The sequence below is a fragment of the Cypionkella sp. PAMC25878 genome, assembly GCF_058135695.1.
In genome coordinates, this window is the sequence record NZ_CM176871.1 from 1,208,754 (window position 1) to 1,266,424 (window position 57,671).

48 protein-coding genes (2 of these 48 cut by a window edge) are annotated in these 57,671 nt (G+C 61.0%); 24 read left to right on the forward strand and 24 right to left on the reverse strand.

The genetic code is table 11. The features are described 5' to 3' along the window. The 4 genes in view from ACS5RD_RS05700 to ACS5RD_RS05715 are tightly spaced (each overlapping or abutting the next) and all read right to left on the reverse strand, a layout consistent with a single transcriptional unit that may run on beyond the window. Positions 1-1,542, reverse strand: the 5' portion of a protein-coding gene (locus tag ACS5RD_RS05700) for a hypothetical protein (RefSeq protein ID WP_489930376.1). The gene continues 528 nt to the left of window position 1, outside the view; the window shows 1,542 of its 2,070 coding nt (coding positions 1-1,542); it begins with the start codon at positions 1,540-1,542; its stop codon lies off the left edge, out of view. Next, positions 1,539-4,289 (reverse strand): DUF4159 domain-containing protein, encoded by a 2,751-nt coding sequence (locus tag ACS5RD_RS05705; protein ID WP_489930377.1) that lies wholly within the window; start codon positions 4,287-4,289, stop codon positions 1,539-1,541. The genes ACS5RD_RS05700 and ACS5RD_RS05705 overlap by 4 nt, the downstream gene beginning before the upstream one ends. Then, positions 4,286-5,152 (reverse strand): DUF58 domain-containing protein, encoded by an 867-nt coding sequence (locus tag ACS5RD_RS05710; protein ID WP_489930378.1) that lies wholly within the window; start codon positions 5,150-5,152, stop codon positions 4,286-4,288. The genes ACS5RD_RS05705 and ACS5RD_RS05710 overlap by 4 nt, the downstream gene beginning before the upstream one ends. Beyond that, positions 5,149-6,153, reverse strand: a complete 1,005-nt coding sequence (locus ACS5RD_RS05715; protein WP_489930379.1) for an AAA family ATPase — start codon at positions 6,151-6,153, stop codon at positions 5,149-5,151. Before ACS5RD_RS05715 ends, ACS5RD_RS05710 begins: the two co-directional genes overlap by 4 nt. An 84-nt stretch (positions 6,154-6,237) precedes the next feature. Between ACS5RD_RS05715 and ACS5RD_RS05720 the strand changes: the two genes are divergently transcribed. From ACS5RD_RS05720 to ACS5RD_RS05735, 4 genes are all read left to right on the forward strand, one after another. Further along, entirely contained in the window at positions 6,238-6,807 is a 570-nt protein-coding gene (locus ACS5RD_RS05720) for a DUF1285 domain-containing protein (RefSeq protein ID WP_054005591.1), read from the forward strand. Then, positions 6,807-7,583 (forward strand): hydroxypyruvate isomerase family protein, encoded by a 777-nt coding sequence (locus ACS5RD_RS05725; protein WP_054005445.1) that lies wholly within the window; start codon positions 6,807-6,809, stop codon positions 7,581-7,583. The genes ACS5RD_RS05720 and ACS5RD_RS05725 overlap by 1 nt, the downstream gene beginning before the upstream one ends. Positions 7,584-7,848: 265 nt before the next feature. Further along, positions 7,849-8,109 carry a CopG family ribbon-helix-helix protein gene (locus ACS5RD_RS05730; RefSeq protein WP_489930380.1) on the forward strand — a complete coding sequence of 87 codons (261 nt, stop codon included), beginning with the start codon at positions 7,849-7,851 and terminating at the stop codon, positions 8,107-8,109. Then, complete coding sequence (locus ACS5RD_RS05735; RefSeq protein ID WP_489930381.1) at positions 8,106-8,414, forward strand: type II toxin-antitoxin system RelE/ParE family toxin; 309 nt, start codon at positions 8,106-8,108, stop codon at positions 8,412-8,414. The genes ACS5RD_RS05730 and ACS5RD_RS05735 overlap by 4 nt, the downstream gene beginning before the upstream one ends. Positions 8,415-8,453: 39 nt before the next feature. Here ACS5RD_RS05735 and ACS5RD_RS05740 read toward each other — a convergent pair whose 3' ends face one another. The 4 genes from ACS5RD_RS05740 to ACS5RD_RS05755 all read right to left on the reverse strand — a co-directional run bounded on the left by ACS5RD_RS05740 (position 8,454) and on the right by ACS5RD_RS05755 (position 14,455). Then, positions 8,454-8,813: a hypothetical protein gene (locus ACS5RD_RS05740; protein WP_489930382.1), complete on the reverse strand. Its 360-nt coding sequence runs from the start codon at positions 8,811-8,813 to the stop codon at positions 8,454-8,456. A 13-nt stretch (positions 8,814-8,826) separates the two neighbouring features. Continuing rightward, on the reverse strand, positions 8,827-11,817 hold the full coding sequence (locus ACS5RD_RS05745; protein ID WP_489930383.1) for a DNA translocase FtsK: 2,991 nt from the start codon (positions 11,815-11,817) through the stop codon (positions 8,827-8,829). A 12-nt stretch (positions 11,818-11,829) separates the two neighbouring features. Further along, entirely contained in the window at positions 11,830-13,008 is a 1,179-nt protein-coding gene (locus ACS5RD_RS05750) for an aminotransferase class I/II-fold pyridoxal phosphate-dependent enzyme (protein WP_489930384.1), read from the reverse strand. Between the two features lie 115 nt (positions 13,009-13,123). Continuing rightward, positions 13,124-14,455, reverse strand: coding sequence for an amidase (locus tag ACS5RD_RS05755; RefSeq protein ID WP_489930385.1), 1,332 nt, complete (start codon positions 14,453-14,455; stop codon positions 13,124-13,126). A 77-nt stretch (positions 14,456-14,532) separates the two neighbouring features. Here ACS5RD_RS05755 and ACS5RD_RS05760 point away from each other — a divergent pair, with 77 nt between their 5' ends. Then, a complete protein-coding gene (locus ACS5RD_RS05760) occupies positions 14,533-15,759 on the forward strand; it encodes a UbiH/UbiF/VisC/COQ6 family ubiquinone biosynthesis hydroxylase (RefSeq protein ID WP_489931338.1) in 1,227 nt (408 codons plus the stop codon). Between the two features lie 25 nt (positions 15,760-15,784). Here ACS5RD_RS05760 and ACS5RD_RS05765 read toward each other — a convergent pair whose 3' ends face one another. From ACS5RD_RS05765 to ACS5RD_RS05780, 4 genes are all read right to left on the reverse strand, one after another. Continuing rightward, positions 15,785-16,537, reverse strand: coding sequence for a hypothetical protein (locus ACS5RD_RS05765; RefSeq protein WP_489930386.1), 753 nt, complete (start codon positions 16,535-16,537; stop codon positions 15,785-15,787). A gap of 79 nt (positions 16,538-16,616) precedes the next feature. Further along, on the reverse strand, positions 16,617-16,805 hold the full coding sequence (locus ACS5RD_RS05770; RefSeq protein WP_489930387.1) for a Trm112 family protein: 189 nt from the start codon (positions 16,803-16,805) through the stop codon (positions 16,617-16,619). Further along, positions 16,802-17,443, reverse strand: a complete 642-nt coding sequence (locus ACS5RD_RS05775; RefSeq protein ID WP_489930388.1) for an LON peptidase substrate-binding domain-containing protein — start codon at positions 17,441-17,443, stop codon at positions 16,802-16,804. The genes ACS5RD_RS05770 and ACS5RD_RS05775 overlap by 4 nt, the downstream gene beginning before the upstream one ends. Before the next feature lie 26 nt (positions 17,444-17,469). Beyond that, complete coding sequence (locus ACS5RD_RS05780; RefSeq protein WP_489930389.1) at positions 17,470-18,384, reverse strand: tetratricopeptide repeat protein; 915 nt, start codon at positions 18,382-18,384, stop codon at positions 17,470-17,472. 114 nt (positions 18,385-18,498) lie between these two features. Between ACS5RD_RS05780 and ACS5RD_RS05785 the strand changes: the two genes are divergently transcribed. After that, the gene (locus ACS5RD_RS05785) at positions 18,499-19,131 is read left to right on the forward strand and encodes an SGNH/GDSL hydrolase family protein (protein WP_054005435.1); all 633 of its coding nucleotides are present in this window, start codon (positions 18,499-18,501) and stop codon (positions 19,129-19,131) included. 169 nt (positions 19,132-19,300) lie between these two features. Here the strand turns inward: ACS5RD_RS05785 and ACS5RD_RS05790 are convergent, their stop codons facing one another. Next, entirely contained in the window at positions 19,301-20,086 is a 786-nt protein-coding gene (locus ACS5RD_RS05790) for a hypothetical protein (protein ID WP_489930390.1), read from the reverse strand. Next, complete coding sequence (locus ACS5RD_RS05795; protein WP_489930391.1) at positions 20,083-21,354, reverse strand: glycosyltransferase family 4 protein; 1,272 nt, start codon at positions 21,352-21,354, stop codon at positions 20,083-20,085. The genes ACS5RD_RS05790 and ACS5RD_RS05795 overlap by 4 nt, the downstream gene beginning before the upstream one ends. Before the next feature lie 163 nt (positions 21,355-21,517). On the opposite strand from ACS5RD_RS05795, the gene ACS5RD_RS05800 reads away from it, so the two are divergent. From ACS5RD_RS05800 to ACS5RD_RS05830, 7 genes are all read left to right on the forward strand, one after another. Beyond that, positions 21,518-22,870, forward strand: a complete 1,353-nt coding sequence (locus ACS5RD_RS05800) for an oligosaccharide flippase family protein (RefSeq protein WP_489930392.1) — start codon at positions 21,518-21,520, stop codon at positions 22,868-22,870. 75 nt (positions 22,871-22,945) lie between these two features. Continuing rightward, complete coding sequence (gene rfbC, locus ACS5RD_RS05805) at positions 22,946-23,509, forward strand: dTDP-4-dehydrorhamnose 3,5-epimerase (RefSeq protein WP_054005432.1); 564 nt, start codon at positions 22,946-22,948, stop codon at positions 23,507-23,509. Next, positions 23,506-24,546, forward strand: a complete 1,041-nt coding sequence (gene rfbB, locus ACS5RD_RS05810; protein WP_489930393.1) for a dTDP-glucose 4,6-dehydratase — start codon at positions 23,506-23,508, stop codon at positions 24,544-24,546. Before rfbC ends, rfbB begins: the two co-directional genes overlap by 4 nt. Before the next feature lie 55 nt (positions 24,547-24,601). Then, positions 24,602-25,453 carry a dTDP-4-dehydrorhamnose reductase gene (gene rfbD / locus ACS5RD_RS05815; RefSeq protein ID WP_489930394.1) on the forward strand — a complete coding sequence of 284 codons (852 nt, stop codon included), beginning with the start codon at positions 24,602-24,604 and terminating at the stop codon, positions 25,451-25,453. Further along, on the forward strand, positions 25,450-26,322 hold the full coding sequence (gene rfbA / locus ACS5RD_RS05820; protein WP_489930395.1) for a glucose-1-phosphate thymidylyltransferase RfbA: 873 nt from the start codon (positions 25,450-25,452) through the stop codon (positions 26,320-26,322). Before rfbD ends, rfbA begins: the two co-directional genes overlap by 4 nt. A 113-nt stretch (positions 26,323-26,435) precedes the next feature. Next, complete coding sequence (locus ACS5RD_RS05825) at positions 26,436-26,630, forward strand: hypothetical protein (protein WP_489930396.1); 195 nt, start codon at positions 26,436-26,438, stop codon at positions 26,628-26,630. 430 nt (positions 26,631-27,060) lie between these two features. After that, on the forward strand, positions 27,061-27,780 hold the full coding sequence (locus ACS5RD_RS05830) for a sugar transferase (protein WP_489930397.1): 720 nt from the start codon (positions 27,061-27,063) through the stop codon (positions 27,778-27,780). 167 nt (positions 27,781-27,947) lie between these two features. On the opposite strand, the gene ACS5RD_RS05835 is transcribed toward ACS5RD_RS05830, so the two are convergent. Beyond that, on the reverse strand, positions 27,948-29,306 hold the full coding sequence (locus ACS5RD_RS05835) for a GumC family protein (RefSeq protein WP_489930398.1): 1,359 nt from the start codon (positions 29,304-29,306) through the stop codon (positions 27,948-27,950). A 3-nt stretch (positions 29,307-29,309) separates the two neighbouring features. Next, complete coding sequence (locus tag ACS5RD_RS05840) at positions 29,310-30,242, reverse strand: CpsD/CapB family tyrosine-protein kinase (RefSeq protein ID WP_489930399.1); 933 nt, start codon at positions 30,240-30,242, stop codon at positions 29,310-29,312. A 277-nt stretch (positions 30,243-30,519) separates the two neighbouring features. Between ACS5RD_RS05840 and ACS5RD_RS05845 the strand changes: the two genes are divergently transcribed. Next, on the forward strand, positions 30,520-31,467 hold the full coding sequence (locus ACS5RD_RS05845) for a glycosyltransferase family 2 protein (protein WP_489930400.1): 948 nt from the start codon (positions 30,520-30,522) through the stop codon (positions 31,465-31,467). On the opposite strand, the gene ACS5RD_RS05850 is transcribed toward ACS5RD_RS05845, so the two are convergent. Then, the gene (locus ACS5RD_RS05850) at positions 31,468-32,214 is read right to left on the reverse strand and encodes a WecB/TagA/CpsF family glycosyltransferase (RefSeq protein WP_489930401.1); all 747 of its coding nucleotides are present in this window, start codon (positions 32,212-32,214) and stop codon (positions 31,468-31,470) included. Between the two features lie 144 nt (positions 32,215-32,358). On the opposite strand from ACS5RD_RS05850, the gene ACS5RD_RS05855 reads away from it, so the two are divergent. From ACS5RD_RS05855 to ACS5RD_RS05885, 7 genes are all read left to right on the forward strand, one after another. Further along, positions 32,359-33,252, forward strand: a complete 894-nt coding sequence (locus ACS5RD_RS05855) for an acyltransferase family protein (protein WP_489930402.1) — start codon at positions 32,359-32,361, stop codon at positions 33,250-33,252. 80 nt (positions 33,253-33,332) lie between these two features. Continuing rightward, on the forward strand, positions 33,333-34,751 hold the full coding sequence (locus ACS5RD_RS05860; protein WP_489930403.1) for a hypothetical protein: 1,419 nt from the start codon (positions 33,333-33,335) through the stop codon (positions 34,749-34,751). Further along, the gene (locus ACS5RD_RS05865) at positions 34,751-35,743 is read left to right on the forward strand and encodes a glycosyltransferase family 2 protein (protein WP_489930404.1); all 993 of its coding nucleotides are present in this window, start codon (positions 34,751-34,753) and stop codon (positions 35,741-35,743) included. Before ACS5RD_RS05860 ends, ACS5RD_RS05865 begins: the two co-directional genes overlap by 1 nt. A gap of 180 nt (positions 35,744-35,923) precedes the next feature. Next, a complete protein-coding gene (locus tag ACS5RD_RS05870; protein ID WP_489930405.1) occupies positions 35,924-42,307 on the forward strand; it encodes a type I polyketide synthase in 6,384 nt (2,127 codons plus the stop codon). A gap of 2 nt (positions 42,308-42,309) precedes the next feature. Further along, positions 42,310-43,317 carry a glycosyltransferase gene (locus tag ACS5RD_RS05875; RefSeq protein ID WP_489930406.1) on the forward strand — a complete coding sequence of 336 codons (1,008 nt, stop codon included), beginning with the start codon at positions 42,310-42,312 and terminating at the stop codon, positions 43,315-43,317. 10 nt (positions 43,318-43,327) lie between these two features. Beyond that, positions 43,328-47,818, forward strand: coding sequence for a MupA/Atu3671 family FMN-dependent luciferase-like monooxygenase (locus tag ACS5RD_RS05880; RefSeq protein WP_489930407.1), 4,491 nt, complete (start codon positions 43,328-43,330; stop codon positions 47,816-47,818). After that, positions 47,811-48,458: a 4'-phosphopantetheinyl transferase family protein gene (locus tag ACS5RD_RS05885; protein WP_489930408.1), complete on the forward strand. Its 648-nt coding sequence runs from the start codon at positions 47,811-47,813 to the stop codon at positions 48,456-48,458. Before ACS5RD_RS05880 ends, ACS5RD_RS05885 begins: the two co-directional genes overlap by 8 nt. Here the strand turns inward: ACS5RD_RS05885 and ACS5RD_RS05890 are convergent. The 7 genes from ACS5RD_RS05890 to ACS5RD_RS05920 all read right to left on the reverse strand — a co-directional run bounded on the left by ACS5RD_RS05890 (position 48,448) and on the right by ACS5RD_RS05920 (position 56,246). Next, positions 48,448-49,179 (reverse strand): peptidoglycan-binding protein, encoded by a 732-nt coding sequence (locus ACS5RD_RS05890; RefSeq protein ID WP_489930409.1) that lies wholly within the window; start codon positions 49,177-49,179, stop codon positions 48,448-48,450. The genes ACS5RD_RS05885 and ACS5RD_RS05890 overlap by 11 nt on opposite strands. 158 nt (positions 49,180-49,337) lie before the next feature. After that, on the reverse strand, positions 49,338-49,586 hold the full coding sequence (locus ACS5RD_RS05895; RefSeq protein ID WP_054005418.1) for a formate dehydrogenase subunit delta: 249 nt from the start codon (positions 49,584-49,586) through the stop codon (positions 49,338-49,340). Next, entirely contained in the window at positions 49,576-50,385 is an 810-nt protein-coding gene (gene fdhD, locus ACS5RD_RS05900; protein WP_489930410.1) for a formate dehydrogenase accessory sulfurtransferase FdhD, read from the reverse strand. Before fdhD ends, ACS5RD_RS05895 begins: the two co-directional genes overlap by 11 nt. Next, positions 50,382-53,273, reverse strand: coding sequence for a formate dehydrogenase subunit alpha (fdhF, locus tag ACS5RD_RS05905; RefSeq protein WP_489930411.1), 2,892 nt, complete (start codon positions 53,271-53,273; stop codon positions 50,382-50,384). Before fdhF ends, fdhD begins: the two co-directional genes overlap by 4 nt. Next, positions 53,270-54,796 carry a formate dehydrogenase beta subunit gene (locus tag ACS5RD_RS05910; protein WP_054005415.1) on the reverse strand — a complete coding sequence of 509 codons (1,527 nt, stop codon included), beginning with the start codon at positions 54,794-54,796 and terminating at the stop codon, positions 53,270-53,272. Before ACS5RD_RS05910 ends, fdhF begins: the two co-directional genes overlap by 4 nt. After that, the gene (locus ACS5RD_RS05915) at positions 54,793-55,260 is read right to left on the reverse strand and encodes a formate dehydrogenase subunit gamma (RefSeq protein WP_489930412.1); all 468 of its coding nucleotides are present in this window, start codon (positions 55,258-55,260) and stop codon (positions 54,793-54,795) included. Before ACS5RD_RS05915 ends, ACS5RD_RS05910 begins: the two co-directional genes overlap by 4 nt. Positions 55,261-55,355: 95 nt before the next feature. Next, entirely contained in the window at positions 55,356-56,246 is an 891-nt protein-coding gene (locus ACS5RD_RS05920; protein WP_054005584.1) for a LysR family transcriptional regulator, read from the reverse strand. A gap of 128 nt (positions 56,247-56,374) precedes the next feature. Here ACS5RD_RS05920 and ACS5RD_RS05925 point away from each other — a divergent pair, with 128 nt between their 5' ends. The 3 genes in view from ACS5RD_RS05925 to ACS5RD_RS05935 are tightly spaced (at most 1 nt apart) and all read left to right on the forward strand, a layout consistent with a single transcriptional unit that may run on beyond the window. Next, on the forward strand, positions 56,375-57,163 hold the full coding sequence (locus tag ACS5RD_RS05925) for a S49 family peptidase (protein ID WP_489930413.1): 789 nt from the start codon (positions 56,375-56,377) through the stop codon (positions 57,161-57,163). A gap of 1 nt (position 57,164) precedes the next feature. Then, complete coding sequence (locus ACS5RD_RS05930; RefSeq protein ID WP_489930414.1) at positions 57,165-57,356, forward strand: hypothetical protein; 192 nt, start codon at positions 57,165-57,167, stop codon at positions 57,354-57,356. Continuing rightward, positions 57,353-57,671 carry the 5' portion of an SDR family oxidoreductase gene (locus ACS5RD_RS05935; RefSeq protein WP_489930415.1) on the forward strand. It continues 458 nt past the right edge of the window, so 319 of the gene's 777 nt are visible here — the first part of the coding sequence; it begins with the start codon at positions 57,353-57,355; its stop codon lies beyond the right edge, outside the window. Before ACS5RD_RS05930 ends, ACS5RD_RS05935 begins: the two co-directional genes overlap by 4 nt.

The window sequence follows — 57,671 nt, forward strand, 5'->3', positions numbered from 1 at the left end:
CTCCTCCAACTCCGGCTCTTTCAGCATCCAGTGTGCGAGTCGTCGCAGCAGTTCCAACTGCGGTCCGCCGCCTTCGTAGCCACGGCCCCAAAGCCACGCTTGATCCGAGGCAAGCACTGCGATGCGGCCCTTTTCGACGCGGTCGAGCACCAGCAATGGTTTGTCTTGCGGGCCAGACATCAGAACCTGACCGCGCAGCAGGCTCACGTCGATCAGACGGAACCAGCGGCCCCAGCCTTTCGGGAACAGTGCTTCCAGCCCTTCGGTCACGGGATGGCGGCGACCAAGCTCGGTGAGCTTGGGTTTGTAGCCTTCCTCGATCACTTGGCTGGTCGGCTCCACCGGGAGAATTTCGGCCAAAGGCGAGCGCCACAGGCTGTCCACCGCGCCAAATTCGGGGCCTGCAGCGACCAGAACCGTGCCGCCATTTTTGACATATTGCACAACGTTATCAATATATTCCATCGGCAGGATACCGCGCATCCGGTAGCGGTCAAAGATGATCAGATCGAAATCTTTGATCTTCTCGACGAACAGCTCGCGGGTCGGAAAGGCGATCAGCGACAGCTCCTCAACCGGGACACCATCTTGCTTTTCGGGCGGGCGCAGGATGGTGAAATGCACGAGGTCCACGCTCGGGTCAGATTTCAGCAAATTGCGCCAGACCCGTTCGCCCGCATGGGGTTCGCCAGACACCAACAACACCCGCAAACGGTCGCGCACACCGTTGACCTGCACCACTGCGACATTGTTGCGGTCGGTCAACTCGCCTGCGACCGGGGCCACCGAGAATTGCAGCACGTTCATCCCGGCATGGGGCAGGCGCACGGGCAGTTCCATATCCTCATTCACCGGGATCTGAAACGTCATTGGGGCATCGGAATCGACGCCGATGGTCAGGGCCACCGATGTGCCAGCCGAGGCTGGCACGGCGCCCTTGTCTTCGACTCTCAGTTTCAGGGTGAATTCTTCGCCCAAAATCGCGAAGGCAGGGGCGTCTTTGATGATCAGATGGCGATCCCAATCCTGCTTTTTCCCGGTCAAGAGCACCTGCAACGGCGCGGGCAAAGCCGGGGCGAGGCCAAGATCATGCACTTGTCCATCGGTCACCAGAATGGCTCCGGCAATCCGGGCGCGGGGTTCTTCGGCCATGGCTTGCGCAAGCGCTGTCATGGCCAGAGTGCCTGCATCCTCGGGGCCGTCGCCAAAGCGGATCAGGCGGAGTTCGGTGTTTGGCAGGGCTTCGACCTCGGCTGTAACCTTTGCGACCGCAGCCTCTGCTTGCGTTTTACGGTCTGACAGAGTTTGGCTGGAGCTTTCATCGACCAGTAGTAAAACGATGTCGGACAAGGGCTTGCGGTTTTCTTCTTGCAAGGATGGGTTCGCAAGCGCGACGCCCAAAGCGATGAAGGCAAGGCCACGCAACGGCCCGCCGCGCAGACCTTTCCACAAAGCGAAGGCGACCAGCAGGCCTGCGATGATTGCCAAGGCCCAGATCACCGGTAAGGCTATCAGGGGGTCGAAAACCAAGGTCCGGCTCATTCGCCTAGCCTTTCCAGCAGGGCAGGCACATGCACCTGATCCGATTTATAATTTCCGGTTAGCACATGCATGATCACGTTGATGCCAAAGCGGTAGGAAATCTCACGTTGATCCTCGCCCGCATAACCGCGCCCCACTGGGAACATCGGCACGCCGTCGGTGTCAGTGGCCCAAGCCGAGGCCCAATCTGCGCTGCCGATGATCACCGGCGTCACGCCATCATTCAGGTTGCGGAAGGGCATGCCTTCGGCCTTTTCCGCTTCGGGATCAGAGGCCTCAACCCACACCGCGCCACCTGCGAAACGGCCAGGGAAATCTTGCAGCAGGTAGAAGCTGCGGGTCAGCACATGGTCTTTCGGCATCGGTTCTAACGACGGAATATCGAGGCCGGATGCGATCAGTTGCAGCATCTGGCCTTCCGGCGTGGTGTCGCCCGAATAGCCCGCGATATCACCATCGCGGGTGTCAAACAGGATCATCCCACCCGTGCGCAGAAAGCGGTTCAGCTTGGCATAGGCGGCGGTTGACGGGATCGCTTGGTTTGGGGTGATCGGCCAATAGAGGAAGGGATAGAACGCCAGTTCATCCTTTTCCAGATCAATGCCCATTGGGGCTTCGGGTTCAACCGCCGTGCGCAGCCAAAGCTGATCGCTGAGGCCACGCAAGCCAGCTTCTGACACCTGATCCATCGCGGCATCGCCGGTCTGCACATAGGCCAGCACCACACCGCGCGTCGCCTCCAGCGCTTTGACGTCATCAGGCACCTGTGCGTGGGCATCGTGCGGCATCATCAGGGCCAGCAGCAAGACTGCGGCGCGGGCCAGACCACCGATACGGCCCGAAACCCAAAGCGCGGCCAATACGTCCAAGGCCAACATCAGCATGGCGGCGGTCAGCAAGATGCCTTTCAGCGCCTGTGCTTTCACCGTCTCAATGCCCTCAATGACGGTGTCTGCGGGCCAAGTGGCGGCGGTGATCGCGGTTTTGGCAGAGATTACATTCAGCGCGACTTTGCGTTCGGCACTGGCGTAAAGCCCCGCTGGCAGGCCCGGACCGGGGCCAATTGCCATAGCTTTAGACAGCGTTTCGCCCGCTATCCCGGCGATTTCGCCTGCATCGCGCTCTAACCCGTAGCCATCCATGATCTTCTGCGGCACCCACGTTAGCCCTGCCAAATCTTTTGCATCGGGCGCTGCGGGTTTGGTGGACACTGCCAGACGTTCAAGCATTTGTACGAAAAGCCCCGAAAGTGGCAGGCTGGACCATTCGGCATTTGCCGTCACATGCACCAGCACCACTTGCCCCGCGCCGATTTCTTTGCGGGTAACGAGGGGCGTGCCATCGGTCAGGGCGGCGATGGTGCGGGTGGTGAGGTCGGGGTCGGGTTGGGCGAGGACTTGCTGACTTACGGTGACATCATCGGGGATCGCCAGGCCATGAAAGGGCGAGTTTTCCGGGAAAGGTGCCAAGGTTTTCGGCTCGCCCCAGCTCATCGCACCGCCCACTGACCTGCCACCTTCGCGCAGCCGCACCGGCATCAGCGGGTCTTCTTCCGCACGCGACAATTCCGACGCTGCCAGTCGTGGTCCGGCAAAGCGCAGCAGCAGACCGCCCTTGTTCACCCACTCCAACAGGCCGTCGGTTTCAACCGGAGTCAGCTTGGCGACATCGGCGAGGATGATTACATCGGGATTGGCCGGGATCACATCCGAAAGCCCACCCTCAACCAGATCGGCGACGGGGGTGAGGGCTTGGCGCAGGTAGTAGCTGGGCTGCAGAAGGGGCAGACCTTCGCGGTCAGGCGTGCCGCCGATCACCGCGATTTTGCGGCGTTTCAGACTGTCATCGGTGAGGCTGACCGCCCCTGCGGAGCGTTGGCCGAGGAGTTCAAAACGGTTGACGCGGTTGCGCAATTCGGGCGGCAGGTCGAGGGAGGTTTTGGCCTCTGGCGCATTGGCGTCAAAATGCAGGGGCGCGCGGGCGAGTTCGCGGTCGATACCGGAGGGGTCGGGGCCGCGCGCGATCACGTCCAGATCGGCAGCCTCACCGGGGAGGCGGGCGGCGGTGAGGGTGATTTTGCCATCCTCAAACGCAGCGGGGCGCAGGGCGAAGACCGGGCGGGGGGCGAGGAAGGCGGTGAGCCTGCCTTTGGATTGAAGGGTTTTGAGCAGGGCATCGCGGCCCGGATGGTCGAGGCCGTCGGAGAGCCAGTAGCTGTCGAAACTCTCGCTCGGCAGAATTTTTGCCCAATCTGCGTAGCCTTGCGGCGCGAAAGGTTGCGGCTCCATCGCGGCAAGACGGCCTGCCCATGCGTCGGCGTTTTGAAACTCGACAGGCTGCGGTAGGTCGGTCAAGCGGATCACGGCGGTGGTGCGGCCAGCGCGACCCGCCTCGGCCAGCAGGGTGTTGGCTTTGTCCATCCGGCGCGGCCAATCGCTGGCATCTGCCCAGCCACCATCCAGCACGATAAGCAAGGGGCCAGAGCCGGGAGCGCGGTTTTCAGGGTTCAAGATCGGGCCCGCAAAGCCGATGATTGCGGCGGCGACGGCCAAAGCGCGCAGTAGAAGCAGCCACCACGGGGTTTTGTCGGCTTGGCGGTCTTCGTCGGTCAGGCCCAGCAGCAGCACCACTGCGGGAAAGCGGCGGTGGATCGGAGCGGGCGGGATGGCGCGTAGCAGCAGCCACAGGATTGGCAGCGCGATCAGGCCCCAGAGCAGCCAAGGCGTGGTGAAGGCGAGCATGTTCATCGCCCGCCCTCCAAGGCGCTATAGGCCCAGAGCAGAGCGGTTTGCGCCGATTGTCCGGTGTGGTGACCGTGGTAATGCCAGCCCATCGCGCGGGCCAAAGTGGCAAGACGGGCCTTGCGTTCAGCCAAACGGTCAAGATAGCGGGCGCGCAGATCGCCTGCGGATTGGGTCTCGTGACGGAGGCTGCCTTGCATGGATTCGAACACGGTTCGGCCTTGGTAGGGGAAATCTTCCTCTGCCGGATCAAGCACTTGAAGCAACACGCCGCGCACGCCACGATCTGAGGCAAGGGTCAGGCCTGTTTCCAACGGATCAAGATTGCCGAGGAAATCTGACAGGAACACCGCGCGGCCATGACTGACCATGCCAGCGACATCGGGGGTGCCATAGTCGTCGGGATTGTCCGAAGACAGACCTTCGACCAACGCCATGATCTGCGCGCGGCCCGGTTTTGGCGTGGTGCCGGACAGGCCAACACGCTCGCCTCCGCGCAGCAGCAAGACGGAAAGCGCGAGTGCCAGCAGACGGGCGCGGTCGAGTTTCGGGGCGCGGTCTTTGTCGCCCGAAAACGCCATCGAGCGCGCGGCATCTACCCAGAGCGTCACCGATTGCGCCGCCTGCCATTCGCGTTCGCGCACGAAATGCGCGTCTGATTTGGCAGATCTGCGCCAGTCAATCGAACGCGCGGCATCGCCCTGATGCGCGGGGCGGTATTGCCAGAATTCATCGCCTTGGCCCGCGCGGCGGCGGCCATGTTCGCCCAGCATCAGAGTTGCGGCCAAATGCTCGGCTTCTGCCAACAAGGCTGGCAGCGATTGGCCGAGCGTTTCGGCTCTCGCCCGAAGATCTGTGGGTATGCTCACGCAGCGGCCTCGGTGCGCAGGGCGCGGGTGATGGTGCGGTCAATCAAGCCCGACAGAGTTTCGCCGCGCGCACGGGCGGCGAAGGACAATGACATGCGATGCTCGAGCACGGGTTTCGCCATCGCGGCGACATCGGCGATGGAGGGCACCAGGCGGCCATCGAGCAGCGCACGGGCGCGGACGGTCAGCATCAGGGCTTGCGCGGCACGCGGCCCAGGACCCCAAGACAGGCTGCCCGCCAGATCGCGGCCCTCGGGTTCGCCCGGACGGCAGGCGCGGACCAGATCCAGGATGGCCTCCACCACTTGATCACCGACCGGCATCCGGCGCAGTATGGTTTGGGCGGCCAGCAGTTCCTCTGCGCTAAACACTTGATGCGATTCGGATTTTGTGGCCCCGGTGGTGGCGAGCAAGATGTCACGTTCATGCGCGCGGGTGGGATAGTCGACATCGACTTGCAGCAAGAAGCGGTCCAACTGCGCCTCTGGCAAAGGATAGGTGCCTTCCTGCTCAATCGGGTTTTGCGTGGCGAGAACGTGGAACGGGCGGCCCAAAGCGCGGTGCTGGCCTGCGATGGTGACTTCCTTTTCCTGCATGGCTTGCAGCAAAGCCGACTGGGTGCGGGGGCTGGCGCGGTTAATCTCATCGGCCATCAAAAGCTGGCAAAACACCGGGCCTTCGATGAAGCGGAACGCACGAGAGCCATCGGAGGCGGTTTCCAGCACCTCGGACCCCAGAATATCGGCGGGCATCAGATCGGGGGTGAACTGGATGCGGTTGCCTTTCAGGCCCATCACGGTGGACAGGGTATCGACCAGCAGCGTCTTCCCAAGCCCCGGCAGGCCGACCAGCAGCGCATGACCACCGCAAAGCATCGCTGCCAAAACCTGATCCACCACTTTGTCCTGCCCGATAAAGCGCTGATTGATTGAGGCCTTCGCCTGCGCCAGCCGCACGCCTAAGCTTTCGATCTCGGCGACGAGTTGGGTGGGATCGGCCATGACAATTCTCCGGAACAGGTTATATGCTGCCATATGATCCAATCTGGGCGCCGGGTACAAATGGCAAAAAGCGAAGATGCACAAATGATCGTGAAACCGCTGGCCGAGGGGCTGGCTGCGGTGCAAGTCGCTGCAAAAAAAGGCCCGCCGCCGGTGCATTTGTGGCATCCGCCATTTTGTGGCGACATAGATATGCGGATAGCAAAGGATGGGACCTGGTTTCACGAAGGCTCTCCCATAGGACGAATGCCGATGGTGAAGTTGTTTTCCTCGATTCTGCGGCGCGAGGGGGATGAGTTCTTCTTGGTCACTCCGGGGGAGAAGGTGCGGATCCGGGTCGATGATGCGCCGATGCTGGCGGTGGATTTTGAGGTGGAGGGGGCTGGCGAGGGCCAGCGCTTGCGGTTCTTCACCAAAACCGAAGATGAGGTGGTGGCAAATGCTGCCAATCCGATCCGCGTGGTGGTGGGGGAAGGCGGGGAGCCTTCGCCCTATGTGCATATCCGGGCGGGGTTGGAGGCTTTGATTGATCGCAAATCCTTCTACCGGTTGATGGAATTGGGCGCGCATCACGACCATTTGGGGGAAAGCTGGTTCGGGCTTTGGTCAGATGGTTGTTTCTTTCCGGTGATTCCTTCGCTAGAGCTGCGCTGATGCCTTTATTTGCCGCTAACCTGACTATGCTGTTCACCGAGGTTTCCCCCCTCGACCGCCCCGGCTTGGCCGCGCAGGCGGGATTTGATGGTGCGGAAATCCTGTTCCCCTACGACTATCCCGCCAAGGACTGGGAAGCCGCTTTGGCTGGCTTGCCGCTGGCGATGATCAACACGCCTCCCGGTGATTGGGCGGCTGGGGATCGCGGATTTGCTGCCGTCCCCGGCGAGGAGACGCGGTTTCGCGATGGCTTCCTGCGGGCGGCGGAACTGGCGTCACGGTTGGGGGCAGCGAGGGTTCATGTGATGGCCGGGGTGGCGAAGGGGCCGCAGGCGGAGCAGGTTTATACGGAGAATCTGGCTTGGGCGGCGTCGCAGGCACCAGATTTGACGATCACTTTGGAGCCTTTGAACCCGGATGACATGCCGGGGTATTTCCTGAACGACTTCGATCAGGCGGGGCGGATTGTGGATGATCTGGGTTTGCCGCAGGTCGGGATACAGTTTGATCTGTGGCACGCGGCGCGGATTCATGGCGATGCGGCGGCGGTTTGGGCCAAGCATGGCGCGCGGGTCAATCATGTTCAGATCGCGGGGTTTCCAAGCCGGAACGAGCCGGGTGGGGGCGGGTTTGATTTGACCGGGCTCTGTACCTGCTTGGATGAAAGTGGCTATCAGGGTTGGGTCGCGGCGGAGTATCGGCCCTCGCGCGCTACCGTGCATGGGCTGGCTTGGCTGGGGGCTTTGAAGGCGCGATCACGGTTGATCGGGGTCTGAGGCTGGGGTGTGTCCACGCGCGGCGCATCGGTAGATTTTATATTTATCAATACGTTAGATAGGCGCCTTTAAGGGCTTCTTAAGGTTTGCGCGTTGTTGGACTTCAAGTTTTTGAACGCAGCTATTGCCTCAACGGGGGAGCCTCCGGCGGTGATATTTGAGCCAATGTGAAATTGTTTAGTGTGAGCCTGAGGGGGGGGGCGATGATATTGCGACAGAGATGTATATGTGTTATTTTGTGTACATGTGAGCACAGGAGGCTTTTATGTCTGCCAGCACGACGATGACCATTCGCATTAGTTCTGATCTGAAAGAAAAGCTGGGGCAGCTTGCGCAGGACACCCGGCGCAGCAATTCGTTTCTCGCGGCGGAGGCTGTCGCGGATTATGTCGAGCGTGAGTTGGCGATCATTGGCGGTATTCAGCGCGGTCTGGCCGATGTCGAGGCGGGGCGGGTCGTGACCGATGATGCGGCGATGGCGGAGTTATATGCCGCGATTGATGCGGCAGAGGGCGGCAAGGTTTGACTCGGGTTGTCGTTTGGTCGCGCGATGCGCTGGACGATCTGAAGGGGCAACTGATTTACATCGCGGCGGATAATCCTGATGCGGCGCGTCGGGTGGTAGATGCTTTGCGGGCCGCTGCCGCGGCGCTTGGGCGGGCCGCGACGGGACGCGCGGGCCGGGTGGTTGGGACTTATGAGAAGTCTGTGGCTTCGCTGCCTTACATTATTGTCTATGTGATTTCTGCGCAGGCGGGAGCGGAGGAGCTTTCAATAGTGCGCGTCATTCATACGGCACGGGATTGGCCGAGGGGGCGGTGGCCTGAGTAGGGGGCAGAGTGATTTCACACTCTGACTTGCGCAGTTCGACTATCCACTCGCGCCGAGAATTTCGTAACATTCAACTTCATATCGCTCGCGGAAGTCTCGAACCAGCTTTTCCTTCATTTCAAGAGTTTGATAAAATGGCTGCTTGTATGCGTCGCGTATAACGAACTTGTGGAAGGCCATATATTGTTCTGACATTTGTTTTGACATGGCCTCGCCATTCAGCCGACTGACCATGATATTGGCGACTTGAGTGCCGATGATGGCGCAAGTTGAAACATTACCCTTAATAGTCGAAATAACCATAGCATCGCCATATGCTGCGTCGCGGGAGTCTTCATATTGCCCAGCTAGTGCCGGGGTCGAAAACGCTAACATCGCTATGATCAGGTGTTTTCTCATACAAATTTGCCCCTCAATGCTCCGGCAGCAAAATCTCGCGCTTGCCGACATGGTTCGCAGCGGTGATGACCGAGTGTTCTTCCATCTGCTCGACCAGTTTCGCGGCTTTGTTGTAGCCGATGCCGAGTTTGCGTTGGATATAGCTGGTGGAGCATTTGCGGTCTTTGGCGACGATGGCGACGGCTTGGTCGTAGAGGCTGTCGTCTAGGCCGTCGGAGCCGAGCCCGAGAAGGCTGTCGATTTCGGCGGCGTTTTCGTCCTCGGGACCTTCGATCACGCCCGACATATAGACCGGCGGGCCGTAGGATTTCAGGTGGTTGACGATTTCTTCGACTTCTTCATCGCTCACAAACGGGCCGTGGATACGGGAGACGCGACCGCCGCCGGCCATATAGAGCATGTCGCCCATGCCGAGCAGTTGTTCGGCACCTTGTTCGCCGAGGATGGTGCGCGAGTCGATCTTTGAGGTGACTTGGAAGGAGATCCGCGTCGGGAAGTTGGCTTTGATCGTGCCGGTGATCACATCGACCGAGGGGCGCTGGGTGGCCATGATCAGGTGGATGCCGGAGGCGCGGGCCATTTGGGCAAGGCGTTGAATGCAGGCTTCGATTTCCTTGCCTGCGACCATCATCAGATCGGCCATCTCATCGACCACCACCACGATATAGGGGATGGTGACGGGCTGGAATTCATCGGTTTCAAACATCGGCTCGCCGGTGTCTTCATCGAAGCCGGTCTGGATGGTACGCTTGAACATCTCATTTTTCGATAGGGCTTCGCGGACGCGGCCATTGTAGCCTTCAATATTTCGCACACCCATTTTCGACATTTTGCGGTAGCGTTCCTCCATCTCGGACACCACCCATTTCAGCGCGACAACGGCTTTTTTGGGGTCGGTGACGACGGGGGAGAGCAGGTGCGGGATGCCATCGTAAACGCTGAGTTCCAGCATTTTCGGGTCGATCATGATCAGGCGGCATTCTTCGGGCGAGAGTTTGTAGAGGAGTGACAGGATCATGGTGTTGATGGCGACGGATTTGCCCGAGCCAGTGGTGCCTGCGATCAACAGGTGGGGCATTTTGGCGAGGTTGGCGACGATGGGATCGCCGCCGATGTCTTTGCCAAGGGCGAGCGGCAGGCGCATGTTGCTGTCGCCAAAGTCGCGGGCGGCGATGATTTCACGCAGGACGACTTTTTCTCGGGTGGCGTTCGGGAGTTCGATGCCGATGACGGTACGGCCCGGAACGGTGGAGACGCGGGCGCTGAGGGCCGACATCGAGCGCGCGATGTCGTCGGCGAGGCCGATCACGCGGCTGGCTTTCAGGCCGGGGGCGGGTTCGAGTTCGTACATGGTGACGACCGGGCCGGGGCGAACGCTGACGATTTCGCCTTTGACGCCGTAGTCGTCGAGGACCGATTCCAACATGCGGGCGTTTTCTTCCAGCGCTTCATCGGAGAGGGCGTGGCGCTGGACGGAAGATGGCGGGGCCAGCAGGGAGATTGGCGGCAGTTCGTAGGCCGGGGCGGGATCGTCGAAGCGCAAGCGGGGCTGGGCCTCGGCTGCTGCGCGGGTGGAGGGGGCAGTGGGTTTTTTCACTGCATGCTGGACAACCGGGCGGCGCTCGGGTGTGGGAGCAGGGCGGGGGATTACAGCGACAGAGGTGTAATCTTCGTCTTCATCCGCAGCGTCGTCGTCGGCTGCGTAGTCATGCGCATCGTCGGTCAGGGTGAAGCCGTGGTTTTCAGGCAGATCAAAGGCTTGATCGTCTTCGGTTTCCACGAAGGCGTTGTGGAGGGGGGCTTTGGGGGCAGTGACGGGCGGTTCGATGCGTATGATCGGGCGGGTGTCGGCGATCAACGGCGCGGGGCTGCGCGGGCGTTGTAGCGGCGGCTCGCGGCGCTGGATGGCGGCGGCGAGAGGGGAGAGTTGCGCCTCGGGCGGGCGGGTGCGCGAGCGGATGGCATCGGAAATCCGCGATTTGATGCGGTCGTCGGACGGCATGTCGGCGTGATCGGCGGCTTGCGAGAGTGTGGGTTCGATCAGTTCGGGTTCGGGATCAACGGCGCGGCGCATCAGGGCGGGCATTCGGGCCAAAAGGCCGAGTTTTTCGCGGGGGGGGGCGTATTGCGGAGCCTCGGCGAGAGGTTCAGGGTAGCGGGCGTCGGCGCGTAAGGTGGAGGGGCGGCCAAAGGCTGCGGCCTCAACGCTCGGTTCGGCGCGGCGGATAGTGGATTGCGGGCGGTCTTCGCGCCAATCGGCTGGCGCGCGCAGGGTCTCGTCTGGTCGGGCGGCTTCGGCGGCGTTGCGGCGGCGGCGGGCTTGGATGGCGGCGGCGGCGCGGGTGGTGCCTTGCGCGCCTTTGCCAGCGGCCCCGAGCAGGATGGAATAGCTGTAGATCAGGCTGGTGATCAGGAAGCGGAAGCCGGCGCGAATCTCGGGGAAGTTGAAGCCGGTGACGAACAGCGTCAGGGCAACCATTGCGGCGCCCGAGGCCAGCGAGATTAGTTTCAGACCAATGGCCGAGCCGCCGGGGATGATGTTCATCAGCGCGCCAACCACGGTGTCGCCGAACAAGCCGCCCATACCGAAGCTTTGCACCCACATCGCGGAGGGCAGCAGGGTGGCGGCATAGACCGAGGCCATGGCGATGGCGATGACGGCGAAGACCATGCGGGAGACGGCGCGCTCGGCTCCGCGATGCAGCACAAACCGCAGACCCCAAGCGCATAGGATCAGCGGGATCGCCCATGTGCCTTTGCCGCCGATGATGATCAGGGTGGACGCGAGGGCCGCGCCGAAGCGGCCAAGGGTGTTGGCGGCGGGCTCGTCTGTGGCGACCATCCAGCCGGGATCTTCGGGGGAATAGCTGTTCAGCATCAGCATGAAGGCGAAAGCCAAGGCGATCAGGGCTAGCCCCAAAAGCTCGCGCCCCCGGCGTTCCAGCATCGCTGTGGTGCCTTGGTCCAACAGCGGATCGCGTTGCCGTGCTTGATAAGATGCCATGTTACCCTGTCCTCAACCGTAGAGGCAGTCGCGGAGTTGGATCAACCCGCGCTGCATTTCTTCTTTGGGGGCCACAAGTGCGACCCGAATATAGCCTTTGCCGGGGTTTTCCCCGTTCGCATCGCGCGACAGATACGCGCCGGGGAGAACCCGGACTCCGGTCTGTCGCCATGCTTTAAGCGCCGCTTGTTCGCCGTCTTCGACGGGCAGCCAGAGGAAGAAGCCGCCTTCGGGGGTTTTGAAGCCCTGTAGGCCGCTGAAAATTGCGTCCGCGGCGTCGAATTTCGTGTGGTAGAGGGCGAGCGAGGCGGCGACGTGATGGTCGTCGTTCCATGCGGCTTGCGAGACTTTTTGGATCGGCAGCGGCAGCGGTGCGCCTGCGAAAGAGCGCAGTTTGCGGATTTGCGCGATGCCTTTTGCGCCACCTGCGACGAAGCCAGAACGCAGACCGGGGAGGTTGGAGCGTTTTGACAGCGAGTGGAAGGTGAAGATGCGCTCGGGGTCGGCATTGGTGGCTTGCGCCACTTCGAGGATGCCTGTGGGGGCGGTATTGCGCCAGATTTCGCTGTAGCATTCGTCGGCGAAGATGGTGAAATCATGCTTCTCGGCCAAGCCCAGCAGGGTTTTCCAATAGTCTGCGCTGGCGACCGCGCCCTGCGGGTTGGCGGGCGAGCAGATATAGGCGATGGTGACGCGGTCTAGGATTTCCGCAGGCAGGCTTGCGTAATCGGGCAGGAAACCTGTGGCGGCGGTGGCGGGAACGTAGAGCGGTTCAGCCCCGACGGTGACGGCGGCGACCGCGTAGACTTGGTAGAACGGGTTCGGCATCAGCACGATGGGCTGTTTGCCGTTTTTCGTTTCGGGCGAAAGGGCGATGCAGGCGTTATAGAGGCCTTCGCGGGTGCCATTGAGGACCATCAGTTGATCTTGCGCGATCTGCGCGTTGTAGCGGCGTTTGATCCAACCGGAAATCGCGGCCAGCAGTTCAGGCGTGCCGTCATTTGGCGGATAGACCGCGAAGTCATTGATATTGGCGGTCATTATGGGCGCGACAAAATCGGGAATCGGGTGCCGGGGTTCGCCGATGGTCATGGAAATGGCTTCACCGCCGGGCGGATATGCGTCTAGAAGCTTCCGCAAACGCGGAAACGCATAATCCGGCAGGTTCGAAAACCGCTTGGGAAACGCCATTACTGCCTCATCTCAGGGTCATATCGCCCCGTTCTGGATCAGGATAACCAGATCATGCGGGCGCGTCCAGAAAAACCCATATGGGATATGGGCTTGGTTGCTGTTGTTGTGGCTTTTAGGCCAGCGCGCGTTCTGCCGCTTGGCCAATACGGAGCAGGCGTTCCTCTTGGCTAGGGCCCGCCATGAAAGAGATGCCGCAGGACGGTTGTGCTGTGGGCAGGGTAAGCGCGCAAAGCCCCATCAGATTGCCGATGCGGGTGTTGCGCAGGGCCAACAGATTTTCGCTGACATAATAGGCATCGTCGGTCATCAGGCGGTGGGCATTGGGCGGCAGAATGGGCGAGGTTGGGAGCAGGATGGCATCGTATCCGGCGGTTTTTGCGGCCCAACTTTGGCGAATGTCGTGCAGGCGGCGCGATGCGGCGATGTAATCGGCGGCTTTGATCGTGGCCCCGGTGCGGAAGCGTTCGAGGATACGGGGGAACATTTTTTCGGGGGCGGCTTCGATGGTTTTGGCCCAGATGCCATAGGCTTCGGCGGTGAACAAGATGCCTGCGAGAGCCATCGCCTCGGCTGTTTCGGGAATGTCTGCGTGAGAGATTTGCGCGCCTGCACGCGACAGGCGGGTGAGTGCGTCTGCAAAGCCTGCGGCGGGGCGGGGGCGCAGATCGTCGAGCGCGACGGTGTTCAGGACGAGGAAGCGGGCGTTGGTCAGGCTGCTGCCCGCAAGGTCGGCGGGTTTGCCGGATTCGAGGGCGGCGAGGAGCAGCGCGCAGTCTTCGACAGAACGGGCGAGCGGGCCTATGGTGTCGAATTGCTCGCATAGGGGGACCGCTCCGGTCAGCGGCAGGCGGCCGTGGCTGGTTTTCAGGCCGACAAGGTCGTTCCAAGCGGCGGGGATGCGGACGGAACCGCCGGTGTCTGATCCGATGGCGGCGGGGGCGAGGCCGAAGGCAACCGAGGCCGCACCGCCTGAGGTAGATCCGCCCGCGACGGCTTGATCGTCGTTGATGCAAGGTGGGGTGGCGGTGACGGGGTTAAGGCCTAACCCCGAGAAGGCGAGTTCGGACATGTGAGTTTTTCCAAGGCAAACAATACCTTGGCGGGTGGCGGTTTCTACGGCGGCGGCATCTTTCAGCGGTGTGCGGTTCTTCAGCAGCGCCGATCCGGCCTCGGTGACGATGCCTGCGGTGTCGAACAGGTCTTTCCAACTGACCGGGACGCCATCCAGCAAGCCCCGGCGCAGGCCGGATTTGGCGCGGGTGGCGGCCCCCATTGCTTCGCCGCGCGCACGCGTCGGGGTGGGGCGGGCGTAGATGCGGGTGGAATACTCGTGGATGGCAATTTTTTCGAGGAAAAACTCGGTCAGTTCGACCGGGTTGATACTGCCTTTGCCGATCTCGCGACCAAGGTCAGCGGCGGTCATGTTGGACCAGGTTTTGCTCATGTTGTTCCCCATTTTGGCGGAGCGTAGCGGCAAGACGGCGCATGGACAATCCTGTAGGTTGGGCCATATTTGGCGGTATGGAAAAACATGCTGACATTGTGATCGTGGGCGGCGGCTTGAATGGCCCGGCTTTGGCTTTGGCTTTGGCTAAGAGCGGTTTGCGGGTGGTGGTGGTGGATGCGCGACCTGCGGGGGCGAGGGCCGAAGCTGGGTTTGACGGGCGGGCTTATGCACTGGCTGTGGCATCGAAGCGACTGCTGGAGGTGATCGGGGTTTGGTCGCGTTTGGAAGACCGGGTGCAGCCGATCTTGCAGATCAAGGCCAGCGACGGGGTGGCGGGGCAGGGGGCCGCGCCATTTTTCCTGACCTTTGATCATGCCGAGATGGAAGAAGGCCCGATGGGGTTCATGGCCGAAGATCGGTATTTGTACGCGGCGTTTCTGGCGGCGATGGCGGTGGCGGGGATTGAGTTGATCTCGGGGGAAACGGTGGTTTCTCAGGAGGTCAGCGCACAGGGGGTTGAGGTTGTTTTGGCCTCGGGGCGTGTCGTTCGAGGCTCGGTTTTGGTGGGATGCGATGGGCGTGCGTCGGGGGTGGCCTCGCGCGCGGGGATCGGGCGAACGGGTTGGGGCTATGGGCAGACGGCGTTGGTGACGGCCATTCGACACGAGAAGGATCATCAGGGCATTGCGCAGCAGTTCTTTATGCCTTCCGGACCGCTGGCGATTTTACCGCTGGTGGGGGGGCATCATTCTTCGATTGTTTGGAGTGAGACAGAAGGACAGGCGGCGGCCATTCAGGCGTTGGGGGATGCGGAATATCTGGAGGCGTTGCGGCCTCGGTTTGGCGATTTTCTGGGCGAGATTGCGCTGGCGGGGGAGCGGTTTACTTATCCCTTAAGTCTGACTTTGGCGAACAGCTTCGTCGCCCCGCGCGTGGCTTTGGTGGGCGATGCGGCGCATGGGGTGCATCCGATTGCGGGGCAGGGGCTGAACTTGGGGCTGCGCGATGTGGGGGCTTTGGCGCAGGTGTTGATTGAGGCGCGGCGCAGGGGCGAGGATATTGGGGCGGCGGATGTGTTGGAGCGCTATCAGCGCTGGCGGCGGTTTGATTCTACAGCGCTGGCCTTGGGGATGGATGGCGTGAACCGGTTGTTCTCGAACGACAATCCGGTACTGCGGTTGGGGCGCGATTTGGGGATGGGGCTGGTGAATGCGGTGCCGGGGCTTCGGCGCAAGTTCATGCGGCAGGCGGCGGGGTTGTCGGGCGAAGTGCCGCGGTTGTTGCGGGGGTTGGAGGTTTAGAGCGCGTGGCGGGGTGAACCCCGCCCTACGGATTTGCATCGTCTGGCAGGAGGTGGGTCAGGTCGTTCGTGGCAAGGTGGGCGGCGAAGGCGTCCCAGTTCACGACGCCCTCTGACAGCGGTTTTTCGTATTGCTTGACGTGATCGCTGGTCAGTTGATCGGCGCTGGCTTTTGAGCCGACAAACTTCAGAATAGCTTGCAGATGCTGCGGGTCGGACAGCTTTTCATATCGGGCGGTAAATACCGCCGCGTCGCCGTGTTTGTGGTGCAGGTTCTGCGCCACCTCGACAAAGCGCATATGGTTTTTCAGAAATTGGGTGAAGCTATCGGCGTCAAAGCTGATTTTTGCATGGAGCAGATCGGCGGTGACGGACTCACCCTGTTTGAGCACGAAAACCCCAGTTTCGGCGGCGCGGCGGCGCGAGATGTAGCGCTCGATCGGGTTGCGCAGCAGGATGATTTTTTGCCAGTTTTTTGAATGGCCAAGTTTGCCGAATAGCTTGACGCGGTTCAGGTTGGGCAGGAAATCTTTGAAGCCGAAGATTGCGCCCTCGGCTTCGGTATCCTTGCGCAGACGGTTCAGCAGGCCGATGGGATCAGCGTCACGGGCGGCCATATCGCGGTTGGTCAGGCCGAGTTTGGCAAGCTGGGGTTTGGGCAGTTCCAGCGCGTTTACTTTGAAAATCTCGCCAAAGCAGGTGATATCCGGTGCCGAGTTCAGCAGTGCGGCGAGATGATAAGAGCCGCTACGGGCTTGAGTCAGGATCAGGAACGGCATCGACTACCTCGGGGTTGAGGCGTGATACGCGGGTTGGGGGGGAGGCGTAAAGGGGGGGAAGCGGTGGGGCGACCCTGCCCTATTCGACTTGCCGCGCCTCACTCACCAGCATGATCGGAATCCCGTCCCGGATCGGGAAGGCCAGATGGGCGGCTTTGGAGATCAGCTCCATCTTTTCCGCGTCATAGGTAAGCACGGCTTGGGTGACGGGGCAGACCAGCGCCTCGAGCATGCGGCGGTCGTGCAGGGGCGTGGGGGTGTCTGTCATTGCAAGGTCTCATCGCGGCCATCGGAATGGAGGGCGATTTCCAGAAGGGTGACGAGGGTTTCGCGGCGGGTGATCAGCGAAGGGGCTTCGAGCAGCGCCTGTTTGTCCTCGGGGGCGAAGGGCAGCAGCATCGATAGCGAGTTTATCAGAAGTTCGGTGTCGGCGGCTTTGATGCCGCTCCAATCGGTGCCAAGATCGCGGGTGGCGAAGTAGCGGGCGAGCAGGGCGAGGAAGGGTTCGCGGGCAAAACCGGTGTCGGTTTCCTCGCGGCCCAGATCGCGGGTGAAGGGTTGCCAATCAATATGGGCGCGCCGGTAGGGGGTGAAGCCTTCGAGTTCGGCGCGCAGGCGGAAGCGCGACACACCGGTGAGGGTGATCATATAGCGGTGGTCGTCGGTCTCGGAAAATCCGGTCAGACGGCCAGCGCAGCCGATGGCCGACAGACGCTTTTCACCATTTGGCGCCTCACGCGGTTGGATCATGCCGATCAGGCGGTGCGGGGTTTTCATGCAATCGTCCAGCAGCGCCAGATAGCGCGGCTCGAAAATATGCAAGGGCAGGCGGGCGCGCGGCAGCAAAAGCGCGCCCGGAAGCGGGAACAGCGGCATGGTGTCGGGCAGGTCAGTTTGCTTCATCATGCCCTCTAGCTAGTGTGCGATCCGCATTAGGCAAAGATCATCGAGGACAGGCGGCGGCGGCCTGCCAAGACAATGGGGTCTTGCGGCTTTAGCGCGTCGAAGATGGTGAACAGCTGGGTGCGGGCGGCGTTGTTGTTCCACTCACGGTCGAGTTTGAACAGATCAAGCAGGGTGTTGACGGCTTCCTCAACCTTGCCGTTGGCGTGCTGGGCGGTGGCGAGGTCAAACAGGATCTGCGGATTTTTCGGGTCTGCGGCATGGGCGGCGCGCAGATCATCCTCGGGGCCAGCGGAGGCGGCTTGGCGGGCAAGATCAAGCATGGCGCGGGTGGCCTCAACTTCCTTGGCTTTGGTGAGGGCACCGGGCGCGGTGGTGATCAGGGTTTCGGCCAGATCAAGATCGCCAAGCGCGAGGTGGGCGCGGATCAGGCCAGCATAGGCGACGGCATTCTCGGGTTCTTCTTCGAGGATGGCGGTGAAGGTTTCTACTGCATCGGCGTAGTCACCGTCATCCAGCATGGTTTCAGCGGCAGCGATGGCATCGGCGAGGCCGTTGTCCGGCTCTGGCCCCATCGCGGCGAGTTTATCGACGAAGCGTTTCAACTCGGATGGTGCGACATTGCCTTGGAAGCCATCGACGGGCTGGCCTTGGAAGAAGGCGTAGACGGTGGGGATGGATTGGATGCGGAGTTGGGCCGCGAGGGCTTGGTTTTCATCGACGTTGATTTTCACCATCCGCACGCGGCCTTTGGCAGCGGTGACGGCGGCTTCCAAGGCGGGGCCGAGGGTTTTGCAGGGGCCGCACCATGGCGCCCAGAAATCGACGATGATGGGGGTGGTTTGTGACGGCTCGATCACGTCTTGCAGGAAGGTTTTTTCCGAGCCGTCGGTGATCAGGTCGGTGGCGGGGGCTGCTGTGGGGGCGGTTGCGGTGCCGAACATGGGAAGCCTCAAAGGTTTTGGGTTGGGGTATATATGGGGGGCAGGGCGCGAAAGGGGAAGGGGGTTTACGCGCGGGCGTCGGCTTCGTAGCTTGGCGCAAAATAGGGGGATCAGATGCCGGTTGTGATGTGCTTTGGCGACAGTAATACGCATGGGACGCCACCGATTGTCGATCTGGCGAAGTATGAGCGGTATGGGCTGGGGGTGCGCTGGCCCTCGCGGGTTCAGGCGGCTTTGGGCTGTGAGATGATCGAGGAGGGTTTGCCGGGGCGGACGGCGATGTTCGATGATCCGATCATGGGCGCGCATATGAACGGGCAGGCGGGGCTGAAGATCGCGTTGGAAAGCCACGGGCCGCTGGATATTTTGGTGCTGATGCTGGGCACCAATGATGTGAAGGCGCGGTTTACCTCGACGCCCGAGGCAGTCGTTGGGGGGATCGCTGGCCTGTTGGACATAGCACAGCACCGGGTGATGCAGGAACGGCATAGCGGTTTTAAGGTGTTGTTGGTGTGTCCGACGCCGGTGGTTGAGATCGGGCCGATCAAGGATGAGTTCTGGGGCGGGGCTGCGCGGTCGCAAGCTTTGGCGCCAATGTATGCGGCTTTGGCCAAGGCGCGCGGGGTGGAGTTTCTGAATGCGGGTCAGGTGATCAAGGTTAGCCCGCTGGATGGGGTGCATTTTGATCAGGGCGAACATGCCAAGCTGGCGGTCGCGGTGGCAGCTAAGTTGCGCGGGATGATTTAGGGGGCTCTTTGCATTTGCTCTTTTTGAAATACTCCCGCCGGAGGCTCCTTAGGCCAGCGTCGGATGCCTCCGGCGGGGATATTTAGGCCAAGATGAAAGCCTTTAGTGCGGCCAAGACCCAAAGGGGCGAGGCCGCTGGGGCGGGGCGCAAATTTTAATCTTGTTTGAATTAAGCTGACGCGGTCAGGTCGGACCAACCGCAAAGCGAGGCGAGGTATTCCGGGGGGTGATTGATCCCGACCGACATGTTGGCGCGGAATTTCTCGGATCGGTAGTCTCGCCAGCGGTTTTTATAGAGGTGCAGGCCGGATTTGCTGATTTTGATAATTGGGGTGCGCAGGGGCAGATGGTCGTGCCATTTCTTGCGCATCGCGGCGTAGGATTGCACGAAATCCTCGCGCAGATGGTCGTGGTAGCGGTCGTTGTGGATGGTGGGGAGCGCGCCTGCATAGGCGTGCAGGCCTTTGGTGCGGGCCGAGGTTACGATATCGGTGCCATACATGTGCCAGCCGGGCAGGGTTTCGTCAAAGCGCAGGCCTGCCGAGCGGCGCATTATGATGACCATTTCGTCGTAGGATTGGACTTCGGCGGGGGTGGTGGGGACGCGGCCGACGATCAGGCCGATGCTGGAAGACCAGACCGGGCCGATATGGCTGGCATCGAGGCCTACGCCGAACGGGCCGTAGAGCGCCCAGTTGGGATCATGCGCTTGGAGTTCGCGCAGGCGCCGGGTGAGCAGGTTTTCCCAGCCGCGCGGCAGGTAGACGTCGTGATGGGCGAAGATCAGGATTTCAGCATCGGTGGCGTCGATGGCGCGGTTATAGGCGACGGCAGCGGAGGCGGCGTCGCGTTCCAGATGCAGGGGCACCGCGCCTTCGGCGATTATCGGCGAGCGCGCGAGGTTGGCGTTTAGGATCTCGTCACTGTGGCTGGCGCAGATGAGGGCGTAGGTCATGCGGGGTTCACGGTTTCGGTATGCAGCGGATGGGCGGCCACTGCGGCGGATTTCAGCGCTTCGGTGAAATGCTGCGCCAATTTGGCGGCTTCGGTGTTGCCGTCGTGGCGGGCCATAGCGCGGGCGCGGGCGGCAAGGCCCATTTCGGCCAGCACTGCGTTGGGGGTGTTGGAGAGCTCTAGGATGGCATCGGCCAAGGCTGCGGGGTCGCCTGCTGGCACCAGCCAACCTTCCTTCGGAGTCAAAAGCTCGGGCACGCCGTTGATGCAGGTGGAGATCACGGGGCGACCGCAGGCCATAGCCTCGATCACCACCATCGGCAGGCCTTCGGCGAGCGAGGGCAGGATCAGCGCATGGGCGGCGGCGATGGCGGCGCGCACGCCGGTCTCATCGACCCATCCTGCGATATTGATGCGGTCTTGGATGCCGTGGCGGGCGATTTCGCTGTCGATCAGTTCGCGCAGCTCACCATCGCCGCAGATCGTCAGGGTCAGGCCGGGCAGGCGTTTGGCGGCGATGGCCATGGTTTCGATCAGGACGGGGAAGCCTTTTTGCTCGCACAGACGACCAATCGCCACCAGATGCGGGCCGCCTTCCGGCATTGGGGCGGGCGTGGGGTAGCCGGAGGTGTCAACGCCGCAATGCACCTCTTTGATTTTTGGCCATTCGGGGATTTGGCTCCAGCGGTAGAGCTGGCTGCGGCAATAGCTGGAGATCGCGACGGTGAAGCGGGCGCGGGCGATTTTCTCGGGGAAGGAAAATGCGCGCGGGGCGTCGAATTCTTCGGGGCCGTGGACGGTGAAGCTGAAGCCGGGGCCTCCCAATGCTTCGGCCAGCATGGCGACGGTGGCGGAATTCGTGCCGAAATGGGCGTGGATGTGCTGGATGCCGAGTTCATTGGCCCGACGCGCGATGTGGGCGGCTTCGAGCAGATAGATCAGATGACGCGGCACCCCGCCGGTGCCGGGGCCGCCGGAAGTGCCCTTTGTGCCGCAGCGGATTGCCATCGCAAGGCCTGTAAGCGCCTGTTTGGGGTGTTTGATCATCCAGCCGAGGCTGGAGCGGAGGAGATTCTTGCCGCCGATTTCCAAAACATGTTCGGTCTTGTCGTCCTCGATGAAATCGACCGGATCGACCAGCGCGCTGCGATCCGAGCGCATGGCAAAGCGGTGAACCTGCCAGCCAAGCACCTCAAGCGCTGCTATTTCACGGCGAATAAAGGTATGCGAGGGCTTTGGATAGGTGTTGATCAGGTAGGCAATTTGCATGGCGGCACCGAATTGGGTCTTAGCCTTGGTCAATAGGCACGGCTTTTGGCAAGAGTAAGGCAAATTCAACGATTTCGCGCATAGATTGTTGCCAAATCGGGCTTCATTGACGCGTTACCCGCATCCGCCTAGGGTCGCGGCGAAGTCTTAAAGGGTTTGCTTGATGTCTGAGCTGAATGGGACCGCACCTGCGGGACGAAGTTTGTTTGCGCGGGCGCTGCGTGGATCGGCGTTTACGGCTGGGTCTTACGCGCTGACGCAGGTGATGCGGCTGGGCTCGAACCTGATTTTGACACGGATTCTGGCGCCGGATGCGTTTGGGGTGATGGCGCTGGTTTCGGTGGTGCTGGTCGGCATGGTGATGTTCTCGGATGTCGGGGTTTCAGCCTCAATCGCGCAGAACAAACGTGGCGATGACCCGGATTTTCTGAACACGGCGTTCACCATTCACGCGTTTCGCGGCACGATGCTGTGGCTGGTGACTTGCGCTTTGGCTTGGCCGCTGGCGCAGTTTTACCATGCGCCGGAGCTTGTGTATCTGCTACCCGTCGCGGGGATTTCCTTGTTCATTTCAGGGTTCAACCCAACGCGGATTGATACGGCGACACGGCACTTGCTGTTGGGCAAGGTGACGCTGCTGGATCTGATCGCGCAGGCGATTGGGATTGTGGCGATGGTGGTGTTGTCGTTGATGACGCATTCGGTCTGGGGGCTGGTGGTCGGGGCCATTGTCGGGTCTTTGGCCAAGCTGGTGTTGACATGGATGTATTTGCCGGGGCCAGCCAATCGGTTTCATTGGGACAAGTCGGCGGGGCATGAGTTGATCCATTTCGGCAAGTGGATTTTTATGTCAACCGCCTGCGGTTTTGCCTTGGCGCAGGGTGATAAGGCGATCTTTGGGCATTATCTGAGCCTTGAGGAGTTAGGGGTCTATAACATTGGGTATTTTCTGGCGTCGTTCCCGCTGCTGTTGGCGCGGGCGGTGAACAGCCGAATTATGATTCCTTTGTACCGCGATCACCATCCAGCGGAATCAGCGGCAAATTTTGCCAAGATGCGCAAGCTACGCTGGGCGATTTCGGGCGGAACGCTGCTGCTGCTGGGGTTTTTGGCGGTGATTGGGGTGCCGTTGGTCGGGATCCTGTATGACTCGCGCTATGCGGCGGCTGGGTTCATCGTGGTGATGGTTGCGCTGATCCAGATGCCGGAAACCATTGGCATCAGCTATGATCAGTCGGCTTTGGCGGCTGGCGATGGGCGGAACTATTTCTGGCTGCAGGCGTTGAAGGCCTTTGTCCAGACCGTGGCATTTCTGATCGGCATCACCCATGGCGGGCTGGAAGGCGCGTTGTTGGCGCAGGCTTTGGCCTTACTTGCGCTACATCCGGCGGTGATTTTGCTGGCGCGCAAGCATCGGGCTTGGGATCCGGTGAATGACGTGGTGCTGTTCGGTTTGGCGGCGGCGCTTGTGGTTTTGGCGTTTTGGGTCAATGCCGATATGCTGGGGATGGCGTAGGGCCGCAATCCGGTCTGGGCGTGGCTGCGCGCTTGCGGTAAAGCTTCGCGGCGGATGTGCGAATGGGTTTGAGATATGCAGATTGAAGAAACGGCACTGACGGGGGTGTTGATTGTCACGCCGAAGCGGTTTGGCGATGATCGCGGCTGGTTTTCTGAGACGTGGAATGCGACGGCGATGGCTGGGGCGGGGCTGAGTTTGGGCTTTGTGCAGGACAATCACTCGATGTCGGCGCAGGCGGGCACGTTGCGGGGGCTGCATTATCAGGCTCCACCGCGGGCGCAGGACAAGCTGGTGCGTTGTACTTCTGGTGTGATTTTTGATGTGGCGGTGGATTTCCGGCGGGGGTCACCGACGTTTGGGGCTTGGGTTGGGGTGGAGTTGTCGGCGGCGAATGGGCGGCAGTTGCTGGTGCCTAAGGGGTTTTTGCATGGGTTCGTGACGAAGGTGCCGAACACCGAGGTTCAGTATAAATGCACCGATGTCTATGCGCCGGACTGTGACGGTGGCGTGCGCTGGGATGATCCTGAGATTGGCATTGATTGGGGGCTTTCGGGCGCTCCGATTCTGTCGGGCAAGGATGCGGTGGCACCGTTGTTGCGCGATGTGGTGTCCCCTTTTGAATGGGTTGCAGAATGAAGATACTGGTAACGGGTGGCGCGGGTTTTATTGGCTCGGCTGTGGTGCGGTTGGCGGTGTCGCGTGGGCATGAAGTGGTCAATCTGGATGCGCTGACCTATGCGGCCTGTCTGGAGAATGTGGCGAGCGTGTCGGGGTCGAACCTGTATAGCTTTGAGCGGGCGGATATTCGGGATCGGGCGCGGTTGGATGAGATTTTTGCGCTGCACCGCCCGGATGTGGTGATGCATCTGGCGGCGGAATCGCATGTGGATCGTTCGATTGATGGGCCGGGGGATTTCATCCTAACCAATATCAACGGCACTTATAATATGCTGGAGGCGGCTCGGGCCTATTGGCAGGGGGCGGGGCGTCCGGCGGGATTCCGGTTCCATCATATCAGCACGGATGAGGTGTTTGGGTCTTTGGGGGCCGAGGGGCAGTTCACCGAGGACACATCCTATGATCCGCGCAGCCCCTATTCGGCCAGCAAAGCCGCCAGCGATCATCTGGTGCGGGCTTGGCACGAAACCTACGGGCTGCCGGTGGTGCTGACGAATTGCTCGAACAACTACGGGCCGTTCCATTTCCCGGAAAAGCTGGTGCCTGTGGTGATTTTGAACGCTTTGGCGGGCAAGCCTATTCCGGTTTATGGCGGCGGTGAAAACGTGCGTGACTGGCTTTATGTCGAGGATCACGCTGACGCGCTGCTGTTGGTGGTGGAAAAAGGCGCGCTGGGGCGCAGCTATAATATTGGCGGCGAGAACGAGCGGCGTAATATTGATCTGGTGAAGACCATCTGCGGAATTTTGGACGCCAAGCGCCCCAAGGCTGCGCCCTATGCCGATCAGATCACTTACGTCACTGACCGCCCCGGCCATGATGCGCGCTATGCGATTGATCCTTCGCGGATCCGCGAGGAACTGGGTTGGTGGCCAAGCGTGACGGTCGAGGAAGGTCTTGCGAAAACCGTGCAGTGGTATCTGGACAATGAGGCATGGTGGAAGCCGTTGCAGGCGCGCGCGGGTGTGGGCGTGCGGCTGGGGGTGAAAGCGTGATCGGAATTCGCGCGAATTCCGGGGCGATTTTCGCGCGAAAATCGTGGGGGTGGCTGTGAGGGTTTTGGTTTTTGGCCAGACCGGGCAGGTGGCGCGGGAATTGACGCGGCGGATGCCTTTGAGCGTCTCGGCGGAGTTTATCGGGCGCGAGCAAGCGGATTTGGCGGATCCGGTGGCATGTGCGGCGGCGATTGCGGCCTGCGATGCCGATGTGGTGATCAATGCGGCGGCCTGGACGGCGGTGGACAAGGCCGAGACCGAGGAAGCAGCGGCGTGGGTGGTGAACGGCGATGCGCCGGGAGCCATGGCGCGGGCCTGTGCGGCGCGAGGACTGCCGTTTTTGCATATCTCGACCGATTATGTCTTTGACGGCACGGGGGATCAGCCGTTTGGTGTGGATCATCCGGTGGCACCTTTGGGGGCCTATGGGCGTACGAAGCTGGCGGGTGAACAAGCCGTGCAGGCGGCGGGCGGCGTGCATCTGATCCTGCGGACCTCTTGGGTTGTCTCGGCGCATGGCAGCAATTTCGTTAAGACTATGCTGCGGTTGGGGGCGGAGCGGGACAGTCTGAACGTGGTGGCGGATCAGATCGGTGGGCCGACACCTGCGGCAGATATTGCCGATGCTTTGTATGTGATGGCGGCGGGCTTGCGTGCGGGCAAGCCGGGCGGCGTGCAGCATTTTGCGGGCGCGCCGGACTGCTCTTGGGCCGATTTTGCGCGCGCGATCATGGCGCGGGCGGGCTTGGCTTGTGCGGTGCATGACATCCCGTCGAGCGCTTATCCGACGCCCGCGAAGCGGCCGTTGAATTCACGGTTGGATTGCAACGGATTAGCGGCATTTGGGATTGCGCGGCCGGAGTGGCGCAATGGTTTGGACAAGATTTTGCAGGAGTTGGCGGTATGACGCGCAAGGGGATTATTCTGGCGGGCGGCTCTGGCACGCGGCTCTGGCCGATTACCATGGGGGTGTCGAAGCAGCTTCTGCCGATCTATGACAAGCCGATGATCTATTATCCTTTGTCTGTGCTGATGCTGGGCGGGGTGCGTGAGATCGCCATCATCACCACGCCGGACGATCAGGATCAGTTCATCCGGTTGCTGGGCGATGGCAGCCAGTGGGGGCTTTCGTTAACCTATATCGCGCAGCCCAGCCCCGATGGCTTGGCGCAGGCCTATCTGTTGGCGCAGGATTTTCTGGACGGCGCGCCAAGCGTGCTGGTGTTGGGCGACAATATCTTCTTCGGCCATGGCTTGCCCGAGATTTTGGCCTCGGCTGCGGCGAAAGCGGTGGGCGGCACGGTGTTTGGCTACCGGGTGGCCGACCCCGAGCGCTATGGCGTAGTGCAGTTTGACGCGGCGGGCAATGTGCAGGCGATCATTGAGAAACCCGAGGTGCCGCCATCGAACTATGCGGTGACGGGGCTGTATTATCTGGATGGTCGCGCGCCGGAATTGGCGGCGCGGGTGCAGCCCTCGCCGCGCGGTGAGTTGGAGATTGCCGATCTGCTGGAGATCTACCGCGCCGAGGGCAGCCTGACCGTCGAGAAAATGGGCCGCGGCTTTGCTTGGCTGGATACTGGTACGCATGGCAGCTTGCTGGACGCGGGGAATTTTGTGCGCACGCTTGAGGCGCGGCAGGGCTTGCAGGTGGGCTGTCCGGATGAGATCGCCTATCGCGCGGGCTGGATTGATAAAGCCGCCCTGCTGGCGCGGGCGGATATTTTCAAAAAGAACGATTATGGCCGATATTTACTGGGGATTGTTTCAGAATAAGCGGCCAATCATCGCGTCAGGGTTGAAAATTGTAGCGTTCCACCGAGCTTTTTGCATTTTGCGCTAGAATTGTTTCGGAATCCTATAAAACTGAACCTGTCAGGAATAGTCTGATGAAAGCGTGGCGGATGATGATTGTCGGCGTGCTGTTCAGCGCGATTTCGGGTGGGGCGACTGCTTTGGCGGTCGCGCTTGTGCATGACAGTGGATTGGCGCACGCGTTGCTGCCCTATCCTTTGGGGGGAATGCTGGCGATTATGGCATTTGCGGCGCTCGGTTTGGGCCGACAGGATGCCGGACGCTCTTAAGCGTTGCGCGGCGTTGGTGATTAAGTCGAAACAATAGCTTGGTGTTGCGGATGCACGGCCAAGCTTACTGCAAGCAGGGTGATTCGCATGCCGATGCTGCGCTGCCGTATTCACTGTGCACTTGCGGCGGAGAGGTGTTGCGGAGTTTCACGTCAGGGTTGCGCTAGTTTGAAACATGGCAAGATCATGGCGGCAATATGGCAAAATATCTTGGTTAAAATGGCTTAAATATGTTCGCCGCCTCTCAATAGCTGTCGCCAAGCCCCCTTTGAAACGGCTAAATTAGCTGTGGGGGCGTACTTCTTAAGTGCGGCAAATGAACTGCTAGTTTCTGATCGAATCCGGGTAACCGGGCGTTTGGTCCGTTTCCTGAAACCCACGAGACGGTGGGGCGGGGTGGTGGTGTCATTATGCCGTTTGGTGACGCGCAATGACGATCAATTACAGAGTGTTTTACAGTTTCCGATCTGCCTCGGCTGATCCCGCACGGGGGTCTGGCGACATTGCGGCGACACCGATGATCCTGGCCGGCCCGACAGGGCGTGGGCCGTATCGGCGGTTTTTCAAACGGGCCTTTGACATCACGGCGATTGTGCTGGCGGCCCCTGCGGTGCTGCCGATTGTGGCGATCGCTGCGGTTCTGGTGGCACGCGATGGCGGCAGCCCGTTCTACACGCAGATGCGGGTCGGCAAGGGCGGCAAGCGGTTTCGGATGTGGAAGCTGCGCTCGATGGTGCGCGATGCGGATGAGCGGATGGAGGAATTCTTAGCCTCTGACCCGGAAGCGCGGATGGAGTGGGACAGAACGCAAAAGCTGAAGGCGGACCCGCGCATCACGCGGATGGGGAAGTTTCTGCGCAAATCGTCGCTGGATGAGCTGCCTCAGCTGTGGAACGTGCTGGTGGGCGATATGAGTCTGGTGGGGCCGCGCCCGATGATGATCAGCCAGCAAAGCCTGTATCCCGGCCAAGCCTATTACGCGCTGCGGCCGGGGATCACCGGCTATTGGCAGACCTCGGGGCGCAACCGCACGACGTTTGAGGCGCGGGTGCAGTTCGATGATGCCTATGAGGCTGATCTGTCTTTGCTGACCGATATGAAGGTGCTGGCCGCGACGGTGGGCGTTGTAGTGCAGGGCACTGGGTATTGAGATTTTACGGAAGGCATGAGGCTCGCTTCGTATGTGGAGCGGGCTTCTTCATGTCTTGTGCTTCACAAAAGCTGGGGGTTTCACACCCCCACGCCGCCAAAGTGGGCGGCTTCCCCTGTGGGATATTTGCGCGCAGAGGATGATAATTTTAGAAAAGCTTTCGGTGTTTAACCGATCACGGCGGCCATCAGCACCAGCGCTAGGGTCGTGGCGGCGGCGAGCACGGCAAAGCGCGGCAGGCCGAAAATCGGGCGTTTGGGATCGTCGATCAGACGCAGGGCGGCGCTGCCGACACGGCCTTTGGGTGCGCGAATTTCGGGGATGCAGACCACCGGTTCCAGATCAAGCTGGCGCTGCATCTGGGCTGCGGTGCGCACCACGGGTTTGGCGAGATCAAGCAAGAAGGCAAGGCCGATGGCGCCCAGCAGGCTGGCAATCGCGCCCGCGATGGCGATTTTCTTTTTGCCGCCGCCCGTGGCATACTCTGGCGACAAGGCGCGGTCGAGCAGGGTGAAACGCTCGGACTGCTGGCGCTCGGCGAGGCGTTGGGTGGTTTCGGCCTCGGCCATCCGCTGGGTGACGTTGTCGTATTGGCCCTGCAACTGCTGAAGTTGGCGATCATACCCGGCCAGCACCCGTTCCACCTCGGGCGTGGCGGCGAGGGCGGTTTCGACAGCGGCCTTGCGGGCATTGATCGAGGCGATCTGGGCGTTCAGCACGTCAATTTGCGTGGCGATATCATCCGAGCGGCGCTTGTCGGTTTCGCGTTGCTGCGGCTTTGCGACAATCGCGGCTTGTTCGCCCTGCAGGCCGACGAGGTCTTGCGTGGCTTGGCGCAGATCGTCGGAGAGGCTGACTATTTCATCTCGGCGGGCATCGGACAGGGTGGGCATCGCATCGGCATGGGCGTTTTTATAGGCCGTTACATCATCTTCCAGCTTGGCGATCTGATCATATATGCGGGCTTCCTCTTCCTTGAAGAAGGCGACGTTCTTGTCGGCACGGTCGCGCTGGCCTGCGGCGCTTTGGTCAAGGATACCTTGGGCGAAATCATTGGCGAGTTCGGCGGCGGTTTTCGGATCGCCGAAGCGGACCGAGATGATGATCGCCGAAATGCTGCGGCTTTGGCCAAAGCCCTGCCCGCCCGCGCTGTCTACGGCTTGGAAAGTGACCGAGCTGCGCAGGGCGACGAGTTTCTCATCGCTGGTCAGTTGCGGCTGATCGGTAAACAGGTTGTGACGCTCAATCACCGCAGTCAGCGCGTCACGGGTGGTCAGGCGTTGTTCGATGGTTTGCAGGATCTGCGCCGCACCACCGCCATCTGGTTGCGCTTGCGCGCCGGGCGTTGTGGGTTCGGCCACCTGTGCGCCCTCAATCTGGATGACGGCGGCGGTCTCATAGATGTCTGGGCGCGATTTTGCGAAGATCACAGCGGCCAGCAGCCCTGCTACGGTGATTAGGATGATCATCCCGCGGCGGCGGAGCAGCAGGCTGATAAGTTCCTCAATAGATTGAATTTGACCCATAATTTACTTCTTGGCGTAGCGGTAGCGGCCCGCATTGAAATCTTGCGCGCGGTTCAGCACCACGCCCAGCAGCGGAATACGGCCTGCAAACAGTTTCTCGCAGGCGCGGATTTCCTGCGGTGAGGATTTTGAGCCATCGGTGACCAGCAGCACGGCATCCAGCGAGGGGCCAAGGGCCAGCAGATCGTCATTCACCAAAGCCGGGGGCAGGTCGTAGATCACCACCTCGGGGTCAAGCTGTTCGATCATCGCGGCAAGGGCTGCAACGGTGTCGGGGTCGTGCAGGGTTTCCGAAGCGCGCACGATAGGGCGGGTGTTCAGACCCAGCGCGAGGGTGCGGCCAAAGCGGCGGAATTCGCTTTCCAGCGGCTGGTGCCCCGCGAGAAATTCCCCAAGATTGATGTCGCCTTTGACGCCAAGAATTTGCGCGATCTCGGGGTGGCGCAGGTCGAAATCCATCAGCACGGTGCGGCTGGCGGGGCGGCGGGCCAGCGAAAAGGCAAGGTTGGTGGCAACGAAGGATTTGCCGCAGCCATGCGTGGGCGAGGTAACGGCGATGCGCTTCCAGCCTTTTTCGGCCAGACCGCGCAACAGCCGGGTGCGCAGGATGTCGAAAGCTGTGGCTGCTGGATGCGATGAGGCTTCGAGAAACAGAGCGTTTCCAGATTTCGAACGTGTGTCGGCTTGGATCGGGCTGAGCGATTCCCAGACCCTTGCTGGGTTGAACAGAGCGGGCAGATTGGAAGAAAAAATCTCACGCCCGGTGATCAGATCGGGCGAGACATCATGCGGTGCGGTGGTCTGACCGGTGCCGAACACCGAAATGCCGCTGGCTTTGCCGTCTTTGCGAGGACCGGGATGGTTGGCAGTCATGGCCGAAAGCTCCAGATCTGTGGGGCCAGTGGGCCGCGACGTCAAGATATTGTGTCTGCTCATCCGAAGGCCGGGCTCCTGCAAAACCGCGCCGGACCGGGACGCAACCATCTAAACAAAGACCCAACCAAGGCTGGGGGTGGTGAAGAACGAACCCTGTCGCAGACTGCGACGCATGACACAGCTCGGCGAAAGATTCGTCCGGGCCCCCGCCCAGAAGGGGTATACATAGCTGAACTGCCCTCAAATTGAAAGACTTGCGGCCTATGCTGCGTGTGCAGCGGGGCATAGCCAAGGCACAAACATGGCCTTAGATTGGCAGCAGGTTAAGGGGTGTTTGATGCAAGATGCAGTGATTGACGCGGTGGTGATCGGGCGCAACGAAGGCGCGCGGTTGATCGCCTGTTTGCGGTCATTGCAAGGCCGGGTGCGGCGGTTGGTTTACATCGACTCCGGCTCAACCGATGGCTCGGTCGAGGCCGCGCGCGCGCTGGGGGCCGAAGTGGTGGCGCTGGATATGCGGCTTGGGTTCACGGCGGCGCGGGCGCGCAATGCGGGGTTGGTGATGCTGGAAAGCCCTGAGTTCGTGCAGTTCGTCGATGGCGATTGCGAAATGCAACCGGGCTGGTTTGCGGCGGCTTTGGCGGGGTTTGCAGAGCATCCGGCGGCAGTGGTGGTCTGCGGGCGCAGGCGAGAGCGGTTTCCGGAGGCCTCGGCGTACAATCGGTTGGCGGATAGGGAATGGGACACTCCGGTGGGTCAGGCGCTTGCTTGCGGCGGTGATGCGCTGATGCGGTTTGCGGCGGTGCAGGCGGCGGAGGGCTATGACGCCAGCCTGATCGCGGGTGAGGAGCCGGATTTGTGTCTGCGGTTGCGGCGGGCGGGGGGGGAGGTCTGGCGGATTGAGGCTGAGATGACGTTACACGACGCAAATCTGCTGCGGTTTGGTCCGTGGTGGCAGCGGATGGTGCGGGCCGGGTATGCCTTTGCAGAGGGTGCTGCGCGCTATGGGGCGGCACCGGAGCGGCATTGGGTTGTCGAAGTGCGGCGGGCGATTTTGTGGGGTTTGGTGCTGCCTGTTGCGGTGGTTTTGGCGGGATTTCTGCATCCGTTGGGTTGGTTTTTGGCGCTGATCTATCCCGTACAGGTGCTGCGGTTGGCGCGGCGCGGCGGGCTCGCGTGGGGGTTCTTCACCGTCGTGGGGAAATTTGCCGAGGCGCAGGGGGTGATCAGCTATTGGGTGAACCGGCTGCGTGGCCGCAGGCGCGGGTTGATCGAGTATAAGTAGTCAGCGCAGTTTTAGGGCGGCGATGATCTGGCCGGGCAGGATCGCGAAGCAGGCGGCATAGCGCGGCAGCATCCGGCGGGGATTGGACAGCGCGCGCCAGAGCCATTCCATCGCCAAGGTGCGCATCCAGCGCGGCGCGCGGGTTTGGCTGCCTGCGAGAAAATCGAGCCCTGCGCCGAAGTTGCCGAAACCTGTGTGTGGGGTGAAGCTGCGGCCAAGGGCGGCGAGCGCCTCTTGCTTGCCTGCAGGTAAAGCAAGGACGCAGAAGCCGATGTCTTCGGAGGCAAGGCGGGCGAGGATGGCCTGTGCCTCAGCTCCCTTCGGGTCAAATCCCATCGGTGGGGCGATGGTGAGGGCGATTTTCAGGCCGGGGATTTGAGATTCAAGCGCGGAGGCGGCGGTGGCGAGGGCGGATTCTGTGGTGCCAATCAGCGCGACGCGGCGGCCCGATTGCACCGCCAGTTGCACCAAGGGGACCACCATATCTGAGCCCGGCACCAGTTCAACCGGACGGCGGGCGAGGTAGGACAGCCAAACGATGGGATTGCCATCGGCCACGACGAAATCTTGCGTGACATAGATGGTGCGAAATGCGGGTGAGGCGCGCAGTTTCACCAAGTGATCCAGGTTAATCGTGGCAAGTGCAAAGCCATCCCGCGACGCAAAGCGCTGACCGACTGCGGCCAGTAAGGTGGCGCGGTCGGGGATATTCACCGTGATCGTGGTTGTCTCAAACCGAAACTGCACCGGAACCCTCTTGATTTCCTGCGGGCGTCGCACAGCAACATGGCTGATATGTGGCCGCAGGTTTGGTAAATGCGAACAATCTGTTTCGCGCTTGCAGCATAGAACCCGTTGCATGGTTTTGGCGTTATGGATTACCCACAGGGGATGAGTAAAGTCAGTAATCATCGCCAATCAGTTGATCTGGCCCGCTTCCTTGCCTGCTTTGGCATCGTGGCGGCGCATGCTTATGCGTTGGAGGATGATTGGGTTGGCCATCTGTCGTTGGGGCTGTTTCTGGTGCTGACCGGGTTTCTGGCAATGCAATCCTATCAACGCGCGGGCGGGACGTATAATTTCCGCTCTCGGGCCGAAAGGTTGCTGCTGCCGTGGCTATTTTGGTCGGCGTTTTTCCGATTGGTCGATCTGAAAGTTTCCGATTCGCCGGACAAGTGGCAACTGCTGCAAGATCTATGGACGTTGTTCGTCGGATCGGCGATCCATTTGTGGTTCTTGCCGTTTATCATTCTGGCGATGCTGTTGGTGAAACCTGTCGGGTGTTTTGTGACAACGCCGGGGCGGCTGGCTGGAGTTTTGGGGGTGCTGGTGCTGATCTCGGTGCCGATGTTCTGGGGGATGCATTACTACGCCCCGCCCGCGCCGCTGCCACAGTGGCTGTATTCGCTGCCGGTCTACACGCTGGGCCTGCTGGTGGGGGTGGCGCGTCCGATGGGGCGTGCGTCTTGGCCGGTGATCGCGGCGGCTGCGATGGCGGTTGGGGCTTATCTGGTAACCGAAGCAGCACCCTGGGCTTGGACGGTGTTCGCCGCAGTGCTGCTGTTTGAGGCGTTTTGGCGCGTGCAGATGCAGCACAGGGTGCTGCCAAAGCTGGGGCAGGTGGCGTTTGGCATCTATCTGCTGCACCCGTTCTTCATGCTGGTGACCTATAAATTCGCGGGGCCAGAGGTTGACCGCATGCTTGCCACCCTTGCCACCTTCGGGATGAGCTGGGCCACCGTGGTGATCCTGCGCCGCATCCCGATTTTCCTGCGGCTGACCTGACATCGGGCCCTGCGGCATTGGCCAGTGCCGGTGGTTTGTGCTAAAACGCTGGCATTGCTCACAGAAAGCTGATCCACGCCGTGGCCTCGCCGAATATCCTCGCCTATCTGATGCTATTTGTCTGGCCGATGCTGTGCTGGCAGATGTGGAAACGACTGGACCCGGCGCGGGCGCTAATCTGGACGGTGCTGGGCGGCTATCTGATCATGCCGCCGCTGACGGTGATCAACTTTCCGATCATCCCCGATCTGGACAAGACCACGATTCCGAACCTGATCGCTTGGTATTGTGCTTTGTATGTGGTGCGTGACAAGATCAGCTTTCTGCCTGAGGGGCGGATGGGTAAAGCGCTGATCCTGATGTATATTCTGTCACCTTTTGCGACGGTCTTGACCAATACTGACGCGTTGTATTTTGGTGCAGGCTATGTGCAGGGCATGAAAATATACGACTCGGCGGCGGCGGTGGCGAACCAGTTCATCGCGTTGCTGCCGTTCTTTTTGGCGCGGCGTTATCTGGGCACGCCCGAAGGAATGCGCGCGGTGCTGGAGGCTTTGGTGCTCGCCGGGCTTTGGTATTCGGTGCCGATGCTGATTGAGGCGCGGTTCTCGCCGCAGATGAACGTCTGGGTCTATGGGTTTTTCCAGCATGACTTTTTCCAGACCATCCGGCAGGGCGGTTATCGCCCGGTGGTATTTCTGCCGCATGGATTGTGGGTGGCGTTTTTCGCGCTCATGTGTCTGCTGGCCGCACTGGTGCGCCTTCGCGACACGCCAGCCGAGGTACGGCCCAAGGCTTTGGTAATCGTGCTGTATTTGGCCTTTATGCTCTACATCTGCAAAAGCGCGGGTGTGGTGGTCTATGCTCTGTGCCTCGCACCGCTGTTGCTGCTGGCAAGCTGGCGGGTGCAGGTGTTGGTGGCCGGCGTGCTGGCGCTGGTGGTGATCAGTTACCCGATCCTGCGGGGGCTGCATCTGGTGCCGCTGCAGCAGATCCTTGATTTCGCCAATGGCTTTAGCGCGGATCGGGCGGGGTCTTTGCAGTTCCGTTTTGACAATGAAGAAGAATTGCTGGCGCGGGCGCAGGAGAAATCGCTATTCGGTTGGGGCGGTTATGGCCGGGCTTTTTTGCATGATCCGATCACCGGGCAAATGACGGCGATTGCAGATGGCTATTGGGTGATTGTGATGGGCACCTATGGTTGGCTTGGATTTATTGCCGAGTTCGGGCTGACCGGTTTGCCGCTGCTGATTTTAGGGCGCGAGGCGCTGTCGCGGTTTGCACCGCCGTTCAGTCGTTATACAGCCGGGTTGGCGCTGATACTGGCCGCGAACATGGTCGATTTGCTGCCCAATGCCACACATATTCCGTTCACTTGGCTGATGGCTGGCGGGTTGCTGGGCGAAGCCGAGCGGATGCGGCGCTTGCGCTTGGCTGAAAGCCGCGCGGTGCTGCGAGGGGGCTTGAAGGACGGCAAGCAGAAGCGGACGGTGATCTGATGCGAGTGGATATTGGCGTCTTTGCCCACAATGAGGCGGCAGGAATTGCTGCAATGGTCACCCGGCTGTTGGCTCAGGACATTCTGCTTGATCCGGCCTTCTCAGCGCGGATTCTGGTGCTGGCGAATGGTTGTTCGGATGATACCGTGGCGCAAGTGCCGCGCGCAGACGTTGAGGTGGTCGATCTGCCCGAAGGCGGTAAGTCACAGACGTGGAACCGTTTTGTGCATGATTTGGCGCGGGCGGATGCCGATGTGTTGGTATTCGTCGATGCGGATATCGAGTTCTGCGATGCGGGGGCTTTGCGGCGTTTGGTGCAGGCGATGGGGTCGCATTGGGCGATCAACAGCCAACCGGTCAAGGACATTGTGGCACGGCCCGAGGGATTGTCTGTGATGGACAAGATCATCGCATCGGCGGGCGGCGGCTTGGACGATTGGCGATCAGCGATCTGCGGTCAGCTTTACGCGATGCCTGCGACCGTGGCGCGGCGGTTTCATCTGCCGATTGGCCTTCCCGTTGAGGATGGTTTTCTGCGCGCGATGGTGTTGACGGATGCCCTGACGGGACCGGAAGATTTCAGCCGGATTGGTGGAGCGGAGGGGGTGTTTCACATCTACGCCTCGGAGCGTTCGATCGGGGCGTTGATCCGGCATCAGGTGCGGATTGTGATCGGCTCGGCGGTGAATTTCGCGGGCTTTGGCGCGCTGGTGGCGGTGCCAGAGGTTGCGCGGCACGCAGAACTGGCGCGGGCGGCAGCCGAGCCGGGCTGGCTTGGCAGTGCGTTGCGTCAGGTTTTGCCGCGCTGGCCGTTTGGGTTCGTGCCGGGACATTTCTTGACCAAAAGGCTGGCCCGCGCTGCCGCAAGCCCGCGCGATCTGCTGCGGCCCAAGCGGCTTTTGGTCACGGTTTTGGGCTTGGGCTTTGATCTTGTGGTCTACTGCCGGGCGCAATGGGCGATGTGGCGGGGCACAGGTATTGGGCATTGGTAGCCGATTTGCCCGAAACTTTGCCATAACCGGGCCGTATTGTTTCAGTAGTGCGGGATTGTTCAAAGGCCCTGCACGCTCCATTTCAGAGCGTGCTAGGGTAGGAGAGCTGTGGATTTTGCGGTAAATTGTTGAGGTCTGTCTGAGGGTTTTGACCTGCGGGCAGCGAGAGAGAGAAGGCGCATGAGCGAAGATTTTGATCCCTCGGGCATCAGCGATAGCGATATCGCCGTGGTTGGCATGGCGGCACATCTGCCGGGGGCGGCGGATATTGCCGCCTATTGGGCCAATCTTGTGGGTGGGGTGGAATCGATCCGCGTGCTGAGTGAGGCGGAATTGCTGGCCGCTGGAGAATCCCCGACGCGGCTGCGCAAATCGAATTATGTACCCTCGGCGGCGGTTTTGGAGGGGTTTGCCGATTTCGACGCGGATTTCTTCGGCTTTTCGCCAAAGGAGGCGGCGATCATGGATCCGCAGCACCGCCAGTTTCTGGAAGTGGCATGGGAGGCGTTGGAGAATGCCGGCCATCCACCCGAAAATTTCCCCGGAGCCATCGGGGTTTACGCAGGCTGCGGCATGGGCAGCTATTTCTATTTCAACCTGTGTTCAAACCGCGATCTGGTCGATCAGACGGGGATGTTCCTGCTGCGCCACACCGGCAACGATAAGGATTTTCTGGCGACACGGGTGAGCCATATCTTCGATCTGAAAGGCCCGTCGATCAACCTGCAAACCGCGTGTTCGACCTCGCTGGTGGCTGCGCATTTCGCCAGCCAAGCCCTACTGAATGGCGAATGTGATATGGCGCTGGCGGGCGGCGTGACCATCGAGTTGCCGCACGCCCGCGGGTATCTTTACACCGAGGGCGAGATTCTATCGCCGGATGGCCATTGCCACGCCTTTGATCATCGCGCCGAGGGCACGGTGTTTGGCTCGGGTGCCGGGGCGGTGGTGTTGCGGCGCGCGAAGGATGCTGTGCGGGACGGCGATCATATCTGGGCAATTCTGAAGGGCAGCGCTGTTAACAACGATGGGGCGGCGAAGGCGGGGTATTTGGCGCCTTCGGTTGATGGACAGGCGAAATGCATTGCCGAAGCGCAGGCGGTTGCCGGGGTTTCGGCGGCGGATGTGTCTTATGTGGAATGTCATGGCACGGGGACCTATCTGGGTGATCCGATTGAGGTGGCGGCGCTGACTTCCGCGTTTCGCCAGACCACGGATGCGGTGGGCTCGTGCCGGATCGGCTCGGTCAAGACCAACATCGGGCACTTGGATACGGCGGCGGGGGTGGCCTCGCTGATCAAGGTGGCGCTGTCCCTGCATCATCGGCAACTGCCGCCAAGTTTGGGCTATGAGGCGCCGAACCCGTCGATTGATTTTGCGACCAGTCCGTTCAAGGTGAATGATAGTCTGACGAATTGGGTCAGTGACGGGCCGCGTCGGGCGGGGGTGAACTCGCTTGGTGTCGGCGGCACCAATGCGCATGTGGTGTTGCAGGAAGCGCCTGTGCGGGCTGTGGGAGAGCAAAGCCTTTGGCCATTCCAACCGATTGTTATCTCAGCAAAATCTAAGGGCTCGCTGGATGCGGGGGCGTCTCGGCTGGCAGCGCATCTGCGCGATAGCCCGGGGCAGGATCTGGCCGATGTGGCCTATACGTTGAAAGAAGGCCGCCGCGCGTTTGAAAAGCGTCGGGTGCTGGTGGCGGGCTCGCATGACGAGGCGGCTACGTTGCTGGAAGGCGGCGATCCACGGCGGGTGTTTAATCATGATTACTTGGGCGAGAATCCCGAGGTGGTGTTCATGTTCCCCGGTGGTGGCGCACAATACGCGGGCATGGCGCGGGACATTTACGCCACCGAACCGGTGTTTGCCGATTGGATGGACAAGGGTTTGGCGGTTCTGCGACCGAAGCTCGACTATGATATTCGTGCTTTGTGGTTGCCGGAACCGGAACAAGAGGCCGCTGCGAATGAGCGGTTGAAGCGCCCCTCGGTGCAACTGCCGCTGATCATGATCACTGAATATGCGCTGGCGCAGTTGTATATGTCATGGGGTGTCACGCCCACCGCGCTGGTCGGGCATTCTATGGGCGAGAATACGGCGGCTTGTCTGGCCGGAGTGATCGGGTTCGAAGACTGCATCGGCCTTGTGCATCTGCGCGGCACTTTGTTTGACACGATTGCGCCGGGGGGCATGTTGTCGGTGCCGCTGGCAGAGGCGGATTTGCGGCCCTATATCACGGGTGATCTCGATCTGGCCTCGGTCAATGCGCCGGGGCTTTGTGTGGTCTCGGGACCGGATGCGGCGCTGGTGGCCTTGGCCGCGGAACTGGCGAAAGCAGATGTGGAAACCCAGCGGATTCAGATCGACATCGCGGCGCATAGCCGGATGCTGGAGCCCATTCTGGCAAGATTTGGCAATTACCTCACAAAAATTCACTTAAGCCCACCGCAGATTCCGATTGTGAGCAATCGTTCAGGAATTCGCTTGACCGATGAACAGGCGACCAGCCCGGACTACTGGGTGCAGCACCTGCGTAACACGGTGAACTTTCAGGCCTGCATGACTGATCTGATGGTGGAACCGGGGCGGGTTTACCTTGAGATAGGGCCGGGGCGCGCGCTGGCGTCGCTGGCACAGGCCAATGGCGTGCCGCAGGGACAGGTGATCGCGGCGCTTCGGCATCCCGAGCAGAAGATGGCCGATGATGCGTGGCATGTGGCCAGCATTGCACGGCTCTGGGCTTGCGGTGTACCGGTGGATTGGGAACCGATTTGGGGCGGGGCCGCGCGCAAGCGCGTGGTGCTGCCGACCTATGCGTTTCAGCGCAAACCGTATTTCATCGAACCGGGCAAGGGTGCGGAAGTTGAGGTCGTGGCGCTGCCCGCCCGGATTGACGACATTGGCCAATGGGGCTGGAGGCCGCATTGGCGACCTGCGGCGACAGGGCTTGATTATGCGGCGGATTTTGCGGATGCAAAGCCAGAGACATGGTTGATTTTCCTTGATACAGAAGGACTTGGCATGGAGTGCGCGGCGCGTTTGCGCGGCGCTGGCCATCAAGTAACCACTGTGCGCGCAGGCGATGCCTTCGGTCGTGATGGCGAGGGCGGCTATCTTCTGGCCCCGGAGCGGGGCCGTGAGGGCTATGATCTGTTGATCCGCGATCTGGTGGCGAAGGGACATACCCCTAGCCGGATCGCGCATTTCTGGCTGGTGACGCGGGGGCAGGATTTCCGCCCCGGCTCCAGCTTTTTCCACCGCAACCTCGAGCAGGGTTTCTACAGCCTGCTCTTCCTCGCCCAAGCGATTGCCGCGGAAAACCTGCCGCGCCCGATCCATATCACCGTCGCCTCAACCGGGGCGGTTCAGGTGAAATCTGAGCTGCTCTCGGATCCCGAAAAAGCCACCGTGCTCGGCCCGGCGCGGGTGATCCCGCGCGAGTTGCCGGGAGTGACGGTTTCGACTTTGGACGTGATTTTGCCAGTCGCGCCGCGTCGAGGCAAACCAGCCTTGCAGCTGTTGACCGAGCAGGTGTTAGAGGAGCTTTTGGCCGAACCCGCCACTGCCATCGCTGCCCTTCGGGGGGAAAAGCGCTACGAATTGGGGTTGAAGGCAGCCAAGCTTCCTGAACAATCCTTCACATTGCCGCAAGCCGCGCATGTGCTGATCACCGGCGGCTTTGGAGGCATCGGCTTGACCATCGCCGAGGACCTGATCCAGCGGTTTGGTGCGAAAATCACGCTGATCGCGCGGCGCAATTTGCCGGATCGGGGGACTTGGGCGAAGTATCTGGCGGCGCATGACCCAAGCAGCCCGATTGCGCGGCGGATTTTGGCGCTGCAACGGCTGGAGGCTTTGGGTGGCGAAGTTCTCGTCGCCCCGGCGGATGTCTGCAACATGGAGGATATGCGCGCGGCTGTGGAGGCTGGGGTGAAACGCTTTGGCCCGATCCGCGCGGTGATCCATGCGGCGGGGGTGGTCGATGATGGGCCATTGATGCTGAAGACTCCTACGCAGGTTGAGGAAGTGTTCGCACCGAAACTGCATGGCACGCTGGTGCTGGATCAGTTGTTCCCGGATGGATCGGTCGATCTGCTGGTGCTGTTTGCCTCGACGTCGACCGTGACCGGGCCTGCCGGACAGATTGATTATGTGGCGGCGAATGAATTCCTGAACGCTTATTCGAAATCGCGCAGCGGCGGCAAAACCAAAGTTGTGGCGCTGAACTGGGGCATCTGGACCGGCGTCGGCATGGCGGCAGAGGCTTTGGCGGATCGCACGGGTGCGCCGCCTGCCCCGCGCCTGCCGATTTCCGCGCCGATGCTGGATGAAGCCAGCTTTGACGGTCAGGGAAATCGTCTGTTTACGGCCTCTTATGGCTTGGATCGTTGGGTGCTGGATGGCCACCGCACTAAGTCGGGGCAGGCGCTGATCCCCGGTACCGGCACGATTGAAATCGCCGCCGAGGCTTTGCGGGCGCAGGGTGAGACGGGCGGGTTTGAGTTGCGCGATCTGTATTTCTTCCGGCCTTTGGATGTGGGCAAGGGTGAGTTGCGGCAAGTGCGCGCCACGCTGTCGCGCAATGATGAGGGCTATGGGTTTGAATTGCGCTCGGGCGTGACGGTGAAGGGGCGGCTGGGTTGGCAGTTGCACGCGCAGGCGCGGGCGATACCACTGGCTGCGAAGCCTGCTAAGATTGACGTTTTGGCGATTGCCGGGCGGTTGCCTGCGGCCGAGGTTGGCGTCGGTCTGCGCAGCCCGCAAGAGGAGCATCTGGCGTTTGGGTCGCGCTGGCGGGTGCTGCGCTCGCGCTCGATTGGCGGCGGTGAAGGGCTGGCGCGGCTGGCTTTACCTGCGGAATTTGCGGCTGAGGCGGGGCCGTGGTTGCTGCATCCGGCGCTGATGGATATGGCGACCGGCTGGGCGATGGGGCTGATTGCGGGCTATCAGCCGGATCATCTTTGGGTGCCGGTGTCGTATGCCCGCATCCGTGTGCTGCGCCCGCTTCCGGCAGAGATAGTGTCTTGGGTGCGCAATGCGGCAGACAATCGCGCAGGCGCGCAGACCGCAAGTTTTGACGTGACGCTTGCCACGCCAGAAGGTGAAGTTTGCGTTGAAATTGAAGGCTTTAACATTCACAAGCTGGAGGGAGGGCTGAGCTTTACCGCCCCCGATCCGCGCGAAGTGAGCTATGATGATGCGGCCGCAAAGCCGATCTCAACCGCCGAGGAACGCCTGCTGCATGCGTTCAGTTTGGGCATCAAACCCAGCGAAGGAGCTGAGGCGTTTGGCCGTGCTGTGGCTTTGGGTGGCAGTCAGATCATCGTCTCCAGCCTCGATCTGCCCGCGTTGATCCGGCAGACTGCAGAGGCGCAGGCGGCAAAATCCGAGGGCAAGGCGTTTGAGCGGCCCGATCTGGACACGGCCTATGTCGAGCCGCACAATGATGTCGAACGCACGTTGGTCGGATTCTGGCAGGAGTTGTTGGGCGTCGCCCAAGTGGGGGTCGAGGACAGTTTCTTCGACCTTGGTGGTCATAGTCTGATCGCGGTGCGACTGTTCGCGATGGTGAAAAAAGCGTATCGGGTGGATTTCCCGATTTCAGTGCTGTTTGAGGCGCCAACGATTGCGCGCTGTGCGGCGCTGATCGTGACGCAGATTGGCGATGTGGGCGGCGATGCGCCTGCGAAACTGACGGCTCCAGCGCGGCGGTTTACCCATCTGGTGCCGATGCATCAGGGCGAGGGCGGGGCGAAGCAGCCGTTCTTCCTTGTGGCGGGCATGTTCGGTAACGTGTTGAATCTGCGCCACTTGGCGCAACTGTTGGGTGGTGACCGGCCGTTCTATGGCCTGCAGGCGCGTGGGCTTTATGGCGATGCCGCGCCGCATACGACATTGCCGGAAGCGGCTGCCGATTACATTGCCGAGTTGCGTCAGGTGCAGCCCGTTGGCCCCTATATGCTGGGCGGTTTCTCGGGTGGCGGTCTGACCGCGTGGGAAATGGCGCGACAGTTGGAAGCGGCGGGGGAAGCGGTGTCTTTGCTGGTGCTGCTGGATACACCATTGCCGTTGCGACCAGGTTTGAAGCGCACGGATAAGACTTTGATCAAACTGGCAGAGTTGCGCGCCAAAGGCCCCAGCTATCTGGCTGAATGGGCCCGCAAACGTTGGGCTTGGGAGATGCAAAAGCGCCAACCGCAGGCGACCGAACAAACCGACGCGCAGTTCCATAATGCGGCGATTGAGGCGGCCTTCCGCGCTGCTTTGCCGATGTACCAGATGACAGTGCGGCGCGGGGCGACGGTGTTGTTCCGCCCACCTTTAGACAGGCATTGGGCGGTGACAGGCGGCAACTGGGTGTCGAAATCCAAGGAATATGTGTTTGGTGACAACGAATTGACCCGTTTTGCGCCCACGCTTGTGACGGTCGAGGTGCCCGGTGACCACGACAGCATGGTGTTGGAGCCGAATGTGCGAGTGCTGGCGGCCAAGCTGCGGGCGGTGATTGCTGAAGCCGAGAAGGGCGCGACGAATATCGTCCCCCTCGCCACTGCGGCGGAGTGAGCATGGCGGGCTTGCTCACGGTTTTGCTGAACTGGCGCTCGACCGAGATGACGCTGCGGGCGGCGGAGTCGGCTCTGCTGGCGTTGGACGGGATCGAAGGCGCGCTGGTGATTGTGGACAATGACTCCGGTGATGGATCGTTTGAGGCGATCACGGCTGAGGTGCAAAAACGCGGCTGGGACTATGGCGCTCAGAAAGTACGCGTCCTGCAATCGGGGCACAATGGCGGCTTTGGCGCGGGTAATAATTTTGGGATCCGGGCGGGGATGCCGGATGGTTCTGCGCCGGAATTTGTCTATATCCTGAACTCGGATGCCTTTCCCGACCGCGGTGCAATCCGCGCCTTGCTGACGCATTTGCAGGCCCATCCGGCAACCGGGTTCGCGGGCAGTTTCATTTATGGCGACGATGGTGCGCCGCATCGCACGGCGTTCCGTTTCCCCTCGATCGCCTCGGAATTTGAGTCGCAGATCCGGTTCGGCCCTGTCAGCCGGATGTTGAACCGCTGGATCGTCGCGCAACCGATCCCGCAAGCCGCCTGTCGGGTGGATTGGCTGGCGGGGGCAAGCCTGATGATGCGGCAAGCGGTGCTGGATCAGATCGGGTTGTTTGATGAGCGGTTCTTCCTGTATTTTGAGGAAACCGATCTGTGTCGCCGCGCAGCGCTGGCGGGCTGGCCGACCGATTATTTGGTGGAAAGCCGGGTGATGCATATCGGTTCAGTCTCCACGGGGATGCGGGAATGGCAGCGCATACCGGGGTTCTGGTTGGACAGCCGTTTGCATTATTTCGTGAAAAACCATGGTGTTCTCTATACGCTGGCCGCAACACTTGCGCTGCTTGCCGGGGGTATCCTGTGGCGTGCGCGGCTGCTGATCCAGCGCAAAGACCGCGGCGATCCGCCACTGTATTTGACAGACCTGACCCTGCACGCGTTGCGCGCGGCGGTCAGCCCCATTTTCGGCAAACCTGCCGCCGTAGCCAAATCACCCCACACGACCGAGGGGTAAGGACGCCAAGATGACCCAGTTTTCCGCCTATCTGATCGGCAATGAAACCCTGACCCGCCAGTGCGGTGAAATGCTGTTGGCGCGTGGCCATAGACTGGATGCTGTGGTGACGCGCAACACGGATGTCCGGCTGTGGGCGGAAGAGAAGGGTCTGCGGGTGGAGGCCTACGGGCGTGACCTGGCGGCGCGGTTGGGCGCGCGCGTCGACTGGCTGCTGTCGGTGGCCAACTTGTCAGTGATCGGACCAGAGGTTTTGGCACTGGCGCAGGGCGCGGTGAACTTTCACGACGGACCTTTGCCGCACTATGCCGGTCTGAACGCGCCGGTCTGGGCGATTTTGAACGGCGAGACTCAACATGGCATTTCGTGGCATCTTATCGAAGGTGGCGTCGATGAAGGCGATGTGCTGGATAGCCGTCGTTTTGAGATCGCCCCACAGGACACCGCGCTGACCCTGAACACCCGCTGTTTTGAGGCGGCGTTGGAGAGTTTTCCCAGCGTTTTGGCACAGTTGGAAAGTAGCGTGCTGCAACGCAAGCCGCAGGATTTAAGCCAGCGGCGACTGTTTTTGCGCCATGATCGCCCGGCAGCGATGGGGCGGATTGATTTCTCGCAGCCCGCCGAGGCGGCTGTGCGCTTGGTGCGGGCCTTGGATCACGGACGCTATTGGAACCCGCTGACCACGGCGAAAATTGCCTTTGGGTCCGGTGTTTTGAACGTAGGCACTGCGGAGATTGCCGAAGGTTCGGGGGCTCCGGGGCAGGTTTTGCGCGCCGATGAAGCGGGGTTGGTGGTGGCTTGCGGCGTAGGTGCGGTGCGGTTGCTGCGGCTGACTTGTCAGGAAAAGGGGCTGGCGGTTTCGCCTGCGACAGTAACGGATACAGTGCTTCTGGCTGGGGTCGAGGGGCTGGCCGCGTTGGGGCAAGTCTTGGCTGTGGCGGAGCCTACCTTGCGCAAGGCCTTGAAATCAATGCAGCCTGTTGCACTTGGTCATGCGAGCACGGCGGTGGCAGACTGGCAAACGCTGCCGCTTTCGGGCGCGCCGGCTGACCTTGCGCTGGCCGCTGGACTGGCCTCTGGCGCGGCTGTGGTTGATCTGGCGCAGGCGGCGCAGGGGGTGGCGGGCTATGCCTCGGGCTGGCGGCCGTTGCGTGTTGCGGCTGCAGGCCACGTCGCGCAGGCGCGGAACGGGTTGGATTTGGCACCAAAGCCGGGTTTCGCGCTGGATTTGATGACGCGCGACACGGGGCTTGCTGGCCTGCAATGTCCGCAAGTTGGCGTGGCAGAGGCTGGCCCGGTTGCGGGAACCACCGTTACGCTGACGCCCACCGCCCTGTATTTCGACGCCACGCGCCTCTCCTTGAGCGAGGCGCAGGCCTATGCCGCGCGCATCAGCCATCTGGTCGTGGCCTTGGAAGAAGCCGCCGCTGATGCACCATTGTCCAGCATCTCAACCCTGACCGAAGTCGAACGCGATCAGGTGCTGCACGGCTGGAACCAAACCAAAACTTCATACGATTCAGGCCTTTGCGTGCATCAGGCGTTCGAGCAGCAAGTGCTGCGCAGCCCCGATGCGGTGGCTTTGGTCTGCAATGATCAAAGCCTGACCTATGCGGCGCTGAATGCCCGCGCCAATCGGGTGGCGCATGTGCTGATCGGCATGGGGGTTCTGCCCGGCACACTTGTGGGGCTTTGCGCGCATCGCAGTCTTGATCTGCTGGTCGGCGCTTTGGCGATCCAGAAAGCAGGTGGGGCCTATGTGCCGATGGACCCGACTTATCCCGCAGACCGTATCGCCTTGTATATTGAGGATTCTGCCTGCCCGGTGATCGTGACGCAAAGCGCTATTGCGGCGGGTTTGCCCGCGCATGCCGCGCAAGTGCTATGTCTGGATACCGACGCGCGTCCCAGTCAAGCCAGCGATGCCAACCCCATATCTGATGTTACCTCGGCTGATTTGGCCTATATGATCTATACCTCGGGCTCTACCGGGCGGCCAAAGGGCGTCATGGTGGAACACCGCAACGTGGCGAATTTCTTCACCGGGATGGATCAGCGGATTGGTCCAGAAGCTGGGGTGTGGCTGGCGGTGACCTCGCTGTCCTTTGACATTTCGGTGCTGGAGCTGTTCTGGACCCTCGCGCGCGGCTTCAAAGTGGTGCTGACCAGTGATGAAAGTCGGGCTTTGGTGTCGGGTGGCACGATTGCTTCGGCGCAGAAGATGGAGTTCTCGCTGTATTATTGGGGCAATGACGACGGTGTAGGCCCGAAGAAATACGAACTGCTGCTGGAAGGCGCGAAATTTGCCGACAGCCACGGCTTTTGCGCGGTTTGGACGCCCGAGCGGCATTTTCACGCCTTTGGTGGCCCTTATCCGAACCCGTCGGTGACCGGGGCTGCGGTGGCGGCGGTGACGAAAAACATCGGCGTGCGCGCAGGGTCTTGCGTGATGCCGCTGCACCATCCGGCGCGGATTGCCGAGGAATGGGCGGTGATCGACAACCTCACCAATGGCCGCGCTGGGGTGGCGGTGGCCTCTGGCTGGCACCCGGACGATTTCGTGCTGCGGCCCGAGAATACGCCCCCGAACAACAAGGCGGCGATGTTTGCCGCCGCCGATCAGGTGCGCCGCTTGTGGCGGGGTGAAAAAGTTGGTTTTCCGACCGCAGATGGCGGTACGTTTGAACTGATCAGCCAACCGCGTCCGGTCTCAAAAGAGCTGCCGTTGTGGGTGACGACGGCGGGCAACCCGGACACTTGGCGGGAGGCGGGGGCGATTGGGGCGAATGTGCTGACGCATCTTCTGGGCCAGTCGATTGAGGAGGTTGCGGGTAAGATTAAGCTTTACCATCAAGCGCTTCGCGATGCGGGGCATGATCCGGCTGCGCATACCGTGACGCTGATGCTGCACAGCTATATTGCGCGCGACCGCGATCACGCGCGGGATGTGGCGCGTGGCCCTATGAAGGATTATCTGCGCTCGGCGGCGGCCCTGATCAAGCAATACGCTTGGGCCTTCCCGGCGTTCAAAAAGCCGCAGGGTGTGTCGAACCCGATGCAGATTGATCTGCAAACGCTGAGCGCGGAGGAGACTGAAGCGATCCTCGATTTCGCCTTCCAGCGCTATTTTGAGGACTCGGGCCTGTTCGGCACGGTCGAAGATGCACTGGCGCGGGTTGAGCAGTTGAAGCGGATCGGGGTGGGCGAAGTGGCTTGCCTGATCGACTATGGTGTAGCACCTGAAAAGGTGATGGAGGGGCTGTATCCGCTGGCCGAAGTGGTCAAGCGCGCCAATGCGGGTGGCGGTGTGGCCGAGGATGATTTCTCAATCGCGGCGCAGATCCTGCGACATGGCGTGACGCATCTGCAATGCACGCCCTCGATGGCCCGGATGATCACTATGAACGATGAGTCACGTATGGCTTTGTCAGGCGTGAAGACTGTGATGCTGGGGGGCGAGGCCTTGCCGGGGGCACTGGTTGCTGATCTGCGCCGCGCGACCTCGGCACGGGTGTTGAATATGTATGGCCCGACCGAGACAACCATCTGGTCCTCGGTGGAGGAAGTCGGTGCGGTTGATGGGGTTTGCAATATCGGCAAGCCTTTGGCGAACCAGCAAATTTATGTGCTGGATGAGGCGATGAATCCGGTCGCCCCCGGCGTTGCTGGGGAGTTGTGGATCGGCGGCGATGGTGTGACGCGCGGCTATTGGCAGCGATCTGATCTGACGGCAGAGCGATTTGTGAACGATAGTTTTGTTTCGCCAGAGCACGCCTGTGCTTGGGGCGCGCGGATGTATCGGACCGGCGATCTGGTGCGTTGGCGGGCGGATGGTAAGGTCGACTTTCTGGGCCGCACGGATCATCAGGTCAAACTGCGCGGTTACCGGATTGAGCTCGGCGAGATTGAATCTGTGCTGGAGGCGCAGCCGGGGGTGCGGCAAGCCGTGGTGATGGCCCGCGAAGATGCGCCGGGCGACTTGCGGCTGGTGGCTTATATTGTTGGCGCGGCGACCGAGGTGGCACTGCGGGCAGAATTGGCGGGGCTTTTGCCGGAGCACATGATGCCCGCGCATTTCGTCAGCCTTGATGTCTTTCCGCTAACGCCCAACCGTAAGGTAGATCGCAAGGCACTGCCTGCCCCGAGCGCCAAGCCGCTGGAAACGCAAAATTTTGTTGCGCCCACCTCGGATATCGAGACGCAGATCGCGGCGATCTGGGCGCGGGTTTTGGGGCTGACGAAAGTCGGCTCGAAGGATAATTTCTTCGCTTTGGGCGGGCATTCTCTGCTGGCGGTGCAGGTGCATCGCGAGATCAGGGATAGCCTTGGCGCGGCAAAGCTCTCGATCACCGATATTTTCCGCTTCCCGGTCTTGTCGGCTTTGGCGGCGCATCTGGATGATCGCCCGAAAGCGGCCCCTGCGGTGGTGTCTGACCGTGCCCATGCGCGCGCCGATGCGATGGCGCGGCGACGGGCGATGCGTGGGCAGGTGAATGCCTGACATTGCAGCCCGCCTGCGCGCGGTTCTACCAAGTGGCGTGACGCTGGGTGAGGTTGACGAAGCGCTGGAACTGTGGCCGGGCGAGGTTCTGCCGGGTGTAGTACCCGCGCGGTTGGCAGAATTCGCCGCCGGGCGCAGTGCCGCGCGACAGGCGCTGCGCGGTTTGGGCTTTGCAGCTGTGGCGATTCCGATGGCTCTGGATCGTGCTCCGATCTGGCCACAAGCTGCGACAGGCAGCATCAGCCATTGCACCGGGGCTTGTTTCGCCGTGATGGGATTGACGCGCGACTATCGGGGGCTGGGTTTGGATATAGAACCCTTGCACCCTCTGCCAGCAGAGCTCTGGTCGACGGTGCTTCGGCCAGAGGAACACAAAGAAATCAGCGATCTGCCGTGGCCTCAGCAAGGCTTGCAGGTGTTGCGGATTTTTGTCGCGAAAGAGGCGGCGTATAAGGCGCAATACCCGATCACACGGCAGATCTTTGATTTCCAAACCCTACGAATTGTCTGGCAAGATCAAGCATTTACCGCAAAGTTTTGCTATGCAGTACATCCGGTCGAAAAAGGATTTCAAATCCAAGGGCGCTGCGCAGAAAACCACCACTTTTTCGCAGCATTTTGCGCTGTGCCTACTGGGTAAACATCCCAAACGTCGCCAGCGGCACACGGCGCAGCATCGAGGCGTAGACCACCGAGTAAATCCCGTCACCGTCGCTGTCATCGGGATCATAAATCCGCAGCGTTGTCGTGCTGCCATCGGCGCTGTGAGAACCGCGCGCCCCGACGATCACCACATAATGCCCCGAGGAGCCGGTGCCACGTTGAAAAGAGCCGGGATTGTGCAAGAATTCCAGCATGATCGGGCCGCTCCGCAACAACCCGATCAAGGCCGCGACGGGCCAGCTTTGCGGCGGCTGATAGCGCAGCCGGTGCATCTGGGCGAAAGTCTGATGCACCTCAAGCCTTTGGCCGCGCTCACTTTCGTTGATCAGCGAACCATCGGCGGTCAATAGACGTTGCGGCGTGGTCATGCGGACGGCTTGGATCGACAACCGCGTCAGCATCGCCGTCGCCGCTGCCCAACATGTCGTTGGCGTCGGCTGGCTGAGGTAGGGCACGTTGTGCAGGATAATCGGCGCGGACTCGGTGCCATAGAGCGCATCCAGCGTGCAGAGCCCGGCGATGCCATCCATCTCCAGCCAGTTAGAGCGTTGAAACGCCAGCACGGCGCGTTCGGTTTGCGGTGTGAAAAGGCCGTTGATGATCAGATTGGGCGAAGGATTCAGGCGATTGTTCAGCGCCATTTGCAAGTCCCGGACGGATTGCCCAGACGAGCCTGATCGCACAATGACATTTCGCATGAAACGTCTCCGATATAATAAAATCCGATCAAAATGGCCGGCCCGGTGAATCTCGGATCGACATGCATTAACCCTAGGATAAAGACCGTAGCGGCTCAAGCACTCGTTTGATGCTGTGATGCCTTGATCCAGAAGTAGCTTTTTCTCTTGCCGTGGAGTTAAGCAGCGACAACGGGGCGTTTGATCGCAGCGGACGCCTCTAGTACCAGCGGCCGCAAGCCCGCGCCGCCTGCATCCAGCACTTCAAACAGATGACGGCGCATCCGGGGTTCCCAGAAGTCATTGATATGCGAGGCCAGTAGGGTCAGCCCTTCGTCATGCGGTTTCGATTCCATGAACTTGGCGATCTGGTTCGCCATATAGATCAGCTTGGCGTGTGGGCCTGCGTGGGTGTCGTTAAGCGACATGAGCGGTCTCCTGCGAAATGCGGTCGGTGTGGGTATAGGCCTCAAACCGATCCGGGCGGGCGAGGGCGATCAGGGTAATGCCAGCGAGGTCAGCAAGGTGGACGGCATGGGCGGTCGGAGCGGACACGGCGATGAGGATTGGCGCGCCGAGGGTGGCAACTTTTTGCACCATGTCGATGGAAACTCGGCTGGTCAGCACGACGGCTCCGGTTGGATGCCCGGTGCGGATCAGATGGCCGCAGAGTTTATCCAGCGCGTTGTGGCGGCCAACATCCTCGCGGGCGGCGAGCAGTTTGCCGCTATAGTAACCGGCCGCGTGGACCGCGCGGGTCAGATCGTGCAGCGGTTGGGCGGCGGGCAGGGAAGCGACGGCGGCCATGATTTCGGACGGGGTCATGCGGAAATTTGAGACGGGGACGGGCTGCATCACCCGCGTGGCTTCTTCCAGACTGTCGATGCCGCAGAGCCCGCAGCCAACCGGGCCTGCCATGGTGCGGCGGCGCTTGGTCAGGCGGGCTTCAGCTTGCGGTTCCAACCAGATTTGCACATCTAAGCCGAGTGGCGTCTCAACCACTTCAACACTTTGAATTTCTTCAGGTTTTGCGATACCTTCGGTCATCGCAAAGCCATAGGCAAAATCTTCCAGATCAGCAGGCGAGGCCATCATTACGGCTTGGGTGGAGCCGTTGAACGACAAGGCCACCGCGACTTCCTCGGGCAGGTCTCGGGCCGATGCCGACCCGTTGATCGCGCCCGACCCGAAGGTCAGGCGCGGCAAGGGGCGGTGGGTTTGCATCACTCTGCCGCTGCGATGCGGCGCGACATCGCGGCTTGGGCGTTGTATTCTTCTTGCCATTCCGACGGGCCGTTGCTGGGCGAGACTTGCACAGCGGTCACCTTGTATTCCGGGCAGTTGGTGGCCCAATCCGAGAAGTCGGTGGTGATCACGTTGGCCTGCGTGTCCGGATGGTGGAAGGTGGTATAGACCACACCCGGATTGACCTTATCAGTGATCGTCGCGCGCAGGGTAGTATCGCCCGAGCGGCTGGCAAGACGCACGAAATCACCCTCTTTTACGCCACGCACTTCGGCGTCATGCGGGTGAATCTCCAGCAAATCTTCGGAATGCCAGGCCACATTGCCCGTGCGGCGGGTCTGCGCACCGACGTTATACTGCGACAAGATGCGCCCGGTCGTCAGCAACAGCGGGAAGCGCGGGCCGGTTTTCTCATCCGTTGCCACATATTCGGTGTTGATGAACTTGCCCTTGCCGCGCACGAAGCCATCGACATGCATCAAAGGCGTGCCTTCCGGGGCCTTATCGTTGCAGGGCCACTGGATCGAGCCCATGGTTTCGATCTTCTCATAGCTCACACCCGCAAAAGACGGGGTGGTCATGGCGATTTCATCCATGATTTGCGTCGGGTGCGTATAGGTCCACTTGGCGCCGCCGGTGTCTTTCAGCATCGCGTTGGCCAGCATTTGGGTGATCTCCCAATCACCATAGCCATTGCGCGGTGCCATCACCTTGCGCACCATGTTGATGCGACGTTCGGCATTGGTGAAGGTGCCGTCTTTTTCTAGGAAGGTCGAGCCGGGCAGGAACACATGCGCGTAGTTCGCCGTCTCGTTCAGGAATAGGTCATGCACGATCACGCATTCCATCGCGGCCAGACCGGCGGCGACGTGTTTGGTGTCGGGGTCGGATTGTAGGATGTCTTCACCTTGGCAATACAGACCCTTGAAGGTGCCCTCAACCGCCGCGTCCAGCATGTTCGGGATGCGCAGGCCGGGCTCATCGTCAATCTTGACGCCCCATGCCTTCTCAAAGATGTCGCGCACGCCTTCGCCTTTGACATGGCGATAGCCCGGCAGTTCGTGCGGGAACGACCCCATGTCGCAAGAGCCTTGCACGTTGTTTTGACCACGCAACGGGTTCACGCCAACGCCGGGGCGGCCAATGTTGCCGGTCATCATCGCAAGGTTGGCAATGCCGATCACCGTGGTCGAACCTTGGCTGTGCTCAGTCACGCCGAGGCCGTAGTAGATCGAGCCATTGCCGCCCTTGGCATAAAGCCGCGCCGCAGCACGCACTTCCGCAGCAGGAACCCCCGTCAGCAGGGCCACGGATTCGGGCGAATTTTGCGGCTGGCTGACGAATTCGGCGTAATCTTGGAACTCATCCCAATCGCAGCGATCTTGGATGAATTGGGCATCGAACAGCCCTTCGGTCACGATGACATGCGCCAAAGCGGTGACAATTGCGACGTTGGTGCCGGGGGTCAGCGCGAGGTGATGCTCGGCTTTGACATGCGGGCTTTCGACCATCTCGGTGCGGCGCGGATCGACGACAATCAGCTTTGCCCCTTGACGCAGACGTTTTTTCAAACGGCTGGCAAAGACCGGGTGGGCAGCGGCAGGATTGGCACCAATGATCATCACAACGTCGGTTTCTTCAACCGAGTCAAAGTCTTGCGTCCCTGCCGAGGTGCCAAGGGTTTGACCCAAACCGTAGCCGGTGGGTGAGTGGCAGACGCGGGCGCAGGTATCCGTATTATTGTTCATAAACACGGCGCGGGTCAGTTTTTGCACCAGATACGCTTCTTCATTGGTGCAGCGCGACGAGGTGATCACCCCTACGGAATGACGGCCGTGCTTCTCAATAATGCCCTTCATCCGCTTGGCGGTGAAGTCCATCGCTTCATCCCACGACACTTCCTGCCACGGGTCGTTGATACTGTCGCGGATCATCGGGTTCAGAATGCGGTCTTTGTGGCTGGCATAGCCGTAGGCGAAACGGCCCTTGACGCAGGAATGGCCGCGGTTCGCCTTGCCGTGCTTGTAGGGCACCATGCGGACCAATTCATCGCCGCGCATCTCAGCCTTGAAGCTGCAACCGACGCCGCAATAGGCACAGGTGGTAATCACCGAACGCTCTGGCGTGCCGATCTCAATGATTGACTTTTCTTGCAAGGTCGCGGTCGGGCAGGCCTGCACGCAGGCGCCGCAAGACACGCAATCCGACGACAAAGCGGTGTCGGTTTTGGCACCGAACGACACGCGGCTATCAAAGCCCCGGCCCTCGATGGTCAGCGCGAACGTGCCCTGCACTTCCTCGCAAGCGCGCACGCAGCGCGAGCAGACGATACATTTCTGCGGGTCGTAGCTGAAATACGGGTTGGAATCGTCGCGCGGGATGTAGTTCGGATTGGCAATGCCCGAGGTGTCTTTCACCTTGAAATGGGTATCAATCGCCTCATACCGCACGTCGCGCAGGCCTACTGCACCGGCCATATCCTGCAACTCGCAATTGCCATTGGCCGAGCAGGTCAAACAGTCCAGCGGGTGATCCGAGATGTAAAGCTCCATCACGCCACGGCGGAGTTGCTTCAGTTTTGCGTTCTGGGTGTGAACCTTGATGCCGGGCGCAACCGGGGTAGTGCAGGACGCCGGAGTGCCGTTGCGACCCTCGATTTCCACGAGGCACAAACGGCACGATCCGAAAGCGTCGATGCTGTCCGTCGCGCAAAGTTTTGGCACCGAAATGCCGATTTCTGCGGCGGCGCGCATGATGCTGATGCCTTCCGGCACGGTGATGTCAAAGCCGTCGATGGTCAATGTGACCATTTGTTTGCTTTTGGCGGCAGGGGTGCCGAAATCGCGATCCGGGATGATGAAGTCTTTCATTCAGCGGCTTCCTTCATAGGGGCGAAATCATCGGGGAAATGGGTCAGGGCGGACATCACCGGGTAGGGCGTAAAGCCGCCCAAGGCGCAAAGTGAACCGGCCTTCATGGTGTTGCACAGATCGGTCAGCAGAGGGATCGCCGAGGCATCACCCTTGGCAATCCGGTCAACGGTTTCAACACCGCGGACAGCGCCGATCCGGCAGGGGGTGCATTTACCACAGGACTCGATGGCGCAGAATTCCATCGCGAAACGCGCTTGTTTCAGCATGTCGGCAGAGTCGTCAAACACCGTCAGTCCAGCATGGCCGATCAGGCCATCTTTGCCCGCGAATTCTTCGTAACCGAATGGCGTATCGAACAAAGCGCGCGGGAAATAAGCGCCCAGCGGGCCACCGACTTGCACTGCTTTCACCGGGCGACCAGATGCCGAACCTCCGGCAATTTTATCAACGATTTCACCAAGCGTCAGGCCGAAAGCGATCTCATACAGCCCGCCGTGCTTGACGTTACCGGCGATCTGCAACGGGATGGTGCCGCGCGACCGGCCAAGGCCGAAGTTCTTGTAAAACTCGGCACCCTTTTCGAAAATTACCGGCACCGAGGCCAGCGAAATCACGTTGTTCACCACCGTCGGCTTCGCCATGAAGCCCTGCAAAGCGGGCAGCGGCGGCTTGGCGCGAACGACGCCACGCTTGCCTTCAAGGCTGTTCAGCAGGGAGGTTTCCTCACCGCAGACATAGGCACCGGCACCGACGCGGATTTCTATGTTGAAGGTGTGGGATGACCCCAAAACCGACGTGCCAAGCACCCCCGCATCCGCCGCGATTTTCACCGCCTTTTGCATCACATCAATCGCAATCGGGTATTCTGAACGGATATACACAAATCCCTTGGTGGCCCCGGTTGCGAGGCCAGCAATGATCATGCCTTCGATCAGCGTGAAGGGGTCGCCCTCCATTAACATGCGGTCGGCGAAGGTGGCGCTGTCGCCCTCATCAGCGTTGCAGACGATGTATTTGCGATCTGCCGCAGCCTCGGACACAGTCTTCCACTTGATCCCCGTCGGAAAGCCCGCGCCACCGCGACCACGCAGGCCCGAATTCGTGACTTCGGCAACGATAGCCGCCTTGTCCATGGCAAGCGCCAAAGTCAGGCCAGCCAGACCACCGTGCGTTTTGTAGTCGTCCAGCGACAGCGGGTCGATCACGCCAACGCGGGCAAAGGTCAGGCGAGTTTGCGCCTTCATCCAAGGCAGATCGTCGGTCAAGCCTAAGGCCTTTGGATGCGCTGCCAGATCATCGAACAAAGCAGGCACATCAGCCAGCGTCAGCGGGCCAAACGCCATCCGGCCTGCATCGGTCACAACCTCGGCCATTGGCTCCAGCCAGACCATCCCGCGTGAGCCATTGCGCACCAGCGTCAGGGTGATCCCACGCGCTTGGGCTTGAAACATTAGCGACTCGGCGAGCTCGTCAGCGCCAAGGGCGACGGCTGCACTGTCCAGCGGCAGGTAAATCTTCATTTCAAACCCCCGATGATCGCATCAATTCGGGCTTCATCGACCCGGCCCACCAGCTTGCCGTTGATCATCGCGGCGGGGCCACAAGCGCAAAGGCCAAGGCAGAAAATCGGCTCCAGTGTGACGCGGCCGTCCTTGGTGGTTTCGTGCCACTCAATCCCCAACGACTTTTGTGCATGAGCAGCCACCCGATCTGCGCCCATCGACTGACAAGATTCCGCGCGGCACAGTTTCAGCACATGATCGCCCGCCGGATGTTCGCGGAAATCGTGGTAAAAGCTCATCACGCCATGCACTTCGGCCTTCGACAGGTTCAGGTCTTGCGCGATGATCGGCAAAGCCACCTGCGGCACATAGCCAAACTCGGCCTGAATGGCGTGCAGAATCGGCAGCAGAGATCCCTCCATGCCTTTATGGGCGCTGAGAATTTCCTCAAGCCGGGAGGTGATGTCGACGGAATCAAGCATGTGGCGGCCCTTTGGTAGCTTTGCTACGTCATACGCCGATTGATATGGAAATCAATATTGATATACCGTTGTTCAATAGCCTAAGGCTATCAAGCCTAACGGCGCAGCCGGATCGCCAGCTTGGCGGCCTCATCCATAAGCGCTTGCAGAACAGGGGTTTGCGGATCACGCTTGGCGGTGATCAGGCCGACCAGATGCTCGGCCTCTGGTTCAACGATGGGAATCGCCCGTAGGCCCTGCCCTGAGAACATATCCGCCAGTTTCATCGGCACCACCGAGGCCCACAGCCCCGACTTCACATGCGCCACCAAGGCGATGCTGGAGTTCGACTCCACCGTCGGCGCTACCCGCACGCCGACCTCGGCCAGATGCTGATTGACGATACGGCGGTTCTGCATATCCGCAGTCAAAAGACACAAAGGTTCATGCACGAGTTCGCTCCACGTCACCTGCGCCCGATCCGCCAGCGGAGAGTTTGGAGCGCAGAGATAGCGGTAGAACTCGGTGTAAAGTGGCGTCTGCGCCACCCGCCCCAACGGTTCGTTGTCGAGATAGGTCAGGCCTGCGTCCAGCTCCAAGCTTTCAATACCCGCCAGAATTTCCACCGAAGTCCGTGACAGCAAGGTGACGCGCATGTTCGGATGGCGCGCAGTGAACGGCGCGGTCAAATCGGCCACCATCGGCAGGGCCGTGGGGATGACGCCGATGCGCAGATTGCCCGAAAGACCGGAATGCACCGAGCGCATTTCATCCTTCAGCGCCCGCATATCGCCGACAATCCGCCGCGCCCAATCCAGCACGCGCTGGCCTTCCGGCGTCAGCCCCTGAAAGCGAGAGCCGCGGAACACCAGTTGCACGCCCAACTGATCCTCAAGCTGGCGGATGGCTGACGACAGGCTGGGTTGCGTAACCCGGCACACTTCCGCCGCGCGGCCAAAATGGCGCTCGTTGGCGAGGGCAATGAACATTTCCAACTTGTCGATCATGCGGTGCAGGGTGACGGGGAATGGTTTGATGCGCAAGGGATGTGAAGCGGCCCCCCTGGGGTGAGTATTTGGGCCAAGATGAGGTTGCAAGAGTTGTGCTTGCGGGTGCGAAGCCTTAGCTTTGCGGCATGATGAAATTTATCCCCTTTGTGAAGAAATCCCCCGTTGTGTCGGTGATCCGGCTGGCGGGCACGATTGGCTCTGGCCGCAATGCGTTAAACGATGCGGGGCTGGCAGCGATCATCGAAAAGGCGTTTCGGATGAAGCCCACAGCAGTGGCGCTGGTGGTGAATTCTCCGGGCGGATCTCCAGTACAATCCAGCCTGATCGCGGCGCGGGTGCGGCGATTGGCGGAGGAGAAATCCGTGCCTGTTCATGCCTTTGTCGAGGATGTCGCCGCAAGTGGCGGCTACTGGCTGGCCTGTGCGGCGGATCAGATCTGGGTCGATCCGTCCTCTATCGTCGGCTCCATCGGCGTGATCTTCGCGAGCTTTGGTTTCCCCGAACTGATGGCGAAGCAGGGGGTTGAACGCCGCATCGTCGCCATGGGCAAGCAGAAAAGCCTCGCCGACCCGTTCCTGCCGCAAAAGCCTGAAGACATCGAACGCCTGAAAGCCCTGCAAGCCCCGATCCATGAGGCCTTCATCGCTCATGTCAAAACGCGGCGCGGCAATCGCCTTGCCGATGCCGATCTGTTCAACGCCGATATTTGGGTAGGCCAACGTTCGGTTGATCTGGGCCTGGCCGATGGCGTGGCGCATCTGGTCCCGAAGCTGAAATCGCTTTATGGCGATAAGGTAAAGCTGGTGCCATTGGGGCAAAAGCGGGGATTGCTGAGCCGCTTTGGCCTGAACATGGCCGAAGATGCGCTGGCCTCAGTTGAAGATCGCGCGCTTTGGGCGCGCTACGGGTTGTAACATGATCAAAGCCGTCCTCGTTTTTCTGCTGGTGATGCTGGCCATTGGCATGGTCGGCAACGCACTATTCCCCGGTCGTATCGGGGGTTCGGTGAAAAAACGCCTTGGACTTTCCAATCCGGCTACCTGCAAACGCTGCGGGCGCTATGTGATTGGCTCCAAGGGGTGCGATTGCAAAAAGGGTGGACGATGAGGGCATTGGTGACGGGGGCGGGCAAGCGGCTGGGCCGCGAGATGGCGCTGTATCTGGCCAAGCGTGGCTATGATGTGGCGGTGCATTACGCCAGTTCCCGCAAAGAGGCCGAGGCGGTGGTGAAAGAAATCACCGCTCTGGGCCGCAAAGCCGTCGCCCTGCGCGCCGATCTGCTGATTGAAACCCAAGTCGAAAAGCTGGTGCCGATGGCGGTGCAGGGGCTTGGCGGGCCGTTGACGGTGCTGATCAACAACGCCTCGATCTTTGAATATGACACGGTTGCCACGGTTACCCGCAAAAGCTGGGATCGCCATA

Coding starts and splice junctions, on each gene's coding strand:
- ACS5RD_RS05705 (WP_489930377.1), bottom strand. CDS start 4,289: ATGAACATGCTCGCCTTCACCACGCCTTGGCTGCTCTGGGGCCTGATC.
- ACS5RD_RS05715 (WP_489930379.1), bottom strand. CDS start 6,153: ATGGCCGATCCCACCCAACTCGTCGCCGAGATCGAAAGCTTAGGCGTG.
- ACS5RD_RS05720 (WP_054005591.1), top strand. CDS start 6,238: ATGATCGTGAAACCGCTGGCCGAGGGGCTGGCTGCGGTGCAAGTCGCT.
- ACS5RD_RS05725 (WP_054005445.1), top strand. CDS start 6,807: ATGCCTTTATTTGCCGCTAACCTGACTATGCTGTTCACCGAGGTTTCC.
- ACS5RD_RS05730 (WP_489930380.1), top strand. CDS start 7,849: ATGTCTGCCAGCACGACGATGACCATTCGCATTAGTTCTGATCTGAAA.
- ACS5RD_RS05740 (WP_489930382.1), bottom strand. CDS start 8,813: ATGAGAAAACACCTGATCATAGCGATGTTAGCGTTTTCGACCCCGGCA.
- ACS5RD_RS05745 (WP_489930383.1), bottom strand. CDS start 11,817: ATGGCATCTTATCAAGCACGGCAACGCGATCCGCTGTTGGACCAAGGC.
- ACS5RD_RS05750 (WP_489930384.1), bottom strand. CDS start 13,008: ATGGCGTTTCCCAAGCGGTTTTCGAACCTGCCGGATTATGCGTTTCCG.
- ACS5RD_RS05755 (WP_489930385.1), bottom strand. CDS start 14,455: ATGAGCAAAACCTGGTCCAACATGACCGCCGCTGACCTTGGTCGCGAG.
- ACS5RD_RS05760 (WP_489931338.1), top strand. CDS start 14,533: ATGGAAAAACATGCTGACATTGTGATCGTGGGCGGCGGCTTGAATGGC.
- ACS5RD_RS05765 (WP_489930386.1), bottom strand. CDS start 16,537: ATGCCGTTCCTGATCCTGACTCAAGCCCGTAGCGGCTCTTATCATCTC.
- ACS5RD_RS05770 (WP_489930387.1), bottom strand. CDS start 16,805: ATGACAGACACCCCCACGCCCCTGCACGACCGCCGCATGCTCGAGGCG.
- ACS5RD_RS05775 (WP_489930388.1), bottom strand. CDS start 17,443: ATGATGAAGCAAACTGACCTGCCCGACACCATGCCGCTGTTCCCGCTT.
- ACS5RD_RS05780 (WP_489930389.1), bottom strand. CDS start 18,384: ATGTTCGGCACCGCAACCGCCCCCACAGCAGCCCCCGCCACCGACCTG.
- ACS5RD_RS05785 (WP_054005435.1), top strand. CDS start 18,499: ATGCCGGTTGTGATGTGCTTTGGCGACAGTAATACGCATGGGACGCCA.
- ACS5RD_RS05790 (WP_489930390.1), bottom strand. CDS start 20,086: ATGACCTACGCCCTCATCTGCGCCAGCCACAGTGACGAGATCCTAAAC.
- ACS5RD_RS05795 (WP_489930391.1), bottom strand. CDS start 21,354: ATGCAAATTGCCTACCTGATCAACACCTATCCAAAGCCCTCGCATACC.
- ACS5RD_RS05800 (WP_489930392.1), top strand. CDS start 21,518: ATGTCTGAGCTGAATGGGACCGCACCTGCGGGACGAAGTTTGTTTGCG.
- rfbC (WP_054005432.1), top strand. CDS start 22,946: ATGCAGATTGAAGAAACGGCACTGACGGGGGTGTTGATTGTCACGCCG.
- rfbB (WP_489930393.1), top strand. CDS start 23,506: ATGAAGATACTGGTAACGGGTGGCGCGGGTTTTATTGGCTCGGCTGTG.
- rfbA (WP_489930395.1), top strand. CDS start 25,450: ATGACGCGCAAGGGGATTATTCTGGCGGGCGGCTCTGGCACGCGGCTC.
- ACS5RD_RS05825 (WP_489930396.1), top strand. CDS start 26,436: ATGAAAGCGTGGCGGATGATGATTGTCGGCGTGCTGTTCAGCGCGATT.
- ACS5RD_RS05830 (WP_489930397.1), top strand. CDS start 27,061: ATGACGATCAATTACAGAGTGTTTTACAGTTTCCGATCTGCCTCGGCT.
- ACS5RD_RS05835 (WP_489930398.1), bottom strand. CDS start 29,306: ATGGGTCAAATTCAATCTATTGAGGAACTTATCAGCCTGCTGCTCCGC.
- ACS5RD_RS05840 (WP_489930399.1), bottom strand. CDS start 30,242: ATGAGCAGACACAATATCTTGACGTCGCGGCCCACTGGCCCCACAGAT.
- ACS5RD_RS05845 (WP_489930400.1), top strand. CDS start 30,520: ATGCAAGATGCAGTGATTGACGCGGTGGTGATCGGGCGCAACGAAGGC.
- ACS5RD_RS05855 (WP_489930402.1), top strand. CDS start 32,359: ATGAGTAAAGTCAGTAATCATCGCCAATCAGTTGATCTGGCCCGCTTC.
- ACS5RD_RS05865 (WP_489930404.1), top strand. CDS start 34,751: ATGCGAGTGGATATTGGCGTCTTTGCCCACAATGAGGCGGCAGGAATT.
- ACS5RD_RS05870 (WP_489930405.1), top strand. CDS start 35,924: ATGAGCGAAGATTTTGATCCCTCGGGCATCAGCGATAGCGATATCGCC.
- ACS5RD_RS05875 (WP_489930406.1), top strand. CDS start 42,310: ATGGCGGGCTTGCTCACGGTTTTGCTGAACTGGCGCTCGACCGAGATG.
- ACS5RD_RS05880 (WP_489930407.1), top strand. CDS start 43,328: ATGACCCAGTTTTCCGCCTATCTGATCGGCAATGAAACCCTGACCCGC.
- ACS5RD_RS05885 (WP_489930408.1), top strand. CDS start 47,811: ATGCCTGACATTGCAGCCCGCCTGCGCGCGGTTCTACCAAGTGGCGTG.
- ACS5RD_RS05890 (WP_489930409.1), bottom strand. CDS start 49,179: ATGCGAAATGTCATTGTGCGATCAGGCTCGTCTGGGCAATCCGTCCGG.
- ACS5RD_RS05895 (WP_054005418.1), bottom strand. CDS start 49,586: ATGTCGCTTAACGACACCCACGCAGGCCCACACGCCAAGCTGATCTAT.
- fdhF (WP_489930411.1), bottom strand. CDS start 53,273: ATGAAAGACTTCATCATCCCGGATCGCGATTTCGGCACCCCTGCCGCC.
- ACS5RD_RS05910 (WP_054005415.1), bottom strand. CDS start 54,796: ATGAAGATTTACCTGCCGCTGGACAGTGCAGCCGTCGCCCTTGGCGCT.
- ACS5RD_RS05915 (WP_489930412.1), bottom strand. CDS start 55,260: ATGCTTGATTCCGTCGACATCACCTCCCGGCTTGAGGAAATTCTCAGC.
- ACS5RD_RS05920 (WP_054005584.1), bottom strand. CDS start 56,246: ATGATCGACAAGTTGGAAATGTTCATTGCCCTCGCCAACGAGCGCCAT.
- ACS5RD_RS05925 (WP_489930413.1), top strand. CDS start 56,375: ATGATGAAATTTATCCCCTTTGTGAAGAAATCCCCCGTTGTGTCGGTG.
- ACS5RD_RS05930 (WP_489930414.1), top strand. CDS start 57,165: ATGATCAAAGCCGTCCTCGTTTTTCTGCTGGTGATGCTGGCCATTGGC.